Genomic DNA, 57671 nt, shown 5'->3' with positions numbered 1-57671 from the left:
CATACCACCGTGTTCGGCTACCTCAACGAACTGAAAATGAACTATGCCCGCCAGTTGCTGCTCAACAGCCGCTGCACCGTACTGGAGGCCGCTTACAGTGTGGGCTACAGTGAGCCGTACAGCTTTACCCGCGCGTTCAGGAAACACTTCGGGTATTTACCCAGCGAGCTGAAACGTTGATGTGCCGCTTTTACCGGAAAACAGATACAACCCCGCAGCGCCTGCTCCCATAGCTGCTATGAAGGGATGTGCCCGCAACTTTTATTTTCTACTAAAATTTTAGCAGATGCTAGAATTGCCCGATTAATTTTTCTATTTTTTCAGATCGATCACAAACGGAAAACACATGAAAGGAATTATTCCACTGCTTTTGTTGCTGCTGGTTGCCCCTTGCCTGAAAAGCCAGCAGGTATCTATAGACACCATTTTTACACCCCCGGCCGAATACCGCAATGATTATGGCAAATTCCGCTCCCCGCTGAAGTTTTATGACGGCAGTATGGTAAAGAACGCGAAAGACTGGCAACGCCGCAGAACAGAGATCCGCAACAGGTGGCACCAGCTGATGGGCGCCTGGCCCGCGGTGAATACCACGCAAACGCTGCAGTACCTGGACTCTATGCGCCGGGATAACTTCATGCAATACAAAGTGCGTTTCAAATGGACACCGCTTGAGAGTACGGACGGCTATTTGCTGGTGCCGGACGGGCAGGGAAAGAAACCCGCCGTTATCACCGTGTTCTATGAGCCGGAAACCGCCATAGGGCAGGGAGGAAAGGCCTACCGCGATTTTGCGTACCAGCTGGCCCGGCGCGGTTTTGTAACGCTTTCCATTGGCACCACGCAGGCCTCTAAAGACAAGACCTTTTCCATTTATTACCCGGACCTGCAGCACGCCGCCGTACAACCGCTCTCCATGCTGGCCTACGCGGCGGCCACGGCATGGGAAGTGCTGGCCAAAGTGCCCGGGGTAGATGCCCAACGCATCGGCATTATGGGGCACTCCTTCGGCGGCAAATGGGCCATGTTCGGTTCCTGCCTGTATGACAAGTTTGCCTGTGCCGTATGGTCAGACCCGGGCATCGTATTTGAACAAACCAACGAAAGCATCAACTACTGGGAGCCCTGGTACCTGGGCTATACGCCCAAGCCCTGGCGCAAAAGGGGCCTGGTAACCCCGGAGAACCCCTCCGGCGGCCTGTACCCGAAACTGTTGGCGCAGGGGTATGACCTGCATGAGCTGCACGCGTTGATGGCGCCGCGGCCTTTCCTCGTTTCAGGCGGCCACGAAGACCCTCCCCAACGCTGGGTGCCGCTGAACCACGCTATTGCCGTGAACACCCTGCTGGGTTACAAAAACCGCGTGGCCATGACCAACAGGCCGGAGCATTCTCCCAACGCTATTTCTAATGAGCAAGCCTATCTGTTCCTCGAAAAATTCCTCAAAAAATAACAAGATGTCCAAGTTCAACAGTATTCTCCTCTTCCTCGTCTTATGCTGCAGTACCGCTTTTTCACAGCCGGTTGAGCAACTGGTAAAAGTGATGGTGGCGCCTGAACATACAGACTGGACCTACCGCCCCGGCGAAAAAGTGAAATTCACCGTAACGGTATTTGAAAATGGCAACCCGCTGAAAGACGTAAAGATCAGTTACGAAGTGGGGCCGGAAAAAATGAAGCCCCTGAAAAAGGAAACCACCGTGCTGAAGAACGGTACCATGGTGATAGACGGCGGTACCATGAACACGCCGGGTTTTCTCCGCTGCGCCATAGTGGCGGAAGTAAAGGGCAAAAATTATCGCCGCATCGCTACAGCCGGCTTTGCGCCTTCTTCCATTCAGCCTACTGTTGCCCTGCCGGCAGACTTTTCAGATTTCTGGAACAAAGGCAAGGCGGAGTTGGCCAAAATACCGGTTGACGCCCGTACAACGCTGCTGCCGGAACGGTGTACGGAAAAAGTGAACGTATACCATGTGAACATGCAGGGGTACGGCAACTCCCGTCTTTATGGCATTTTATGCGTACCGAAAAAAGAAGGGAAGTACCCGGCCATACTGCGGGTACCCGGTGCGGGCGTACGCCCTTACGGCGGAGACATCTACCGCGCGGAGCAGGGTTTTATTACGCTGGAAATAGGCATCCATGGCGTGCCGGTGAACCTGGACCCGGGCGTGTACACCAGCCTGGGCAGCGGCGCCCTGTACGGCTACCCGTCTTTCAATATGGAAGACAAAGACCGTTACTACTACAAACGCGTGTACCTGAACTGTGTGCGCGCCAACGACTTCCTGACTGGCCTGCCCGAATATGATGGCGCCAACCTGGGCGTGATGGGCGGCAGCCAGGGCGGCGCGCTGTCTATTGTTACCGCTTCGCTGGATGCGCGCGTGAAATACCTGGCCGCCATGTACCCCGCGCTGTGCGATGTTACCGGCTATACAAAAGGCCGCGCCGGCGGCTGGCCCCACCTGTTCCGGAACGAGCCTGTGAGCAAGGATGCCCTGGCCACGGCCGGGTATTATGATGTGGTGAATTTTGCCAAAGGCCTGAAAGTACCGGGCTATTATACCTGGGGGTATAACGATGAAACCTGCCCGCCTACATCCATGTATGCCGCTTATAACAGCATCTCCGCGCCTAAAGACCTGTACCTGCTGCTGGAAACCGGGCATGCCGTATGGCCGGAACAACAGGAGCTGCTGGGTGGCTGGCTGATGAAGCAACTTAAAAAATAACGAATTTCCTTCAATTAAATACAGGAGTTTCTACGCAATTTTACAGGAATCTTTCTCCCTACCTTTGGGGAGAAAGATTTTTTTTGACCCCAAAAACTGGCAGGTAAAAGGCCTCCTGCACTATGCGGAAAGGCTCCTGTACCGTTTGGCATACATTCACTTCCTCTGGAAACGCTTTGCCGTACACCGCGTACGGATATTTATTTTTTCTGACCCCAAAAATTGAAAAAATGGCAACCCCCATTTCATTGCCGGTAACTTTGCAAAGCAAGCCGGCTGAAGATCTATCACTGATGGCCTTTGCCTTTGACCGGAAAGGCCAGCTGGTGGAAAAAGCACCCGTAGTAAAAGGTAAGGCAGACTTCAAATCGCTTGACCAGCCTGCCAGGGAGTACCGCTTCGTGATTGCCCCCCGGCACGAAAAAACGGAAAGCGCGGATTCCCTGCAGATATTGCTGGACCTGAAGGCGTACGAGCCCGTACTGGAATTTGACGCCAAAGGCAACATCAGCATTCTGCCCGTGCCAGACAGTTACATTCGCTTCTGGCCCATCCGAAAATGCCGTGTGAAAGGCAAGCTGATAAAGGCGTTTACGGTGCATGGCGTTACGGAAGATAAACCGGTATGCCGCGCCAGGGTGCATATCTGCGAAGTAGACAAAATAGCCTGGCTGCTCCCGAAGATCCCCGATTTTATTATTGAGCGCATCCCGGATTATGTGCTGGAGCCAGATCTGCCCATTCCGTTGCCCGAACCATGGCCAGACCCCATAGGGCCCATTGCCTTGCCGGAACGCTTCAACACGCCGCTGAAACCGGTGGCGGGCAACCGGCTCTTCAGCCCCCTGGCGGCGCCGGGCGCTACCGTGCGCAAACAGAAAATAGGCAGCACGGAGATCAAAATAGAAGAAAGCAAACTGGCCGCCAGTATTTCACCGGAGATCAAAGCTGCGCTTTCTACCCGCAACATTGGCACCATCCGCAAAACCCTGCTGGAAAACATCCAGGTGTTCCATCCTATTTTCTGCAAGATACCTTTCCTCTGGCCCTACTTTTACCGGCACGATGAGATCAAAGTGGTGTACACGGACGATTTCGGCCGCTTCGACACGGAAATATCCTACTTCATTTTCGGAGACAAACCAGACCTGTATTTCTGGGTGGAATACCTGATAGACGGGGTGTGGACTACCGTGTACCGTCCCGGGATAGCCTGCCACACCTGGTGGGATTATGTTTGCGGTTCCGAAGTAACGCTCCGCATCACAGACCCGCGCGTGCCCTGGCGCTGCGGCAACATCCTCTACGGCAGCACCGTTTGGGTCAAAACCATTGGTGAAAGCACCAATGTGTCAAGGATCAGGCAAAGTCCCACTACGGCCACTACCGCCCATGGCCACGTGTATCACGAACAGGGGCTTACGGACGTATCGCTAGACCATAGCCCCAACCGCTTTGGCGGCTACCGCAGGCCATTTGGCGGTGTCATCTCCATCAGGGTGCAATTCAGCTTTGACCTGCCCAGCAATAACATCAAGTACTACCGCTGGAGCGCCCGCAAAATAAAGAACGCGGACATGACGCCGGCTTCCAGCCCCTGGATGCCGCTGGCTAACCCGGTGGCCAAAGGGTACGCCTACAGCTACCTGGTAGGTGCCGTTATCAAGCCGGATGGTTACGCCACGTATCCCCTTGGCCCCCTGGTGGTGGGCGGTTCACCAAACCTCTTTATCATTCCGCCGGTAGAACCCTCTGCCATTGCGCCGTCAGGCCAGTTGTTCCCCTGGTGGTCTACCGGGCAAGACACGTTCTGTGTCAACTTTGACAGCGACGCCCTGCAGGGAGACGGGCTGTATGAACTGAAAATGGAGCTGTTCAGATCAAACGGCACACTGGCCGCCGTAGCGCCGTCTGTATACCAAATGCCGCACCCAGACACCTTTACGCCTATCATTGACGCCCCGTCCGTTAACCTGGAGCTGAACGGTTCCGGCCAGGCGGTGGCTTTCAAAATGCTGATGCGGTTTGACAATAATGCGGCGGAAGGGGAGATCTACAAAATAAAAACAGACCCGGAAAACGATGGCACGTATGTAGACGCATCGCCGGACTGTTGCGGTTTTGTACCCTACAACAGCGCTGCAGACACCAATAACCAGGTACGCATCAGCTTCAGGGCGTACCAGCCGCATAACTTTGCAGACTTTGTGTTGAGCGTGATCAAAGGCACCTGCGGAGATACGCTGGCCAGCGATTCCGCCATGGTGATAGGCAGTACGGCAAAATACACGCGCAATTTTCAGAGCGTGTTCTCGCATGACTATTCGCCGAAAGACCTGCTGGGCGAATGCTCGCTGAAGATAGTAGACGGCGCGCAGGTAGAAGGGAAGGCCGCCTTTGCGGAACTGCTGCATGTGCAGCCGCTGGCGGTGAACGGTACCTCACAGGTATTTGGTAACATTAATACGGCTGCAGCATTTGCACTGGAGCCAGCGTGATGGGATATGATGCAAAAAAAGGCTGGTCCATTGACCAGCCTTTTTTATGGGCTTATTGATAAAAGCGAATATCCGGCCTCAGCTTGCAAGGTTCTGCAAGGCCAGCCAGGTCATTAGCCCGGCGCCGGTTTCCAGCGAGCTTTCGTCTACATTAAAAGTAGCGGTGTGCAACCCGGACGTAATGCCCCGCGCCTTGTTACCCACACCCAGCCTGTAAAAGCAGGCATCCGTGATCTGGGAGTAGGCGGCAAAGTCTTCCGCGGCCATCCAGATGTCCAGGTCCGTTACATTCTCCTTGCCTACAAACTCTTCCGTATGTGTACGGGTTTGTGCAGTGAGGCGTTCGTTGTTGTAGAGCACGGGATAGCCTACCTTGATGAATATCTCACACTGCCCGCCCATGCTTTCCACAATGGAAACGGCCATTTTTTTGATGCGGCGGTGCGCTTCAAAACGCCATTCTTCGTCCATTGTTCTGAAAGTGCCGTCTATGGTGACTTTATCCGGGATCACATTGTGCGCCCCGTCTGCTATCACGCGGCCAAACGTTAACACGGAGGGGGTGGTGGGATTGGCGTGGCGGCTTACCACCTGCTGCAGCCCGGTAATAAGGTGGCTGGTGATGAGCACGGGGTCTACCGTGGTGTGAGGCATGGCGCCATGGCCGCCCTTTCCCGTTACCGTGATATAGATCTCGTCTGCGCTGGCCATGTAGCGGCCTGCGCGGAAACCGATCTTCCCGGTTTCCAGCTCCGGCATTACATGTTGCCCCAGGATATTGTAGGGGCGAGGGTTTTCAAGTACGCCTTCTTTGATCATCATGCTGGCCCCGCCCGGCACGGTTTCTTCTCCCGGCTGAAAGATGAGCTTCAGCTTTCCCGCAAAGGAATCGCGCAGCCGCAGCAGGATGGCGGCCGTGGTGAGCAGGGAGGTGGTATGCACATCGTGCCCGCAGGCATGCATCACGCCGGGGAACTTTGAGGCGTAGGGCACCTCGTTCTTTTCGTGGATGGGCAATGCGTCAATGTCTGCCCGCAACGCCAGCACACGGTCCGAGGGGGCCTGCGTGCCTTCTATCATGGCTACCAGGCCGGTGTTGGCCATCCGCTGGTAGGGAATGCCCATGGCATCCAGCTTGCCGGCAATGAACGCCGCGGTGTTGAACTCCATGAATGACAGCTCCGGGTTGGCATGCAGGTGTCTCCTAGTTTCAATGGCTTGCGGCAGCAGTTCATGCGCCAGCGCCCGGACCTTTTCTTTCAGCATATACAGATCATATTTTGTCTTTCTCCAGGAACGAACGCACAAAATCATCGTCCGTCAATTCAGGATAGGCGGCGGTGACCCGGTCAATTTCCTCCAGCTGGCCCGGAGACAGTTGCTCCTTGTCTTCGATGCACCAAATGCCCTCCAGCAGCCCCTGCCTGCGCAGCACTTCGTGAATGCCCGCAATGGAGCCCCGGAAAGCGTTGGCCGGGTCAAACAGTGCGGCGTTCATATCTGTTACCGCTATCCCTTTCCGCAGCAACGCATCCTGTCCGCCGGTTTTGATCTCGGCAAACAGCTCCGTTACCTTTTTTGTCCATACGGACCAGTGACCCAGCAGGCCGCCGGCAAATTTTTTCTCTACCATTTTGCCGTTCACCGGAAAGCGGTAGGTGGTGAGCAGGTCGGCCACAATATTATCGTCGTTGCCGGTGTACAGCGCTATCTCGTCACGGCGGGGAGAGCTGCACACGGCCCGCACCACGTCAAGCGTCTGGTAGCGGTTGAACGGGGCCGTTTTAACGGCCATTACGTTCGGGATGTTCACCATCTGCTCCCAGAAGCGGTAGCTCAATATACGGCCGCCAACGCTGGGCTGGAGGTAAAACCCGAAAACCGGGATCACTTCCGCCACGGCGGCAATGTGTTTCACCAGCTGGTCTTCAGAATAATCTTTCAGGCCGCCGAGGCTCACCAGCCCCAGGTCGTACCCGTAAGATACGGCAAGCCGGGCTTCCGCCAAAGCCTGTTCTGTAGGCCCGCAAATGCCGGCCACTTTGATAAAGGGCCGTTGCAGGCCTGCTTTGGTAATTTCTTCCGCGGCCAGGCGCAGCACGGTTTCATACAAGTTCACTTCCGGCTTGCGGATCTCGAACTGCGTGGTATGCACGCCCACGGCCACGCCGCCCGCACCGGCGGCTATGTAATAACGGGTAAGGCGCCGTTGCCGGGCCTCATCCAGCCGCCGCTCCGCTGTTAGCGCCAGCGGATGCGCCGGTATCACGGTACCGGCATATAATAGTTCTTTAACAGAAGGGTTCATTGCTTGTATTTGACTGGATTAAAACTTGCCCGCCCTTTCCTGGAAATGGGTGGGTTTCTGGATAGTGGCGCCGCCAGATTGCAGCCAGGCCGCCGTTAACTCGATCATCTGCTGCAGGCCTACCCTCGGGTAGCCGAACAGGCGGAAGCTCTCCGCGGCATTGCTCAGCAGGGCCATCGGCTGCTCCTCATGCAGGAACTGCGGCGTTTTGCCCAGCAGTTTGCCGAACTGCTCGGCTATCCAGCGAACGGCGGCGGTTTCGGGACCGGTTACGTTCAGCAGTTTGCCAGGCACGTTGCAGTGCAGGAAGCTGCGCAGGGCTATTTCATTCGCATCGCCCTGCCATATCACGTTCACATGCCCCATGCGGATGTCTATGGGTTTTTCCGCCAGCACAGACTTGGCTATTTCCAGCAATACGCCGTAACGCAGATCGTTAGCATAGTTGAGGCGGTAAATGAGGATGGGGGTGTTGTGTTTCGAAGAAAAATACTGGAACACGCGCTCGCGCCCCAGGCAAGACTGGCCGTATTCCCCGATGGGGCCGGGAGCCACGCTTTCATCCGCACCGCCGGAAAATACCGGCGTAAAGGGATATACGTTACCGGTGGAATACACCACGATGTTGGCGTTTTTATATTTTTCCGCCACGCGGCCGGGCAGGTAGGCGTTCATGGCCCAGGTAAAAGATTCCTTGCCCGTGGTGCCGAATTTGGTACCGGCCAGGTACAGCACGTTCTTTACATCGGGCAGCGTTTGCAGCGCCGCATCGTCCAGCAGGTCTACCTTGATGGTTTCCACGCCATAAGATTCCAGCTCTTCCCTGAGGCCCGGTTCAGACAGCCGGGAAGCGCCAATAACGCGGCGGGGTACGCCAGATCTGTCTACCGCCTGTTTTGCCAGTTTGGCCAGGCTCGGCCCTATTTTGCCGCCAACGCCCAGCAGCAGTATATCACCTTCCAGCGTTGCCATGTCAGCCACCAATGCGTCTGAAGGTTGCAGCAGCGCATCTACGGTTTCTTGCAAATTGTTCATATAAGTAATTGACTTTTTTTAAGAGAAGAATAACGCCTGTACATTGCTGGCCGCCAGCAGGAACATGATCACCAGCCCCACCGCGCCCACAATGTTGACAAAGCGGGAGTTCTTGTAGGAGCCCATGATCTTTTCATCGTTGGCTACCAGGTAGAGGGCCACGCCAATAAAAGGTACTATAAAAATGGTCACCGCCTGGGCAAGAATGATCAGCTCCAGCGGCAGTTTGCCGAATACGATGGCCACTACGGCGCCAATAACCATGATGACGCCGATGAACAGGCGCACCATACCTGATTTCAGCTGGCCGCCATACCCCAGCGCATCGCCCAGCAGGGTGCCGCCCAGCGCGGCATTGCCTATCACGGAAGAGAAAGACGCCCCGAAAAGCCCGGAGAGGAAGAGCGCGGAGGCGAAATGGCCGAAAATGGGCTCCAGCGCCCGCGCCATGTCCGTAGCGTTGTTAACCGGCAGGTTCTTGACATGCAGTACCGCCGCCGCGCAGATCAGCACAATAGCGCTCAACAGGCCCAGTATCAGCATGCCGGGGTAGGTCTCTTTGGGAGACTGTTTGATGTCAGGCTGCGCCCTTTTCCGTTCCTGCACCAGGTAAGACTGGTACAGCGCTCCTACAATGGAGAAGCAGGAAGCCATAAAAGCGATCACCAGCTTCAGCGACCCTTCCGGCACAACCGGGGCCAGGCCGCTGATAATGCCGCCAATGGAAGGCCTGGAAAAGAGGAGGGTGGTCACAAAGGCCAGCAGCATGAGCGCTATCAGCAGGATCATGATGTTCTGCAGGGTTTTGTAGAACGTTTTGTAGAACAGCAGGGCAATGGCCACCAGGTTGAACACCACTATCCAGATCACGGAATTGGTCTGCGTGGCTTCGCCAATGGCAATGCCCGTACCAATGGAGTTGCCCGCCTGGAAGGATGCACACACCAGGAATACCCCGATGCCGATGGCAATACGGGCGCCGTTGCCCCATTTGCGGCCAATGGTGGTGAGCAGGGACTCGCTGGTGGCAATACCGATGCGGGCAGACATGGTGGTGAATGTGATCATAAAAAAGATAGCTACTACGATCAGCCATATCAGTGCATACCCATATTTAGCCCCCATCATGGACGTGATGGTAATTTTACTGGGGCCAAATACCAGGGCGGCAGTGATAAGCCCCGGGCCGATGGCCTGCAGCCATGCGCGGTATTTGCCGTTGGCCGTTTTTTCCACGGTGGGAAGTGGAGCAGCGGTAGACGTGTTTTCCATGCGTTTGATCAGATTATAATTTTGGTTCCGGATAACGAAAAAGCGGGATATTCGTGTACGTACCCGAAAGTACACAAGATTTGCAAGAATCCAAACATTATTTGTTCTTTGTCCGAATATACCCCTGCCGCCTGCCCCTTCCTTTTTATTCAGGATAATTTTCTACAAAAGATTTGTATTTCCGGAAACATTTACTAATTTCCGGGTGCGTACCCGAAATGCGGGAACGTACATGATAAGCAGCAGATGTGCGAAACAGCAGGGGAGTTACAGGAGAAGGCCGCGTAACCGGCAGAAATGAACGGATATGCACGCAGAGGACGCATGCCGGAACAGTACCGGGCCACTATTATTATTTATTACCGCTGGACCATACCGGCGTTTTTTTGAGCGGTAAGCCGGGTACGTACCCGAAATATATCAGCCATTTGACCTATATTCAGATTCAGCAAGCATCATTAAACGGAACATATTTAAACAGACTATTTCACATGACGCATTTCTATGACCGCCGCAGGTTCCTTCAGACACTGTCTACAGCAGGGGCTGGCGTAGCTCTCAGCACTGTACTTCCCTTTGGCGCAAAGGCCTTTGCCGGTGCAGATGTTATTAAGGTAGGCATCATCGGCGCAGACTCTTCTCACGCCGTAGCCTTCACCAAAAGTTTCCACAACCCCAACCCCGCTCCCGGACTGGAAGGGTTTAAGGTGGTGGCCGTGCTGCCGGAAGCCAGCCCGGACATACCTAATAATGTAAAGCGCCTGCCCGGTTTTGTAGACCAGCTGAAACAGCTGGGCGTTGAGGTGGTAGACTCCATGGACGCACTGCTGTCTAGAGTAGACGCGGTACTGGTAGAGTCTAACGACGGCCGCCCGCACTACCGCCAGGCACTGCCCGCCCTCAAGGCCGGTAAAAGGGTGTTCATAGACAAACCGCTGGCTGCATCCCTGGCAGAAGGCATGGCCATTTTTGAGGCCGCCCGCCAGCATAACACGGCTGTTTTCTCCTGCTCTTCCCTGAGATACATGGAAACCGCGCAGCAGGTGGCAAAAGGCTCCGTTGGCAAAGTGTTTGGCGCAGATACCTACAGCCCCTGCGCGCTGGAAAAAACACATCCTGACATTTTCTGGTACGGCATTCACGGGGTGGAAACCCTCTACACGGTAATGGGCCCCGGCTGCAAATCTGTAAGCAGGTCTCACACAGACAATACAGACGTGGTAGTAGGCACCTGGGAAGACGGCCGCATTGGCAGCTTCCGCGGCAACCGTACCGGCAAGAGCGAATACGGCGGCACGGTTTACGGTGAAAAGGGCAACGCCGTACTGGGCCCCTTCAAAGGCTATGAACCGCTGGTTATCCAGATAGCGGAGTTTTTCAGAACAGGCAAGTCGCCGGTGGCGGAATCGGAAACACTGGAAATACTGGCCTTTATGGAAGCGGCCGATGAAAGCAAGCGCCTGGGCGGTAAACCGGTTGAACTGAAAGCAATGTTTGACAGGGCTAAAAAACATAAGAAGAAAAAGTAACCACACACATTTATTTACATTTTATCACCAAAAATTCTGATCATGAAATCGGAACGATATTCCTATGCCCATTGGGGTATGAGATGCGTGTTGCTATGCCTGTTCCTGCTCCCGGGCATGTTATTTGCCCAGAACGTCCCCCTTGTGAAGGGCCTGGTAACAGACCAGGATGGCGGCGCCCCGCTGCCGGGCGTAAGCGTGAAAGTGAACGGCACCAGCCGTGGCGTTATGACAGACGCGGATGGCCGCTTCAGCATCGGCGCCAAACCGGGCGAAGTGCTCGCCTTTACCTTCATCGGCTATGAAAAAAGATCAGTGACCGTAGGCAACCAGGCCTCGCTGCAGGTATTTATGAAGGCCACCGCCACCGGTATGAATGAAGTGGTGGTGATCGGCTACGGTACAGTGGCGAAGAAAGACCTCACCGGTTCTGTCAGCAAGGTAAATATAGAAGACATGGCCAAAGCGCCGGTCATGTCTTTTGACGAGGCCCTGGCCGGCAGGGTGGCCGGTGTGCAGGTGTCTTCCAGCGAAGGGCAGCCCGGCTCGCAAATGAACATTGTGATACGCGGCGCCAACTCCCTGACGCAAAACAACGCGCCGCTGTACGTGATTGACGGCTTCCCCATTGAAGACCCGGAAAACGCCTCCATCAACCCGGACGATATTGCTTCCATAGACGTGCTCAAAGACGCGTCCGCCACCGCCATCTACGGCGCCCGCGGCGCTAACGGGGTGATCGTGATCACCACCAAAAAAGGCAAGGCGGGCAAACCCGTGGTGACCTATAGCGGTACCTACGGCATGTCCAAGGTGCTGAAAACAATGGACATGATGGACCCGTACGAGTTTGTACAGTACCAGTACGCCCGCAATCCCACGGCCGCTACAGAGGCCTACCTGAAAGACGGCAGAACGCTGGACTATTATAAAACGGCAAAGGGGTACGACTGGCAGGACCAGATCTTCCGCACCGCGCCCATGACCACGCATAACATATCCCTCCGCGGCGGCAACTCGCAAACGCTGTACTCCATTTCAGGATCTGTTGCCAACCAGGAAGGCATTATTATCAACTCCGCTTTCAGGCGCTACCAGGGCCGCGTTACCATAGACCAGACGGTGAGCGAAAAAGTGAAAGCAGGGGTGAGCGTTAACTACAGCAATACCAATCAAACGGGCGCTTCTCCTTCCGCCAACGCCTCACAGTCTACCAACTACCTGCTGTTCAGTGTATGGGGCTACCGCCCCATCACCGGCTCCAGCATAGACCTGTCTGAAGGCCTGGATGACCCGGATTTGAACGACGTGGCAGACTACCGCATCAACCCCGTGATCAGCTCAAAGAACGAGCTGCGCCTGCAGGGTATCAAGAACATTATGGCCAACGCTTACATAGACTATAAGATCACCAAAGACCTGCTGCTGAAAGTAACAGGCGGCATCAACAACCAGGTAGGCCGCAGCGACGCTTTCTTCAACAGCCTCACCCGCAACGGCACGCCGGTGATCCCCACCAACGTACGGGGCATCAACGGCTCGGTGCGGTACACAGAGGCCAACAGCTGGGTGAACGAGAACACGCTTTCTTACCGTAAAACTTTCAACAAAGTACACAAGCTGGATGCCGTGGCCGGTGTTACCATGCAGGGCGGCAACCGCGGCAGCTACGGTTTTGCGGTACAACAGGTGCCTAATGAAGAGCTGGAGCTGGACGGGCTGGACGAAGGCATTCCCTACCAGGCTTATGCCTCTAACGGCAACTATACACTCAGCTCTTTCCTGGGCCGTGTCAACTACAGTTATAAATCCAAATACCTGCTAACGGCCAGCTTCCGGGCAGACGGCTCATCCAAGTTTGCCCCGCAGAACCGCTGGAGTTATTTCCCCTCCGGGGCCGTAGCATGGCGCCTGAGCAGCGAAGAGTTCATGAAACCGCTCAGGTTTGTATCTGACGCCAAACTGCGCGCCAGCTATGGTGTTACGGGCAACAACCGCGTGGGCAACTTTGACTACCTGCCCTCGCTGACACTGCCCATCGGCGCGTCTTACTCTTTCAACAACGCCACGCCCAATAAAGGCGTAATACCCGGCACGCTGGGTAATGCCAACCTCAAATGGGAAAACACCGAGCAGGTAGACCTGGGCCTGGACCTCAACCTGTTCCGCAACCGCATTGAGTTTACCGCAGACGTATACCGCAAAACCACGTACGACCTGTTGCTGGAAGCCAACGTGCCTTACACTACCGGCTACCAGACCGTGTTCAAAAACATTGGCAAGGTGCGTAATGAAGGCTTGGAGCTGACACTGGGCACAGAGAACGTTCGTACCAAACATTTCTCCTGGAGCAGCAGCTTCAACATCAGCTTTAACAGAACAAGGGTGCTGGCCCTGGCGGAAGGGGAGGAAGCGCTGCTGACCCCCATGACCTGGGACTCCGGCTACAAAGGCGCGCTGTACATAGCCAGGATGGGGCAGTCTACCTCCCTGTTCTACGGCTACATCTGGGACGGCCTGTATACGTATGACGACTTTGATCAGCCTTCTCCCAATACCTATGTGCTGAAAAAAGACCGGCCTACCAATACAGACACCCGGGACCAGATACAGCCCGGCCATAACAAGTTCCGTGACATCAACGGAGACGGGGTGGTGAATAACGAAGACATGACGGTGATAGGCCGCGGCCTGCCCATCCACACCGGCGGTTTCTCCAACAACTTCTCCTACAAAGGTTTCAGCCTTAACGTGTTTTTCCAGTGGTCTTACGGCAACGACATCATGAACGCCAACCGTCTCATGTTTGAAGAGAATGTAGGCAACCGCAACAACCTGAACCAGTACAAATCATACGTGAACCGCTGGAGCCACGATAATCCCAACAGCAACATACCGGTAAGCCGCGGACAGACCATGTACGGTATTTATTCTTCCCGTGTGGTGGAAGATGGTTCCTATCTGCGCCTGAAAACCGTGTCTCTGGCATATTCCCTGCCGGCCAAATACCTCCGTCCGCTGAAAATAAGCAACCTGGCGGTATCTGTGCAGGCGCAGAACCTCATCACCTGGAGCAACTACTCCGGCATGGACCCGGAAGTGTCTGTACGCCACAGCGCGCTTTCGTCCGGGTTTGATTATTCCGCTTACCCGCGTGCCAGAACGGTCACTTTTGGGCTGAAAGCAAGTTTTTAACATCAAAATAGCTTTGTTATGAATCGAATATATTTTGTAGCACTGGTGATGATAGGCATGACGGGCTGTAAAAAGTTCCTGGACACAAAACCCACGGACTTTCTGACCCCCTCACAATACTTCACCACGGAAGAACAGTTGAGCAATGGCCTCACCGGCGTGTATGACGTGCTGGGCAGCAACGAGCTGTATTCCAACGCCTTTACCAGCCGTCTGGGCACGGAGGCAGACCAGGGCTTTTATGCCCGCAGCACCTTCAACGGCCCGCAGGTATACACGCATACTTCGTCAGACAACCTGGTAACCGGTACCTGGCAGAAGCTGTACGAAGGGATCAGCCGCGCCAACCTGGTGCTGGCCAGTATAGACAAACCTGCAATGAGTGACTCCGCGCGTATGCAGATAAAGGGCGAAGCGCTCTTTCTCCGTGCTTTCTACTACTTCATGCTGGTGAGCAACTGGGGAGACGTGCCGCTGGTACTGGAACCGGTTACCTCCGCCGCCGGTAACGAAGTGGCCCGCACGCCCGCCAAAGAGGTATATGAGCAGATCGTGTCAGACATGAAAGCATCTGAAGGCCTGGTAAAGACCATTACGGAAATGGGCTTCGGCGGCAGGATCACCAAGTCTGCTGTACGCGGCATGCTGGCCAGGGTATACCTCTACTGGGCCGGCAAACCCCTGAGCGATGCCAGCAAATACGCGGATGTGAAAGAGTGGGCGCTGAAAGTGATGGAATCCGGTGAGCATGCGCTGGCGGAAGACTACAGCCAGATATTCATCAACTATGCGCAAGACAAGTATGACATTAAGGAAAGCATCTGGGAAGTGGAGTTCTGGGGCAACCGCATCGGCAACGCCTATACGGAAACCGGCTGGATCGGTTATACCGTGGGCATTGCCACTACAGATACTGAAATAGGCTTCAGCTACGGCTTTATCAATGTCACCGCCAACCTGTACCGCAAGTATGAAGAGGGGGATGTGCGCCGCGACTGGGCTATTGCGCCTTTCCGGTATTCCGGCAAAAACAAGGTGTTGCATACCGCAGCCCAATTGTACAACCGCAATGCAGGTAAATGGCGCAGGGAGTATGAGACCACGCTTCCCAAAGCGCCCAGCACCACGCCGCAGAACTTTCCCATTTTACGCTATGCAGACGTGCTGCTGATGTACGCTGAAGCGGAAAATGCACTGAACGGCCCCACGCCGGAAGCGCTGGGCGCCATCAACGAGGTGCGCAAAAGGGCCAAGGCGGAAGAGTATACCAGCTTTGCCTCCAAAGAAGCGTTCCTGGAGGAACTGCAAGACGAACGCTCGCGCGAGCTTTGTTTTGAATCGCTGCGCAAGCCAGACCTGATACGCTGGGGTATTTTCCTGCCCACTATGAAGGCCATCGGCAACGAGATACAAAGCGAGGGCGGCTCCTATGCCTATGCCACTATTGCCTTCCTGAATGCGTCGGAAAAGCACCTGTTGTTCCCCATACCGGCCAGGGAGATGATGCTGAACAGGAAGCTGGTGCAAAACCCGGGTTGGTAATAAATGCAGATCACAATCAAAAATTATTAGGATGAAACGGATCATATTATTCCTCGTAGTTCCATTCATGGCCGCCTGCAGCAAGGACATGAAAACAGACACGCCCCTGCTGGAAGTAACGGTACAGAAGGCCGAACTGAAAGCCGGTGATACCGCGCGCTTCAACATCAGCACCAATGCCAACATCCTGTCTTTCTATTCCGGGGAGGTGTTGAGCGACTATGCTTTTCATAAAGAACGGAAAGTAATACTGGACAGTGTTATGCTTTCCTTCTCTACATCACTTAACTACGGCACGCAAAAAGACCAGTTTACTGTATTCGCCTCCAACGACTTCAACGGGCAATATACGGTAGAGGGGCTGAACGCCGCTACCTGGCAGAATATCACCAGCTGGTTCAAGCTGGCGCCGGGTAACAGCAACACCGCCATTGCCGCTGGTGTAAAAAAGATCAATTCACTTGCCGTGCCAGGCAAACCGCTTTATATTGGTTACCGGTTCATTGTAAAACCGCAAACTGCCAACGGCGGTTCCAAGTTATGGACAATGACCGGGTTCAACGTATCCGGTTATTCAGACCTCGGTGTACAAACGCTAGCAGACCACAAATCAGCCGGCTGGCAGATCATAGCCCAGGGCCCGCATGACCCCGGCAGGGGCGCGGTGATACAGGCGGCGCAACTGGCGTTCTTCGGGAACAACCTGGACTATAAGGAAGAATATATGGAAGACTGGGTGATCTCCAAACCCATCAACCTGGAAGAGGTAGACCTGGGGCCGGACTGGGGCGCCGGTATCAAAACGCTGGCAGACCCGCCGCTGAAAGAATATGCCTACGTGTTTTCAGAGCCGGGTACTTACACGGTCACCTTTGTAGGCCTGAACGTGAACAGCGATAGCGAAAGCAGGGTAGTACGCCAGCTGTCTATAAAAGTTACACCGTAAAATAAGCACTATGAGATTTTGTATCAGCATATTATGTTTTCTGCTCCTGGCAAATGGCCCGGCCGCGTTCTCGCAGGAGGTGATCGCAAAAGACGCCGCCTGGTGCTGGTTCTCCGACCCACGCGCCATTTACCACAAAGGAGAGAAAGAGGCCGTTTATTTCGGGTACATCAACAGCAGGGGAGATGTGATGGTGAAATCGCTCAACCTGGCCACCAACCAGGAACAGGAGTATAACCTGCACAAAGAGCTGCAGGTAGACGACCATAACGTGCCCTCCTTCCTTTTCTTGCCGGATGGCAAGCTGCTGACCTTTTATTCGCACCACAACGGCGACCTGTTCATGCGGAAAAGCAAGAATGCGGAAGACATCACGGCATGGGAAGATGAGCGCATACTGCTCAATAAAACCGCCACGGATGTTTATTGCTACAGCAATCCCATTATGCTGAGCGGAGAAAATAACCGCATTTACCTTTTCGGCAGGGATTTTTACAGGGGCAAAGGCTTTGAGAAAAGCTACGCGGGTACACAGATCTATTATATCTACAGCGATAACTACGGAGAAACCTGGAGCGAAAGGAAAATATTGCTGGACAATTCCATGAGGAACAACCCGCCTTACATCAAGTACACCTCAGACGGCAAGTCCCGCATAGACTTCCTGTTCACCAACGGGCACCCGAAGATCGGGAACGATGTGGCCGTTTTCCATATGTACTACAAAAACGGGGCTTTCTGGCAAACCAACGGCCGCAAGATAGGCGGCACGGAAGACCTGCCGGTTACCATCAGCAAGGTAGACAAGGTGTATGATCCGTCTATCACAGATGTAAGGGCCTGGATATGGGACATTGCGATGGACAAGAAAGGCCGCCCCGTGGTGGCCTACGCACGCTATCCCTCCCCGGAACAGCACCAGTATTATTATGCCAGGTGGAATGGTAAAAAATGGGAAGACCGTAAAATAGCAGACGCAGGGCCTTACATCACCATCATAAAACCCGGTAAAAAGTTGCTGGAAGCGCATTATTCGGGGGGTATTGTGCTGGACCATGAGAACATCAACAACATTTACCTGGCCCGAAAAATAAATGGCGTGTATGAAATTGAAAAGCGTGTGCTGAACGGGAAAAAGGAAGAGATCGTTCCCATTACCAGCCATTCCACCGCGGATAACGTGCGGCCGTACGTAGTGGCTAAAAAAACAACCGGATCGCCCATCCTGTTATGGATGAATGGGCATTATTATCATTATACCGATTATCAAACAGACCTGAAAATCAAAAGGCAATAGCATGGAAAAAAACAACACCGCCTATACCCGCAGAAAAATGCTGGGCGCACTGGGCCTTACACTGGCCGCCGGCCTGCCTGTAGGTGCGGCGCCCGTTGCCAAACGCGGCAGCGACGGCCCGGTTTACCCTACTACAGCAGCCATGCAGCAGGATAAAAAACTGGCCGCTGGCAGCATTGTACAAACCGCCGGCTACTACGAAGCCGGAGACGGCGGCGCGGCCGTTTACCAGGTGGTGGAAAAAGGGGGGCTGGCCTTGCAGAACGGCCTCTCCGCCGTATTGCTGGCCGGTACCAGCGTGAACTATAAGATGTTTGGCGCCGTGGGAGACGGGAAGAACGATGACGGGGTGCAGATCAAGGCCGCCCATGAATTTGCCAACGAGCACAACATACCGGTGGTGAACCCCGGCGGCGAGTTCTGGCTCAAACAGACCAACGCCATCCCGGTGTATACCAATGTGTATTTAGGTAATACGGTGTTCCATATAGACGAGCAATACAATACCAAAGCCAATGCCCGCTTCGAGATCAAAAGCCGGCTGAAGCCGGTGAAGGTGGAGGTAGACAAGGAGCTGTTGCTGAAAGTACTGAAGCCCGGTGTAAAAACGATACCGGAACTGGCGCCCTATGCCAATTGCCTGGTGTTTGCGGCGGATGATAAAGACAGGATAGGGCTGCGGTCTGGTGAAAGATTCAGCGGACAGTCATGGGCGCGCGAAGATTTTTTTTATGTGGAAGAACATGGCCGCATCATAGGAGACCTGGCCTGGGAGTTCAAAAACTTCACCAGCCTGATGGCGTACCCCTGCGAGCAGGCGTACCTGGTGGTGGAAGGCGGCTCCTTTTTGTTGTCAGGCAACAGTCCGGGTACTTTTAAAGGCACCAAGTACGATGGTTACTGGCGCGGCGGTTTCACCGTGAGCCGCAGCCGCACCATTATCCGGGAGCAGTGGGTAGGGCTGGAAAAAGGAGCGGCAGACGTGGCCCTCAACCCCCGTGGCGGCTTCTATTCCTTTTCCCGCGTGTTCGACGTAACGCTGCAGGACGTACGGCTTTTGCCCTGGGAGCAAGACAGGGAAGGGAAGGAGCGCGATGTGCCTGCCGGTACCTACGGCATTACCTGCAACCGCACCCTGAAAGCGCGCTTTTGCCGCGTAACGGCGGAAGGCGGGCCGGTACACTGGGGCGTATTCGGCACCAATCTCAACAAACAGTTTATCATAGACAGTTGCAGCCTGAACAGGGTAGACGTGCATTTCCACTGCTGGCACCTGCATATCAAAGACTCCCAGATCGGGTACCGCGGCGTGACCGTTACCGGCGGGGGAGACCTGTTCATAGAAAACACCACCATCTGGTCAAGGAACTTCATTTCCTTCAGGCGTGATTTCGGCGCCAAATGGGACGGCGCTATTTACATCCGCAACTGCCGCTATATGCCCGCCGTGGCAGGAGATACGGCGGTGCTGGAATTTGTGCCGGCGGATTTTACCTACAATTATCCCATCGGTTATGGCCGCACCATCCGTGTGGAGGGGCTGACGGTGGATTATCACGCCGTGCCCGCGTCTACAGGTGTTTGCTGGCTGATGCGTACGGCCGCTTTCTCCAAAATGAAAAGCGGTGAGCGCCTGTTCTTCCCGCATGCCGTGTCTTTCCGGGACGTGGTGGTGGAAGGGCGCAGCAAAGGCGTGCGCCTGGTGGAAGTGGCGGCCCCGCAGGGTTACCGCCAGCCGCTGAAAGGCGGCCCCGGAGAACCGAACGCCTCACTGGTATTCGAAAACATACAACTGGAGCAGGAGGGGGCCCGCCATCTGCTGCTGAACGCGGCGCCTGCCCGGCAGCCGGAAGACGAATACGCGCTCAGTCCGGAAATACGCGTGGTGAACTGCCATCATTTTTCAGCGGAGCTGGCCGGTACGGCCGGGTTACGGGTGGAACGCAGCCAGGTAGGAGCGCTGAAGGCCGATCTGCAAGGCGAGTTAAGCCTGGCGGACTGCCGCCTCAAACCCGTTGGCAAAGCCGGGGAAACCGCCTTTTACAAACTGTCAGCTTCGGCGGGAGCGGCCTTTACCAACTGCACGGTGCATGCGCCGGTGGTGGATGGCGTGCCGAAACCCTCCCTGGTGGATAACTATGGCTTTATCAGGCTGAACAAGGCCCTGCGCTTCAACCACCTCAATACGCGGCTGGGGCAGGAGGTGCTGAAAGACGTGAAACTGCTGCCCCGCTTTGTGCGGATGCTGGCCAGCCATCACGAGCTGGAAGGGGAGAACGTGTAAGCGCGGCAGGCATTTCCGGCCATGCCGTGTAACCACAGGCATGCCGCCCCGGCCACGCCTGGGCGGCCCCAAGGCTTCCGTAAACGTTGCCGGAACAAAAAACTGGCAAAAACTTTTTAATTTCTAACTTTAAATAGTACTTTCGGGTACGTACCCGAAAACATCAATTTTCAACCAAACCACGAAGTAATCATGGAAAAGTCCCGCAGAGCGTTTTTGAAAAACACGATCAAAGGATCGGCGGCATTGGCGGTAGGCAGCATGCTGCCCGGTGTTAGCGCCAAAAGTTATGCCCGCATCATTGGCGCCAACGAACGTATTAAGATCGGTATGATGGGCGTAAATGCCCGTGGGCTTGCATTAGCCAACAACTATGCCCGTCAGACCAATTGTGAGATCATTTCCGTATCAGATGTGGACACCCGCGCAGCGGAAAAATGTATAGCCAGCGTAACCAAGATCCAGCAGTCGCAGCCCAAGGCGGTGCCCGATTTCAGGAAAGCCCTGGAAAACAAGGAGATGGACGGCCTGGTGGTGGCCGCGCCTGACCACTGGCACGCTCCCGCGGCCATACTGGCGGCCAAAGCCGGCAAACATGTATACCTGGAAAAACCCGCCAGCCACAACCCTGCGGAAGGCGAGCTGCTGGTAGCCGCACAGAAAAAATATAGATCCGTTATACAGATGGGCAACCAGCGCCGCTCCTGGCCGAATGTGATTGCCGCCATCAACGAAATAAAGAACGGCACCATTGGCCGGGTATACTTCGGCAAAGGCTGGTATACCAACAACCGCGAGTCTATTGGTACCGGCAAGGCCGCCGCGGTGCCTTCCTGGCTCAACTACGACCTCTGGCAAGGCCCCGCTCCGCGCAGGCCCTACAAAGACAATCTCATTCACTATAACTGGCACTGGTTCTGGAACTGGGGTACCGGCGAAGCCCTTAACAATGGCACGCACATGGTAGACCTGCTCCGCTGGGGCCTGGACGTGGACTATCCCACTTTTGTGACCTCTTCCGGCGGCCGCTACCGTTACCAGGACGATTGGGAAACACCTGACACGCAGGTGATCACCATGGAGTTCGGCAACAAGTGCAGCATTGCCTGGGAAGGCCGCAGCTGCAACGGAAAGCCTATTGAAGGCAACACCGCCGGCGTAATTTTCTACGGGGAGAACGGTTCTATTGTGATTGACGGTAACGCTTATACCATCTTTGACCTGAAGAACAAAGTGGTAAAAGACGTGAAAAACACCAAAACCATCGATGCGCGCAACCTCACCAATCCTGCCGCGGACCTGGACGCGCTGCATATCCAGAATTTCTTTGACGGTATCAAGAACGGCGCCACGCTGAACGCAGACATCCTCAGCGGCCACAAGAGCACGCTGCTTTGCCAGCTGGGCAATATTGCGCTCCGTTCCGGCTCCGCGCTGAACATTGACCCGGCTACCGGCCACATCAAAAACAACGCGGCCGCGCAGAAGTTCTGGAAAAGAGATTACCAGCCGGGCTGGGAACCGAAAATATAATCAAGATGGGAAATAAACCTTCGGTGGTGGAAGTGGGCTCTATGAGCAAACGGGACACCCGCATATCTATCTTTATCATTGGGCTGCTGTTTTTTATTTTCGGGTTCGTTACCTGGGTAAATGCCATCCTGATCCCTTATTTCAAAATAGCCTGCGAGCTGAGCAACCTGCAATCCTACTTTGTGGCGTTCGCTTTCTATATTTCCTATTTCATCATGTCCGTTCCTTCATCCTACCTGCTGAAAGCGGTAGGGTTCAAGAAGGGTATGATGGTGGGCTTCTGGGCCATGGCGCTGGGCGCTTTAATATTCATTCCCGCCGCATTGACCCGTACGTACGAAGTGTTCCTGCTGGGGCTTTTCACCATTGGCCTGGGGCTGGCAGTGCTGCAAACGGCCGCCAATCCCTACATTACCATACTGGGGCCAAAGGAAAGCGCCGCGCAGCGTATCAGCATCATGGGCATCTGCAACAAAGGCGCGGGCATTATTGCGCCGCTCATTTTTGCCGCGGTCATTCTCAAACCCACAGACACCGGCCTGTTTGAACAGCTGGCGCACATGGGCGCACAGGAGCGGGCCGCCGCGCTGGACGAGCTGATCCGCCGTGTAATTACGCCTTATGCGGTAGTAGGCACGGTATTGTTCCTGCTGGGGCTGATGGTGCGTTATTCTCCGCTGCCTGAGATCAATACGGAAAGTGAAAGCAGCGAAGTGGCCGCAGCCAATGCCGGCAAAAAGAGCATCTTTGAGTTCCCGCACCTGATACTGGGCGCACTGGCCATTTTCCTGCACGTAGGCACACAGGTGGTAGCGATTGATACCATCATTCCCTACGCCACGCACGATATGGGTATTTCCCTGCTGGAAGCCAAAACATTCCCTTCATACACCCTGGCCGCCACTATTTTCGGGTATTGCATGGGCATTTTGCTGATCCCGAAAGTGATCAGCCAGGTGAACGCATTGCGTTTCTGTACCGTGCTGGGCGCTTTGCTGGTAGCGTGCATCACCCTGGTGAAAGGGCAGGTGACCCTGCTGGGCCACACTACAGATGTATCTATCTGGTTCGTGGTATTGCTGGGCCTCGCCAACTCCCTGGTGTGGGCGGGCATCTGGCCGCTGGCGCTGGAAGGGCTGGGGCGCTTCACCAAACTGGGCGCTTCTATCATGATCATGGGCCTCTGCGGCAACGCCATTCTGCCGCTGGTGTATGGTTATTTTGCAGACGCGTATAACCTGCGGGTAGCGTACTGGGTGTTATTTCCCTGTTACCTCTACCTTATATTTTATGCTTTTTACGGGCACCTCATCCGGAGGTGGTCCCGTTCTTTTTCATCATCCCCCATTCAATTAAAACAGGAAGTGCAGCCATATGAGGTTTCAGAAGAAAAAAATTAGCAACGGCCAGATCATCACCCCGTACCGCATCATTCCCGGAGGAACGGTGCTGGTCGAGGGGAACCGGATACTAGCCGTGAGTGAGTATGACATTCCCGTAAGCGATGCACTGGAAATTGATGCCGGCGGCCGTTACGTGGCGCCGGGGTTTATAGATATTCACATTCACGGTGGCGGCGGCAGCGATTTTATGGACGGCGATGTGGAAGCCTTCCTCACCGTGGCCGAAAAACATGTGCAGTACGGCACTACCTCCATGGTACCCACCACGCTGAGCAGCGATACGGCCAGCCTGAGAGACGCCGTGCAGTTGTATGACAAGGCGCATGCCCTTAACAAACGCGGCTCGGAGTTCCTGGGCATTCACCTGGAAGGCCCGTACTTTGCCATGAACCAGCGTGGCGCGCAGGACCCGCGGTACATCCGCAACCCTGACCCCGCGGAGTACAAGGCGGTACTGGAATCTACCAGCTCCGTGGTGCGCTGGAGCGCCGCGCCGGAGTTGCCGGGCTCTCTGGAGTTTGGCCGCTATCTGCGCAGCAAAGGCATCCTGGCCGCCATTGCGCATACAGACGCTATCTATGAAGAAGTGCTGGAAGCGCTGGAGTGCGGCTATACCCACGCCACGCACTTGTACTCGGCCATGTCTGGCGTTACGCGCAAAAATGCGTTCCGTTATGCCGGCGCCATAGAAAGCGCTTTTCTCCTGGATGAAATGACCGTGGAGATCATTGCGGACGGCGTTCACTTGCCCCCGCCGTTGCTGAAGCTGGTATACAAGATAAAAGGGGCGGATAAAACGGCCCTCATTACAGATGCCATGCGCGCTGCCGGCATGCCGCCGGGAGAAAGCATCCTGGGCGCGCTGAACAACGGCCTGAAAGTGATAGTGGAAGATAATGTGGCCAAACTGCCTGACCGCAGCTCTTTTGCGGGCAGCGTGGCCACGGCGGACCAACTGGTGCGCAACATGGTGCAACTGGCAGACGTGCCGCTCATAGACGCGGTGAAAATGATCACCAGCACGCCGGCGGCCATCATGAACGTGGCAGACCGCAAGGGTGCGCTGGTAGCGGGCAAGGATGCAGACATCGTGATCTTCGATGCAGATATTAATATGGACATGGTGATGGTAGGCGGCAACCTGCTCTACCAGGCCCAACATCAAAAACAATTACATGAAGCAGGTAGATAAATTACGGATACATACATACGAAACCCGCCAGGTAATGGGCGCCGCGGCCGCAGCCATGGCCGGGGACCGCATCAGGCAACTGTTGCAGCAGCAGGAGCAGCTGAACATCGTGTTTGCGGCCGCTCCCTCGCAGCAAGAGTTCCTGGAAGCGCTGGCGGCAGACAAAGGCATTGAATGGGAACGCATCAACGCGTTCCACATGGATGAGTACATAGGCCTGGATGCCGCGGCCCCGCAAGGTTTCGGCAACTTCCTCAAAGACCGCCTTTTTGCGAAAGTGCCTTTCCGCAGCGTGCATTACCTCAACGGCAATGCGGCAGACCCGCAGGCGGAGTGCGAACGTTACGCCGCATTATTGCGCCAGGGGGTGGATATGGTGATGATGGGCATCGGCGAGAATACGCATATTGCCTTTAACGACCCGCATGTGGCGGATTTTAATGATCCCCAGCTGGTAAAGGTGGTAGACCTGGATTATGCCTGCCGTCAACAGCAGGTGAACGATGGCTGCTTTGAGACCTTTGCGCAGGTGCCTACGCATGCGCTTACGCTCACCGTGCCCGCACTGCTGAAAGGCCGGTACCTGTTCTGCGTGGTGCCCGGCCCCAACAAGGCCGCTGCTGTGAAACACACCCTGTTTGACAGCATCAGCGAAAAATACCCTTCCACCGCCTTGCGCAACCACCCGGAAGCCGTGTTGTTTACTGACAAAGACAGCGCCGCTCTATCTTTCGACCGCCTTGCCCAATTATCATGAAACAATTATCCTTACTGGCATTTGCAGCAATGATGGCATGTTCACCAGCTCAACCGCCGCAGCAACAACGGCTTATAGCGCTTGACCCGGGCCACTTTCACGCGTCCCTGGTGATGCAGCACATGTATCCCGGCATAGACAGCGTGGCGCAGGTGCTGGCGCCTGAAGGCCCGGAAGTGGAGCAGTACCTGGCCGTGGTAGACCGCTATAACCAGCGCCCGGAGCAGCCTACGCACTGGCAGATGGAAGTGCATAAAGGCCCTGACTACCTGCAGCGCCTGGCCGGGCAACCTGCCGGCAGCATTGTTGTGATAGCAGGCAACAACCGCCTCAAATCTTCCTACATCCGCAGCAGCGTACGCGCCGGCATGCATGTGTTGAGCGATAAGCCCATGGCTATTGACCCTGCGGGTTTCGACTCGCTTAAAGCGGCCTTTGCCGAAGCGGCGGAAAAGAAAGTGCAGTTGTATGATATGATGACGGAACGGTACGAGATAATGTCCATTCTTCAGCAGGAGATCACCCATATGCCGGCCGTATTCGGGGAACTGGAAAAAGGCTCGCCCGGTAACCCCGCCGTTGTCAGGGAAAGCGTGCATCATTTCAAAAAGAACGTGGCTGGCAAGCTGCTGGTAAGGCCGGTATGGTATATGGACGTAAACCAGCAGGGAGAGGGTATTGTAGACGTTACCACGCATATGGTAGACCTCATTCAGTGGACCTGTTTTCCGGAGCAGGTGCTGGACTATACGAAAGACATTGTAATAGATTCCGCCCGCCGCTGGCCTACGGCTATGACCATGCAGCAATTTGCGGACATCACCGGCCAGCCAGCCGCTCAAAGTGACAGCGTACTGCAGGTATATGCCAACGGCGCTTTCAGCTACCGCCTGCGCGGCGTGAACGCCCGCGTATCTGTTACCTGGGCGTACGAAGGGGGAGGGGACACGCATTTTGCCCTCACCCGCGGCACCAGGGCAGACGTGCTGCTGCAAAACGGCGAGCTGTACGTTCATACCAAACAGCCAGACAGTACGGCCCTGCAACCATTGCTGCAGAAGTACCCCGGCCTGGCGCTGGAGCGTATTGACAAAGGCTGGCGCATAGTGGTGCCGGATGATTACAAAAAAGGGCACGAAGCCTCCTTTGCCAAAGTGATGGAAGCCTTTTTACGGTATGTGAAAGAAGGAAAACAACCGGCATGGGAAGTGCCCAATACACTGGCCAAATACTATACCACTACGGAAGCGTTGAAGCTGGCCAGGAACGAACAATAATTTGAAATGGGTCTCAAATAAGGAAGGGGCTTGCACTGTTGTGTAAGCCCCTTTTCCGTTAGTTGCGGTAAAATGCGTAGTTCTCTTTGGTAATAATGTCTATGGGCATGAAAGATACCTTCTCCACCGGCGCGCCGTGAACGGTATGCTGGTAGAGGGCCATAATGCCTTTGTAGCCCTGTTCCTGCGGTTTCTGGCAGATCAGGAAGTCTATTACGCCTTTTTTGAGGTAGGCGATGTTTTCCTTCAGGAAGTCGTACCCCACCAGCAGTATATCTTCACGGCCCGCGCTTTCCAGGTAATGCGCCACGTTAGACACGCGGGAATTGGTAACGAAGATGGCCTTTACCGTGCTGTTTTCCGCCAGCGCTTCCGCCACTTTCTTTTCCACGGCACGGTCATTGGTCTGGCGGATATCTATCTTGAGTATCTTTTTATCATTGTTGGAAAAATACGCCCTGAAACCTTCCTCTTTCCGCAGCAGGTGGTGATGGTTCTCTATTTCGTGAGATACGTTCACGATCAGTATCTTGTCTTTCGGCTGAATGCAGTACTTCATCAGGTGCGCGCTCAGGTAGCCGCTGCGGAACAGGTCCGGCCCGATGTAGCCCAGGCTTTCCTGGTTGGGGATGTCTGAGTTGATGAACACGTAAGGGATGTTCTTCTCTTTCAGGGAGCTGGTGAAGGTGATGGATTCCTCAATAAAGGAGGGTGCCAGCAAAATGCCGTCTACCTTGCTTTTGAGAATGGCCTTTGACTGTTTTACAAAAGAGGCCTTGCTGTTCATGTCAAAAAAATAGCGGTCTATCCTGATGCCGAACTGCCGGATCTCTTCTTCCGCCTGTTGAATACCTGCCAGCGGCGCTTCCCAGAAGTCTGTTTCTGCCGAAACAGCGGGTATCAGTATGGCAAAATTCAGGATCTTGCGGGAGGCCAGGCGCCTGGCCAGTATATTGGGCTGGTAGTTCAGCTCCTGTATAATGCGCTCTATCTTGAGTTTTGTTTTGGGAGAAACGCCTGACCGGTTGTGTATCACCCTGTCTACCGTGGCAATGGACACTTTGGCCCGCCTTGCAATTTCTTTCACACCGGCGTTGGGTTCCTGTTGATTCGCTTTCATAGCTGATTTTGGGTAAAGTTAATATATCCTTTCACGTTGTAGCGGCAAATGTACTGCACCAGTTGCCCTATCCAGGGTAGCTCCCCGGGGAGCAGGCCATTCTCCATTTCCTGCCCAAATATATTGCATAAAATCCTTCTGAAGTAGCACGCCGCCCGCGGATAGTCCCCGATGGAGCCAAAACCGCTGTCTTTTCCGAATATGGCCTGCATCGGGGATTATTGATTCGTGTACGTACCCGAAAATACACAAAAGTTTTATAAAGGTGGGAATAATTTGGCGCGATCAGTTGTTCAGATGCCGTACAAGAATGCTATTGCGGCCGGCATGTTCCTGCCGCAATAAGGCTGTTTGGCCTCGCGGCGGCGTTCAAAAAAGGGGGCTGTCTCAAAAGTAATTTTTACCTGATCTTATTCAGGTACCTGATGGAGAGATTTTTCGTTTACGCGATTCTCAAGCCCATCAAATTACTTTTGAGACAGCCCCTTTTCGTCTTCTTTCATCATTTTAGTTACAGCTTCCCGATAATGCCGCTCAGCGCTTTTGCCACCAGCTCATTGCCGGTTTTGTTGAGATGCACGCGGTCTGAGGTCAGGATGCCTTTTTCAGCGTTCTCCTTGTTATGCTCCAGGTCGTAATCCTGGAACAGCTTGCGCAGGTCGCAAAGCGGCAGGCCCGTGTCCTGGCTTATTTTGCGGATGCTGGCGCTGAATTTGTCCAGGTCTGCGTCCTGCTCGTTATCGCCGTTCTTTTTCTCGCCTATCACAGCAGGGGTGCAAAGCACTACTTTGGCGCCGTTGGCCTGTATCTTTTTAATGAGTGCCCGGTAAAAGCCTTCAAACTTGGGCAGGTCTGTGCCCGTACCGTGTGTGGCCTTGTGCCATACATCGTTTACGCCGATGTAGATCACTACAACGTCTGGCTTCTTTTCCAGCACGTCTTTTTCCATGCGGAGGTAAAGGTCGTACACCTTGTTGCCGCCAATGCCCGCGCCGATCAGGTCATAATCAGGCAGCATGGCCTTCATTTGCGTAATATAGCCATCGGGCCTTACACCAGCGGCGGTAATGGAATCTCCGAAGAAGATCACTTTTTTCTTTTGCGGGAGCGCGGCGGAAAGCAGCAGGAATGCACTGCAGATAAGCAGTAAACGTGGCATGTGTTTCATGTTTGTAAGCGTATAATTTCCTTAAAAATAGTGATAATGACAATATCCTGTATTCAATATTCAGATCCGGCGCCGCCGCCGCTGCTGGTGCCGCCGCCAAATTCAAACCGGTTGTCTGGCCGGGGCGCCTCCTTGAATGTTTGCGCAATTACCAGGGATTCCGCTATCTGCAGGCCTTTGAGGGTTTCCGCCTCATCCGTGGCCTCACTGCTGAACCCATGTTTCGGCACGGCCAGGTAACGGAGAAGACCATACGCCAACAGCATCATCACCACACCGCCCAGCACCATGGCCGTTTCCAGCGGCAGCACGGTGTGGTAATAACGGACCGTGAATACAACGGCGGCTACCAGCACCAGCCCGGTGCGTAAAAGGATCTTGTCTTTTTTCCGGATACCGGCGTAGAGGTATGCCAGCGGTATCAGTATGGTGAGCGCCCAGAACAGCCAGCCGGCCGGCATTTGGCCTGCCGCTTCGCCAAACAGCGCCCCGCGTGTTTCCCTCACCACATAATAGTTGCCGGCCGCGTACAGCATGGCCAGCGCGGCTACCTGCAGCAACTGCAGCGTGGGCGCATAATAGCGGGATGCCGTATACCTGCGCGCGCCCAGGTAAACGCCGAGAGACAGGAGCATCACGGCAAAGGGCAGCACATCCGGCGCTGCGTATACGAGCGTGTAATATACAACGCCAGTGAGGCCTGCAAAAGCGGCCAGCCCCATCAGCATGTTCAGGAACCGCAAGGCAAAGAACGTACCCAGCAGGAACACCAGCCCGTAAAACGGCGCCGCGCCCACAGCAAGGCCGCTTGTCAGCATGCACCCAGCCAGCGCCAGCCCGGCCGCGCTCCAGGCCAGCCCGTCGTCTACGCCGGAGCGGTAATGCTGCTTTTCGCGGATGAAGATCTCCAGCGCGGCGTAGGTAACCAGGCAAAAGAAGATGCAATACCCGCCCAGCGCTTCCTCGCTTTTAAGCCCGGCGGCAAAGAGCAATGCAAACAGGCCGAAGGAAAAAAGTACTACCAGCACCGTTAGCAGGAACAGGCCGATGCGGATGAACGGGTTGGGCGTGTACAACCGGCTGGGGTACTGTTGCATCATATGCTGGTACTCTTCTTTGGTGATGCATTCTTTTTTGAACGCGGTGCGTACTTCTTCCTGCAGCAGCGCATGGTCGAGGTCCTGTTTATGATAGATGATCATGTTGCTTCAGCTTTTTGTTGAGATTGACCAGCAGCCGCGCCACGGCTATACCGGAGGCAATGAAATAGATCAGCGTCAGGTAGAGCACGCCTTCTCCGCCCCGCATCACGTCAAGCCAGCGCACTACCACGTAACAGGCGCCGATGTAGGCGTACAGTACCGTGATAAGCAGAAAGTAAAATGACCGTGCCTGCATGGCCAGGTAATACATGCCCGCGCAGCACGCGGCCAGCAGCAGCAGCCAGGGCCAGTACGGCTCCAGCACGAACAGGGCCGCCAGGCAGGCAATGAACAGAATGTGCGCGCCGAAGTTGTGATAGGTGAAGGTGAAATGTTTTTTAAAATTGCGCGCCGTGCTGAGCACGCCGGCTACCATCAGCGCCACGCCTGCCAGCATGCCGGTATAGATCAGGGTATGGCTGCTGAAATCGTTTCCTGTGAGCACGTCAAAGGGCGTGATGGCAATGCCCGCCCATGCCGCAAAATTGGTGATGGCCAGGCTGAGCACGCCCAGGTGGTCAAAGTAATACGCGCAGAAGAACAGCACCAGCATGGGAATGAAAGTGGCGGAGCCGTAACACGTGCCGAATACATTGTACTGTGCCTGCAGGTAGGTGATGAAGGTCAGGAACAGCAGGCAGCCCAGCAATACGCTATAATCAGCAAAGGCGTTGTTGGGAGTGGCCTGCAGCCGCGAGAAAGGCGGCTTGTGCCGCAGGGAATAATAAAAGCAGCCGGCGCAAAGGGCGGCTATCAGCGCCAGTACGGCCTGGTGGCCAATGGTGTCTATATTTTCATAGATCAGGATACCGAGGCCGCCGCTCAGCAGCAACACGCCCAGGTACAGGATGGTCTTCAACTCCCAGTGAACGGAAAACAGCCGGTTGCCGGCAATGGCTTTCACCTTGCGGAGAGAAGCAGGGGAAAGCTGGCCTTTGGCCGCCAGCTCTTCAAACAGTTGTTCGTTCATGCCTGTTAATATTCGAGGGTACCGAATTTCCCTTCCTTATAATCGTTGATGGCCTGCTCTACTTCTTTCGGGGTGTTCATCACAAAATTGTCTTTGGCGGCTACCGGCTCGTTCAGCGGCTCGGCAGACAAAAAGAGGAGGCCCGCGTTCTCTGACGCGGTGATCTCTATTTCATCGTGCTCCTGCTCAAACACCACCAGCTGGTGCATGCGCACTTCTTCCCGGCCGTTTACGGCCACCGCGCCTTTATAAATGTACAGCAGCGCCTGGTAGCCGGGTTCCGCGCTGATGCGCACGGTTTTGCCCGCCTGCACGGTGCCTGTAATAGCGGTAATGGGGGTAAAGCTCTTCATGGGACTGGTTTTCCCTTCATACGTGCCGCTGGCCAGGCGCATCTGCACCCCTTCCTGCTGCAATACTTCCGGCAGCTGTTCTTTTTGCGCGTTCTGGTAGTAGGGATCGTCCCATTTATGCGCCTTGGGCACGTTCACCCATATCTGTATCATTTCCTGTATGCCGCCGCTGTCCAGCATCTTTTGGGTAGGCCCTTCGCTGTGCAGCAGGCCCTTGCCCGCAAACATCCACTGTATGCCGCCCGCCGCAATGTTGCCGGAGTGGCCCGCGCTGTCCATATGGTAGCCTTCTCCCTGTATCATGAAAGATACCGGGGAAAAACCCCGGTGAGGATGCGGGTGTATGCGCAGTTTGGAGCCCGCCGGTACCTGTTTGGGCGGCAGGTGGTGTATTACAATAAAAGGATTGGCAAAGCGGAAATCTTTGTGAGGAAGGGGCTGTATGACCGTCTCATCTTCCGTGATCTTTTTCTCGCGCCCCGTCAGTATATGAGCAATGGATTTTTTCATATAATTAATGGTTTGTAAAACAAATGGTTAACGAATTTAAAACATTGGCCCGCCTAAAAAAAATAATATCTTTAAGACCGCTTTGTACTTTAATATAGATGAAACTGGATATCTTTTCGCTGGTGGTGCTGCTGGGCGCCCTGCAGGCCCTGTTCTTCGGTATTTTCCTATTGTTCGCGCCATCCAATAACAGGCAGCAGAACAGGATGCTGGCTTTTTTCATTCTCATTCTCAGCTATAACGGTTTTGAGACCCTTAACTGGAGCTCCGGGCTGTACCGGTACCTCTTTGTTTTCGACATGTTCCCCTTTGTGCTGATCTTCGGATTGGGCCCCAGTTTTTACCTGTACTTCCGGTCGTTCAGGGCGGGGCCGCCCGCTCGCAGGGCCTGGCGGCATTTCCTGCCCGTACTGGCCGGCGCGGCCTTCCGCATCGGATTGTTTGTGTTACGGGTATGCCAGGTCAATAAAAAACCGGTGCCGGTAGACCCCGAATGGCTGGACGGCTGGTATGGCGCCCTTGCGGAGCCGCTCAGCGTATTGCTTTTCACCGTTTACCTGTTCCTCGCCTTCCGGGAATACCGTGGCCTGATGCCGGCCAATATCCGGAACGGCGCCTGGGTGGAGGAAGAGGCGGATATCATCATGCGCTGGCTGAAAACCCTGTTGGTGGTGATGGCGCTGTTCAGCGCCCTTTGGGCGGGTACCCTGCTGTATGCGTATGTTTTTGGTGTTGGCGGCGGCCCGCAGTATTATATGATAGAGGTTTGTTTGGTGATGTTCATTTACTGGGTGGGCTTTGCCGGTTACCACCGTACCCGGGTCATTTATATTGCCCAGCAAAAGAAGACCCAGACCTTTTATGACCAGTTGCCGCCCGCGGAGGTGGAAGCCTGCGTGACCGCCCTGGAGAAAGCCATGGCGGAACAGCGCCTGTACCTTGACCCGGAGCTGACCACTAATGCCCTGGCCGCGCACATCGGCGTACCGGCCAAAATGCTCTCCGCTGTGCTGAACCAGCGTTTGCAGAAAGGGTTTAACGAATACGTGAACACCTGGCGGGTGGAAGCCGTGAAAGAACGGATCAAAGACCCCGCCAGCAACCACCTCACACTCACCGGGATGGCCTTTGAATGCGGCTTTAATTCCCAGCCCACCTTTCAGCGCGCCTTTAAGGCCATCACCGGCCAAACACCGCGGGAATATCAGGCTGTTCATCTGCAAAACCGGCCGTGACAAGGCTCAAATCCGGATTTGAATAGGTGGCGGAGGCGCTTTTTCATTGATTTGCAGCATAAAAACGCGAACCCATGTCAAGACGCTTATGCCTGCTGCTGATCTGCTGCCTTCCGCTTGCCGCCGCCGCCCAGCAACCTGATTACACTGGTTCCTACCAGTTGAACGCTGACCTTCTCCGGCTTTTTGTTGTTTCATATAAGGGAGACTCCCTGCAATTTACTGATCAGGGGCGGGGCGCCGCCAACATGTTGCTGCAGCCAGACGGCCGCTACCAGGTGGAAGGAGTAAAACCGAAAGCCCTGGTCGAATTTGTGGCGGACCCTTCCGGCCATGTCAACAAAATGATCATTGAGCAGAACGGCCGGTTTGAATGTTTCAGGATCAGCCATTCCACAGACGTACCCAAAGCCAAACGCGCCCCCAACCGCCAGAACGGTTTTACCCGGGCAGACACGTTGAGGGGCATGCTGCTGCCCGCCCGCAGTTGTTATGACGTAAAGTATTATCACCTGGACGTGGCCATTGACCCGGACGCGCAGACGGTAAGCGGCAGCACGCTGATGCGCTACACCGCCGTGCGGCCCTTCCGCGAGCTGCAGGTAGACCTGTATGAGAACATGCCGGTAGACAGTATCGTGTACCGCGGCCGCCACCTGCCGTACCGCCGCGAGTTTGACGCGGTGCTGGTGCAGTTCCCGGCAATGGTGCCCGCGGGCGCTATGGAAGAGCTGCGGGTATATTATCATGGCAAACCGCAGCAACCTGACCCGAATGTTTCCATGAACGGGGGCTTTCTCTGGCGGCGGGACAATAACGGCCGCCTCTTTGCCCAGGTAGTTTGCCAGGGCTCCGGCGCCAGCCTGTGGTGGCCCGATAAAGACCATTTGTCAGACGAACCGGACAGCATGCTCATCAGCGTTACCATGCCCGAAGGGCTGCAGAATATTTCCAACGGCCGCCTGCGCAGCCGCATCACCCTGCCGGATAAACGGGTAAGAACGGAATGGGCGGTGACCTATCCCATCAATAACTACAATGTTACCGTCAACATCGGGGACTACCGGGAAATAACCGACCGCTACGTACGCAACGGGGATACGCTCACCATGAACATATATCACCTGCCCTACAGCGAGGAAAGGGCCCGCTTCCTGCTGGCCAAAGCGAAAGACATGCTGCGGCAGTTTGAACGCCTTTTTGGCCCGTATCCCTTTCCGGCAGACGGGTTCCGCCTCATAGAAACGCCGTACCCCATGGAGCACCAGGGCATAGTGGCCCTGGGGAGTTTTGGCGGGGATACCTCCGCGCTCAAGGAGCTGCTGTGGCACGAGGTGGCGCATGAATGGTGGGGCAACAATGTAAGCTGCCGGGACATGGCTGATTTCTGGCTGCACGAAAGTTTTGCCACTTACGCTACCATGCTCATGATAGCGTACGAAAAAGGGGAGAAGGCGGCGCTGCAGCGGCTGGCAAAAGAAGGAGGCGTTAACAGGGAGCCCATCACCGGCGTGCGCAACGTTAACCACATCCACTATGAAGTGTGGGATGCTTACGCCAAAGGCTGCCGCATGCTGCATATGCTCCGCATCATGGTCAATAACGATTCCCTGTTTTTTGCCACCCTGCGCGGCATACAGGAAAAGTTTGCCCTGCAGACCGTAACGGCAGACCAGGTAACGGACTATATAATGGAAAGCACAGGCCTTCCGCTGCAACCCTTTTTTGAACAATACCTGCACCGGGCCGCTTTGCCGGAGCTGCAGCTGCAATTTGAGAAACAGCGCGGAGGGCTGCGGGTGAACTACCGCTGGCATGGCGCCGTGAAGGGCTTCAGTATGCCGGTAAGGGTAACAACCGGCAGAAACAGCTATGATGTTATACGGCCAAGGGAAGAATGGCAGCACATCACCCTGGAAGGCATGACGGAAAAGGACTTCAAGGTAGACAGGGAGAACTTTTATATAGAGAGCAAAACGGTTACCGGCGCCGTTTACAAGGCGTCTTCCTGATTTTAGTGCCCCCATGCAATAAAAACGGCATTTCAGGGCATAATGCTTGTAGTACACAGGTGAAAAAACAGTCATACCATGGGAGTTTTTCATATTTCAATAGCAGGCAGCAACGTGAAGGTGGAGCAGGAGTCAGAGAACAGCTTCATAGTGGAACTGCCCGGTGGTACGCTCTTTCTCATCCGCAAGCAGGACAATGAAGGGGCCAGCCACTGGTTTGAGGAAGGCGCAGACAATGAAACGGGCTTTACAAAAGAGCTGGGTATTGCCATTGAGAACGAACTTTGACAATTACCCAGAGTATGTAAGAACTTCCACACCCGCGTGCTGCTATTTTTATTATTTTGTGCGTCATTTAACCCGATGACATGCAGCGCCTGATCATTTTATTTTTATGCTGCCGGGCACTGGCCGCTGGCGCCCAGCACTGTAACATACCCGGCAATACCGTTATTTATAACTACCGCCAGCAGCAGTGGACGTTCACAGATTCCGCAGACGCCCTTGTTACCTCATTGCCCGCCTCCACGTTCAAGGTGGTCAACCTCCTGATTGCCCTGGAAACAGGCGTTATCAAAGACGAAATGGAGGTGGTGAAATGGCCCGGCCATACAGATACAACGCTGTACGGTTACCGGCCTTCCATTTATAAGGACATGACGGTGAAAGAAGCGTTTGAAGTATCCGCCGGCTGGGTATTCATGGAGCTGTCCAAAAAGATTGGGAAGGAGCGCTACCGGCATTACCTCACGGCCTGCCGCTACGGCAATGGCGATCTCAGCCGCAATGACCCTGACTTCTGGAACTATGGCCCTTTTGAGGTCTCGCCGCGCAACCAGGTGGAGTTCCTGGTAAAGGTGTACGAAGAAAAGCTGCCCTTTTCCAAACGCAGCTTCGAGATACTGAAGCGCGTCATGATCACTGAAAGCAAGGACGATCATGTTATCCGCTCCAAAACCGGCTGGACGCGCGTATACGGTAACGACTACGGCTGGTGGGTAGGTTACCTGGAAAAGAAAGACAATGTTTATTTTTTTGCCACCCGGCTGGTAAAAGACCGCAAGGTAATTAACCCGGATTTTTCAAAATGCAGGAGACTGATCACTATACAAAAGCTGAAGGAGCTGAAAGCGATGTAAACTCGCTCCGGCCTTTATTGACCACCTACGCCTATAACATCACCGGCTCCCTGGAAGATGCGCGTGACATGGTGCAGGATGCCTACCTGCGTTTCATGCAGGCGGCGGCGCCGGTAGACAACCCGCGGGCCTACCTGGTGCGCACCGTTATCAACCTCTCCATCAACCGCCAGCAGCAGCGCAAAAGAACGGAATACCCCGGCCAATGGCTGCCGGAGCCGGTGGTTACCCACCAGCCGGATACCGCGCTGCTCCGCAACGACGTGCTTCACTTCTCGCTACTGGTACTGCTGGAAAAACTGAACGCCCGGGAGCGCGCCGTGTTCATTCTCCGGGAGGCCTTTCATTACGGGCACGCTGAAATAGCCGCCGCGCTGGATATTTCAGCCGCCGGCTCCCGGCAGTTGCTGAGCCGCGCCCGCAACAAGCTGCAGGCGCCGCCGGTTGCCGCGCCCCCGCGGCCCCACAAAGATTTCCTGGACAAATACCTGCGGGTGATCAGGCAGGGAGATACCGCGCGCCTGGAAAAGCTGCTGAACGAAGACATCACCGCTATTTCAGACGGCGGCGGCAAAGTGGCCGCCGCGCAAAAACCGGTATATGGCATCCGGGACGTATCTGCCATGCTGCTGGGCATGTTCGGCAAATTCTACCTGGGCGCTGAAGTACAGGCCGGGAGCGTGAACCACCAGCCCGCACTGTTCTATTACCTGCAGGGAAAGCTGATGAACTGCCAGGTGTTCCTGCTGAAAAACGGTGGCGTCAGCGGCGTGTATTTTGTGCGCAACCCGGACAAGCTGCGGGCGCTGGAGAAAAAAGCATGATCCTGTCACACATAACCCCATTGGTTTGTCTTTATACAAAACATATAACAGATGAACACAAGGATCACCACAGCAGATTTGCCCGCCGGCCTGATAGACGCCATGCGCCACGTACAAAAGTATATAGATGATGCGGGCATGGACCGGCGCCTCCTGGAACTGATGCGCACGCGCGTATCGCAGATCAACGGATGCGCCTATTGCCTGGACATGCACCATAAGGAGGCGCTGCATGAAGGGGAAACGGTACAGCGCCTCATATCCGTACCCGCCTGGCGCGAAGCGCCTTACTACAGTCCCAAAGAACGGGCCGTGCTGGCTTTTGCGGAAAGGCTCACCTTTGTATCAGAAGAAAAACACGCGGAAGACCTGCATGAAGAACTGCTGGAGCACTTTTCCAAACCCGAAATTGCCCTGCTGAGCCTGGCCGTATCCCAGATCAATTCCTGGAACAGGCTGATGTGCTCCTTTGGCACACCGGCCGGCAATTACAAGGTAGGGCAGCACAAGTAACCCGGCAATTACAGGGTAGGGCGGCACAAGTAACGCGCAAACCCGCAAGGCAGCGTTTTGTAATGAACAGCGGGCTTCCGGCAAAGAGGCGCTTGCCGTGCGTTTGCGCGGGGGCCACAACTGTCCGTTTCCGGACACCGGCGTTCGCATGTGAACAGGCGGGCGCCGGTGTATGCTCCTGCCAGCAGCCACCATGGCTGGTTGAAGGATATGGCAGCTTTATTGCGGCTTGTTCCCCGCGCTTAAACCACCGTGCCATGTTCAAACACAACCTGCTCATCATTTTCAGGAATTTCAGGCGTTCCAGGAACTCGTTCTTCATCAACCTGGTGGGCCTTTCCACGGGCCTTGCCTGCGTGGTGCTCATTTACCTCTGGGTGAACAGTGAGCTGCAGGTAGACCGGTTCCACCAGGACGGGGACCGGCTGTACCAGGTAATGGAGCATATGCAGCACGCCCATAGCATTGAAACAGCGAGGGCCACTCCTGAACCGCTGGCCAAAGCCCTGAAAGCGGAAATACCGGAGGTGGAGCTGGCGGCGTCTGCCACAGACCCGGCATGGTACGAAAAGTTTACCATCACTACCGGTGACCGCTCCCTGAAAGCAATAGGGCAATTTGTGTCTGAAGATTATTTTTCCATCTTTTCCTACCCGGTGCTGCAGGGAAAATGGTCTGGCCGGAATGACGTGATGATCTCCGCCTCTCTGGCCCGCCGCCTCTTCCATACCACAGAAAACGCCATAGGCCGGCCCTTTGCCTGGCAGCTCGGGGAGTTCAAAGGCGTGGCGGGCGTGGCGGGCGTGTTTGAAGATGTGCCGGCCAGTTCTTCCATGCAGTTCGACTTTGCGCTGTCTGCCGGTATTATCAGGGAGCTGCTGCCGCAAAGCATGCATTGGGGCAATTACAACGCGCTCACGTACGTAAAACTCCGCAAGGGCGCCAACGCCGCGCAGGTCAGCAAAAAGATCGCGGGCTTCGTCAAAACAAAGCACCCCGGTTCCAACATCACCCTGTTCCTCAAACCTTATGCCGAGAGGTATCTCTATGGTACTTACGAGAACGGCCAGCTCACCGGCGGCCGCATTGCCTATGTCAGGCTTTTTTCTATTGTGGCCGTATTCATTCTGCTCATTGCCTGCATCAATTTTATGAACCTCTCCACGGCCAAGGCATCCCGGCGGCTGAAGGAAGTGGGCATCAAAAAAGCGCTGGGCGTTACCCGCCGCGCGCTCATTGCGCAGCATATGGGAGAAGCGCTGCTGATGGCGTTCATTTCGCTGCTGGTGGCCCTATTGCTGGTAGTGGCGCTGATGCCGCCGTTTAACCGTATCACCGGCAAGGAGCTGCACCTGGCGCTGAACGGCCCCATTGTTGCGGCGCTGCTGGCCATCACGATCGTAACCGGCCTGGTGGCGGGCAGCTACCCCGCGCTGTACCTTTCCCGGTTCAACCCGCTGGCCATTCTGAAAGGCCGGCTGCATACCAGCTTCGGGGAATTATGGACGCGCCGGGGCCTGGTAGTGTTCCAGTTCACGCTGTCTGTTATGCTCATGGTGGCCGTTATGGTAGTGTACAAACAGATCGACTACGTGCAAACGCAGCAACTGGGGTACGACCGCGGCAACACCCTTTATTTTCAGCGGGACGGGCGCCTGGCGGATAACCTGGAAAGTTTTATGGCGGAGGTGAGGAACATACCCGGCGTAACCGCCGTGTCTGGCATGGACGATATTGTGGTGGGCACCCATAGCTTTACGGAAGGCCTTCACTGGCCAGGCCGCAAGCCTGACGAGATCATCAAGTTCGAGAATGTGACCGTAGGCCTCGGCGCCATGGAGTTGCTGGGTTTGCAGATGGCGGAAGGGCGCATGTTCTCGAAAGACTTTCCTACAGACAGCAACGCCCTCATCCTGAACGAGGCCGGCGTAAAGGTAATGGGCCTCCGCCACCCCGTTGGCAAAACGGTGAACCTCTGGGGGCAGGACAGGCAGGTGATCGGCGTGGTAAAAGATTATCATTTCGAATCTTTTCACAAGGCGGTGGCGCCCCTGTTCCTCAAAATATCCAACCGGGGCGTTACCAACATACTGGTAAAAATAGCGCCCGGTAAAGAAAGGGAAACAGTGGCCCGCCTGGAGCAGTTTTACACCCGCTACAACCCCGGTTATACCTTTGAGTACAAGTTTCTTGATGCCGCGTACAATGCGTTGTACGATGCGGAAAAAAGAGTGTCTATACTGTCCGGCTACTTTGCCGGGCTGGCCATCCTTATTTCCTGCCTGGGGCTGGTAGGGCTGGCCGCCTTTACAGCGGAGCGGCGATGGAAGGAGATAGGCATCCGCAAGGTGCTGGGCGCCTCCGCTGCCAATATTGTGGCGCTGCTTTCCGGAGACTTTGTTAAACTGGTGCTGGCCGCCATCGTAATAGCCTGCCCCATTGCCTGGTACGCCATGCATGCCTGGCTCAACGGGTTTGCCTACCGCATACAGCTGCAGTGGTGGATGTTTGCCGTGGCCGCGCTGGCCGCTATCTGCATTGCCCTGCTGTCTGTAAGCCTGCAGGCCGTGAAGGCGGCGGTGATGGACCCGGCTAAAAGCCTGCGTTCGGAATGATACTGTCCTCATCAATTTTTAATCCGTTTTTAATCTGCCTTAAAGCCCCTTTTAATACCCGCTCCGGAGCTTTGTGCCAATGAAAAAGCTCTTCATGTTCGGGATCGCATTTTTTTTCTTCTCTGTCAAAGGCCGTGCGCAGGAGGCGCGCCGGCTTACCCTGCAGCAGGCGGAAGCCCTCTTCCTGCAGCAAAACTACCTGCTGCTGGCGCAGCGCTACCAGGTGAGCGCGGATGAGGCCATGGTACAGCAGGCCAGGCTTTGGGACAACCCCTCTTTTTCTTCCACTTTCGGTTTTGGTACACTTGAAAAGGTGCAGCCTTTTAATATGGGCAGCGGCGGGCAATTTGAAGGCGATATAGATCAACTGATACGGCTGGCAGGCAAAAGGAACAAACAGGTGCAACTGGCGCAATGGAATGCTGCAACGTCTGCCGCTGCTTTTAAAGAACTGATGCGCACCCTCCGGCTCCAGTTGCGCGGCAGCTATTACCAGCTGTATTTTCTGAAGGAAACGGAGAAGGTGCTCAAGGAGCAGCTGACCAACCTCCAGATCATCCTGGACGCCTACCATGCGGCAGATGCCAAGGGCAGTGTGGCGCATGCGGACGTGATACGCCTGCAAGCCCTGCAGATAGGCATTGCCAATGATTATACAGACCTGCGCCAGCAGGAGCTGGCCGCTTCGCAAAACCTGCAGCTCATTGTAGGCAGCCCCGGCCCCGTGGAGCCGCTGGTGGAAGGAGACGTGCTGCAGCAATATAAACTCAACGGCTATACGGAACAGGCGCTGGCAGATACCGCCGTGGCCAACCGGCCGGACCTGCAGATGGCGGGCCACCAGCTTAAGATGGCGGAGGTGAACTACCGCCTGCAAAAGGCCATGGCCGTGCCAGACCTTCACCTGGGCGCTACTTATGACCGTAATGGCAGCTACGCCCCGCACTTCATTGGCCTCACCATGGGCATAGACCTGCCGCTCTGGAACCGCAACCAGGGCAACATCAAGGCCGCGGGCAGCGCTGTAAAAGCGCAGGGCGCCACGCTGGAGCAACAGCGCCTCGCCATTGCCGTAGAGGTCAATACCGCCCTGCGCAAGATCAACTTCCTGGAAAAAAGCACCGGCTGGCCGGAGATGAAGCGTTTTAACGGGGAATATGACAAGCTGATAGAAGAAGTGGCCAAAAACTTCCGCAAAGGCAATATTTCCCTGCTCCAGTTCATAGACTACTTCAACAGCTACAGCGATCATGTGAAGCATACCAACAAGTTCCTGAATGACAGGGTGCTGGCCTACGAAGAACTGAATTACGCCACCGGCACGCAACTTTTCAATACCGTACAATGAAATACATCCACCTTCTCCCGGTTTCCCTTTTAATGGCCCTGGCCGCTTTCAGCGGCTGCAAGCAGACCCACGCGGAAGATGCCGAGGCCGCCACCTTTGTGCTGAGCGATACCATGATGGCATCTATCCGTATAGACACTACTGTTATAAAGCCGGTTGAAAGCGAGCTGCGCCTTTCCGGCAAGGTAACGCCGGATATGGGCAAGGTGCTCAAGCTCTACCCGCTGGTGAGCGGCTATGTAAAGAATATCAACGTGCAGCTGGGAGACTACGTGAAAAAAGGGCAGGTGCTGGCCGTGATACAGAGCGGCGAAATTGCGGACTATGATAAACAGCTGACCCAGGCAAAGTCAGACCTGGCCGTGGCCGAAAAAGGCCTCAAGGTAGCGCAGGACCTCTTCCAGAGCCAGCTGGCCACGGAAAAAGATGTGGTGAACGCGGAAGGGGAGCTGAACAACGCAAAGGCGGAAATGGCCCGCATCCGCGAAATGCTCCAGATCTACCGCAAAGGCAATGGCGCCACCTCCGTGGTAACGGCCCCCATCAGCGGCTACGTCATCGAAAAGAACATCAACAACGGCATGGAAATGCGCTCGGACAACAGCGCGCATATGTTTACCATTTCAGAGCTGGATGATGTATGGATCATGGCCAACGTATTTGAAACGGATATTTCGCGCGTAAAGGAAGGTTACCCGGCGGCGGTGACCACCATCAGCTACCCGGAAAAGGTGTTCCACGGCCAGATAGACAAGGTGTACAACGTGCTGGACCCGGATACCAAAACCATGCAGGTGCGCATCCGCCTCAGCAACGAGGGCATGCTGCTCAAACCGGAAATGTTTGCCACCGTGCTGCTCCGCTACCGGGAAGGGAATGAAATGATGGCCATCCCCGCATCTGCCGTCATTTTCGACAAGGGTAAAAACTTTGTGATGGTGTTCAGGGACCGCTATAATATTGAAACGAAGGAAGTAAAGGTCAGCAAATCGCTGAACGACGTATCCTACATTACCAGGGGCATACAGCCGGGAGACAAGGTCATTTCCAGGAACCAGTTACTGATCTATGACGCATTGAACGACTAAACGGCATGAACAGATTCATCAGAAATATTGTAGGCTTTTCGCTCAGGAACAGGTTCTTTGTGTTCTTCATGCTGGCCGTGCTCACTGTGGGCGGCGTGATGGCTTTCCTGCATACGCCCATAGAGGCTTTCCCGGACGTTACCAATACGCAGATCGTGATCGTGACGGAATGGAACGGGCGCAGCGCGGAAGAAGTGGAGCGGTTTGTGACCACCCCCATAGAAATATCCATGAACGGGGTGCAGAAGAAAACCAGCGTGCGCTCCATCACCATGTTCGGCCTTTCTGTGATCAAGATCATTTTTGAGGACGATGTGGAAGACTTTTTTGCGCGGCAGCAGGTCAATAACATGTTGCGGAACGTATCCCTCCCCGAAAGCGTGGAGCCTGAAGTACAGCCCCCGTATGGTCCCACCGGGGAGGTGTTCCGCTACTGGCTCAAAAGCGCGCACCGGGATTCAAGGAGCCTGCTCACCTACCAGAACTGGGTAATAGACCGCCAGCTGCGCAGCGTGCCCGGCGTGGCAGACGTGGTGGCCTTTGGCGGGCAGGAAAAGATATACGAGATCACGGCAGACCCCATCAAGCTGGCTAAATACAACATTACCCCGCTGGAGCTGTACGAAGCCGCCTCCAAAAGCAATATCAATGTAGGAGGAGACGTGATAGAAAAGAACGGCCAGGCCTACGTAGTGCGCGGCATCGGCCTGCTTGACAATATCAGGGACATTGAGAACATCATCATAGAAAATATAGACGGCACCCCCATCCTGGTGAAGAACGTGGCCAGCGTGCAGGAAACCTCCGCGCCCCGGGTGGGGCAGGTGGGCCTTAATGAAATGGACGATGTGGTGGAAGGCATTGTGGTGATGCGGAAAGGAGAGAACCCCGGCGAAGTGCTGGCCCGCATCAAAGACAAGGTAGCGGAACTGAACACCAAAATACTGCCGTCAGACATTAAAATGGAAACCTTCTATGACCGTGATGTGCTGATAGCGTATTGCACCAGCACCGTAATGCACAACCTGCTGGAAGGCATCGTGTTCGTAACGGTCATTGTGTTCATTTTTATGGCAGACTGGCGCACTACGCTCATTGTAGGCATCATCATCCCGCTATCCCTGCTCTTTGCCTTCATCTGCCTCAAGCTGAAAGGCATGAGCGCCAACCTGCTGTCTATGGGCGCCATAGACTTCGGTATTATCATAGACGGGGCGGTGGTAATGGTGGAAGGCATTTTCGTGATGCTGGACCAGAAGGCCAAACATTACGGCATGGAGCGGTTCAACCGCCTGGCCAAAATGGGATGGATCAAAAAAACAGGCGGGGAGCTGGGCAAGGCGGTATTTTTCTCCAAGCTCATCATCATCATTTCCCTGCTGCCCATTTTTTCTTTCCAGAAAGTGGAAGGCAAAATGTTCTCGCCCCTGGCCTGGACGCTGGGCTTTGCCCTGCTGGGCGCGCTGCTGTTCACCCTCACGCTGGTGCCGGTGCTCAGCTCCATATTGCTGAACAGGAACGTCCGCGAGCGGCATAACCCGGTAGTGATATTCTTTCACCGCGCGGTGATGAAAGGGTTTAACTGGACGTACGCGCATAAAAGAACAAGCCTCTTCATAGCCATCATATTCATGGGATTAAGTTTTGCCTCTTCCCGGTTCTTAGGCTCGGAATTTTTGCCCCAGCTGAACGAAGGGGCATTATGGGTGGAGGCGAAACTCCCCATGAGTATGTCGCTGAACGAAACAGTGCAGTTCGTGAGCAAGTTCCGCAAGGAGCTGGGCAGCTTCCCGGAAGTGAACGGCGTGCTGTCGCAGACCGGCCGCTCTAACGATGGTACGGACCCCTCCGGGTTCTATTACGTACAATGCCAGGTCAACCTGAAGCCCAAAAAGGAATGGACGCGCAAGATCACGATGGACGGGCTGGTGGAGGAAATGGACAAACGCCTGAAACAATACCAGGGCGTAGTATATAATTATTCCCAGCCCATCATAGACAACGTGGCGGAAGCCGTGGCCGGCATCAATGCCAGCAACGCGGTGAAGATCTACGGGGATAACCTGGAAGACCTGGACGGCCTGGCCAACCAGGTGATAGCCCAGATAGCGGGCGTGCGCGGCATCAAAGACGTAGGCATTCTCCGCAACGTGGGCCAGCCGGAAATGAGCGTACACCTGGACGAGCAGAAGATGGCCCTTTACGGCGTAAAAACGGCAGACGCGCAGGCGGTGATAGAAATGGCCATTGGCGGCAAAACCGCTACCCAGTTGTACGAAGGGGAGCGCAAATTTGACGTGCGCATCCGCTACGATCAGAATTTCCGCAAAGACGAGGGCGACCTGCGCAACCTGGTGGTGCCCACCATGAACGGCAACAAGATACCGCTGAAAGAAATAGCGGAGATCAAAACGCTCACCGGCCCCGCCTTTATTTACCGGGACAATACCAAGCGCTTCATTGGCGTGAAGTTTTCCGTGCGTGACCGCGACCTGGGCAGCACTATTGCCGAAGCGCAGGCCAGGGTGAACCGGAACATCAAGCTGCCTAAAGGTTATTCCATCGGCTGGACGGGCGAGTTCGAGAACCAGGTGCGCGCCACCAAACGCCTCGGGCAGGTGGTGCCGGTCAGCCTTATTGCCATCTTTATCATCCTGTTCATCATGATGGGCAGCGTGAAAGATGCGGGCCTCATTCTCCTCAACGTGCCCTTTGCCCTCATCGGCGGCATTCTGGCGCTGCACGTTACGGGTATCAACTTCGGGATTTCGGCCGGGGTAGGCTTTATTGCCCTCTTCGGCATCTGCATACAGAACGGGGTGATCCTCATTTCCGTATTCCACAAGAACCTGCAGCATAAAATGCCGCTCAACGATGCCATCCGCAACGGGGTGGAAGAGCGCATCCGCCCGGTGGTCATGACCGCGCTGATGGCCGCTATAGGCCTTATACCGGCCGCGGTGAGCACCGGCATAGGCTCCGAAACGCAAAAGCCGCTGGCCGTGGTGGTGATAGGCGGGCTGGTAACCGCCACCGTACTAACACTGCTGGTGTTCCCCCTCATATTTTTCAGTGCTTATAAACGTAAGCATATTGTTCACAAACAAAATCAAACAACATGAAAAAGATCATGATCCTGATGGCCGCCGCAATGATCACTGCAGGTGGCATCTTCTCCGCCAGCGCACAGGAAAAGGCAACGCCCGCCCCTGTAAAAACGGAACAGGCAAAAACAGGCGCAAAACACGAAAAAAAGGCGCACAAGAGCACAAAGCATGTGAAGCATGCAAAAGCAGTAAAAAAGGCGCAGAAATAGTATTTAGCACAGGTTTTAGTTCGCATAAATAGGTTGATAGAACGATCATGGGGCCGCTGGTCCCATGCGCAATCCTCTCCGCCCTGCCATCAAGAGACTTCGCAGGGCGGATTTTTTATATAACAGTAACGCCGGCCCTTTATGTGTTGGCCATTGCCTGACTGCCATACTGATACTATTTTCATCCTGGCAGCACGAAAACCTATCATATATGCAGTGTAAACCTTATGCAAAACTACCTTAACGCCATATCTTCCCCACATCATCTCCACCTTATCTCCGGATCAAGTCCACGTACCCTTCGCTGATCCTTCAGTTTACACAGGGTTTCCAGCCGGTTGTGGCCCGTAGATGCCCTTGTGCAGGCGTTCTTCCGGCAGGGTAATATAGTGGTATAACTTCCCTCAGGCCTGCCTTGATCTTGCGCTGCGCATCGTGTAAACGTGGTTGTCCGGCCAAAAGAACAGGGATGGCCATAAGACCATCCCTGTTACTTAAAGTAATAACATTCAATGATTTATTCTTCCCCGGCCTCTTCACCGTCCCCATGCCCGAGGATCTCCCGGATGGGCTTCACGGCCTGGTAAATGCCGCGGTTGTAGCGGTTGCCAACTATCACGAGGGTAGTGGAGTCTTTGATAAAGCGGTAAAAAACGGTGTTGTTGCCATGCCACCAGCCGTTGTGGTACACAATGTTGTTCGTACTGTCCGGGTACACGAACAGGCGCCAGCCGAGGCCGTAGTTACGGATGCCGGGCTTTTCGTTGCTGTATGGCTTGAAGGCTTCCTGCAGGGTTTCCGGCTTGAAGAGCTTGCCGGAATAGATGGCCTGGTCCCACTTGAGCATATCCTGCACATTGCTGTAAATGCCTTTATCGCCCACCACGCCGTCAAAGCTGTTATCTGGCTCCACTTTCCAGGAGGAGAGATGGCTGACCGTCTGGTGCGGGCGGGGGGCCTGCGTGGGGTCTGCCACAAAGGTGTGGGTCATTTCCAGCGGGGTGAAAAAGGTCTGCTGCAGGTAGTCAGCGTATGTCTGGCCGCTGGCTTTCTCAATAATGGAGGCCAGCAGCAGGTAGTTGGTGTTGCAATAGTTAAAATGCCTGTCTGGCTGGTACTGCGCGGCGGGTTTATGTACCGTCATCAGCGCTATAACTTCTTCGTTGGTGAGGAAGTGAGATTTGTCCTTGATGAGGCTGTCACAGAAATACAGGTAATTGGGCAGGCCGCTGCGGTGGTTGAGCAGCATGCGCACGGTGATGCCCAGGTAGGGAAAATCAGGGTAGAATTTCTGTACCGGGTCTTCCAGGCCGAGCTTGCCCTTTTCTACGAGAGAAAGCGCGGCCATGCCGGTAAATGTTTTGGAAATGGAAGCCAGCTGGAAAGAGGAGCTGTCTGTAACCGGCACTTTGCCGGCGTGGCTTTCAAGGCCTTCGTAGTGCTCATACAGCACCACGCCCTTACGGGCCACCAGTATGCCTCCGCTGAAGTGCCTGGGGGAGAGGCGGTGTTTTACGAGCGCGTCCAGCTCGCTCCTGATACGCCTGGTCCGGGCGCTGTTCAGGATGGTGGCTTCGTCCACGTCGCTTAATCCAAGGGTGTAAATAGAGGCGGGTTTGCTTTTTGCTTTTTTTTCGCTGTTTTTGTGGGCTGAACTGCTGTTACACCCAATATATATCATGCTACCGGTGGATATGGCCAGGATCGCAATTGCCTTGAAACGGTTCATTTAGTGCTGCTGAATAATAGGTCAGTAATGCAATAAAATCAAGCAATATTCATGCCTGATAACGTAAAAAGCGGGCAAAATATTTAAAAAAACGAAACAACAGGCCACTTTTTTTAAGCAATCTCTAATTTGCCGGGCTTCGTATTTGATTTCTCCTGAAACTCCGCTAGGTTTGTGACACTTTTTATGACAATGCAGGCATAAATTGTCATGTTTGTGTCATGCAGCATTATACCAGAGACCCATGAGCCAGAAAAAATTAACGAGTTATCCGAAAGAGAAGATCAACATCCTTTTATTGGAGAACATTAGTGACGCCGCCCTGGAAGAATTTAAGGAGGCGGGTTATGTCAACAGCCGGAAGGTGAAGGGCGCCTTGAGTGAAGAAGAGCTGATCAAGGAGATCAAGGACGTTCATTTGCTGGGCATACGGTCAAAAACGCAGGTCACGTCGAAAGTATTGGCGGCCGCCAAAAAACTGCAGGCCATCGGCTGTTTTTGCATCGGTACCAACCAGGTAGACCTGAAGAATGCCACCGAGCAGGGCGTGGCCGTTTTTAATGCGCCCTATTCAAATACCCGCTCGGTAGCGGAACTGGTAATAGGCTTGTCTGTGATGCTCATCCGCCGTATCCCTGACAAGAACACCGCCGCCCACAAAGGTAACTGGATGAAGGAATCTACCGGCAGTTACGAGCTGCGGGGCAAAACCCTGGGCATTGTAGGCTATGGCAACATCGGCAGCCAGGTAAGCGTGCTGGCCGAGGCCATGGGCATGAACGTTATTTATTATGATGTGGAAACCAAGCTGCCTATGGGCAACGCCACGCAGGTGCGCACCCTGAAAGACCTGTTTTCCCAGTCAGACATTATATCCCTCCACGTGCCTTCCAACAAGAGCACGGTGAACATGATCAACAAACAGACGCTGAAGCACGCCAAAGAAGGCGCTATTTTCCTGAACTATGCCCGTGGAGAGGTGGTAGTGCTGGAAGACCTGAAGGAGGCGCTGGAGAAAGGCCAGCTCTCCGGGGCGGCGGTAGACGTGTTCCCGGTGGAGCCGGAAAAGAACGGCGCGGCCTTCACTACGCCGCTGCAGGGCCTCCCCAACGTGATACTGACCCCGCACATCGGCGGCAGCACGGAAGAGGCACAGCACAACATTGGCCTGGACGTGAGCAGCAAAATGCTCAACTACCTGGAAAAAGGCGCCAGCTTCGGCTCACACACCGTTCCGGCCCTCAGCGTGCCGGCCATTGAGAACACCCACCGCATCCTGCACATCCATAAGAACGTGCCGGGGGTGCTTTCCGAGATCAACCAGGCCCTCTCCGGCAAAAACATCAACATCCTGGGCCAGTACCTGAAAACGAACGACCAGATCGGGTACGTGGTGCTGGACGTAGACTCCAAACTGTCTCAGGAGGCCTTTGCGTTGCTCAAGGAAGTGAACCATACCATCAAAACGCGCATGCTCTACTAGGGAAACACAAAGCCCGTTATCAGAGAGCGGCCCCGCTATTAAAATACGGATGCTGTAAAAGCGTTCAAACGCATACAACAAGGAAAATTCCCGGCCGCCGCGCCGGGAATTTTTTTATGTGCTGTTTTAGTTTGAGATTTGGCCCTTATTTCCCTTTATGAACAAGTTACTGAAACTGGAAGAAGCGGCCATGTTCCTGCTGGCGCTGCTGATGTTTGCACAGCAAACCGAGTACCCCTGGTGGCTGTTTGCGGCCTGCCTGCTGCTGCCGGACCTGAGCATGATCGGCTATGCGGCTGGCCCCGCAACGGGGGCATACGTGTACAATTTTTTCCATCACAAGGGCGTGGCGCTCCTGACGTATTTTGCCGGCGTCTACTTCGTGAACGAGGCGCTGACGTTTACCGGTATCATCCTGTTTGCCCATGCCTCCATGGACCGGGTATTCGGCTACGGCCTCAAGTTCATGACCGGCTTCAGCGATACCCATCTGGGCAAGATAGGGAAGAAGCAGTAGCGGCTACTGCAAAGGCCCTGTTCTCTCCGCCGGCCAGTTGTCAAAAGAGCTGCTGGTGTACACCTGCCGGTTCAGCGCCCCGGCCGCGCCTGTATTCGCAATAATGACCACGCGGAGCCTGTGGTGCCAGGATTGGGTGGTAGGCGTATTGTTCTGGTCTTTTCTAAGCCTGATATACCCGATGGCCACTTCCGCGGTTACACGAATGTTCCTTTCCGTAGTATAGGGTACCAGCCCCCAGCCACCGCCAAAGTCTGAAGTAAGCACATATACCAGTACGGTACTTGCGTTGAGCACATTGGCGGTAAGCACATTGGGCGCCTGTACGTTGAGGTAGGAGTAAGTACCGGCCGCCGTCCAGGTCTCGCTTGTAATATCTTTCTCGAATACCTTCACATTTGCATTGCCGTTCTGGCCATTTGGGCCGGTGGGGCCTTGCGCGCCCTGTGGCCCCTGCGGGCCGGGCGTTCCAGGCGCTCCCTGCGCGCCCGGCTCTCCCTGAGGCCCTGCAGGGCCTTCTTTGCTGCAAGACAATAACAATAACGGAAGGGCTAACAACAGAATTGAAAACTGTTTCATAAAAAATGCTGTTTTGAGGTGTTATGAATATGGAAGATGAAATAATGTGCGCTTTGTGCCAGATGAGCAATGGGGTTTTTTAACGAATGTAAAGGTACCTGGCCGGGAAAAGAAGGGCAAGCGTAGTTTTACGCTAAAAAAGGTGACGGCCAAAAACATTTGCTTTTGGCCGTCACCGGTGAAAGAATGATCGTATCCAGGGCTACCTCACTACTGTTACATCTCCTTTGATGATAAAGCTGGGCCCGTTATTAGTTTTCTTGTAGGAAAGCCACCATACAAATGTGCCTACATCTACCGGCACGCCTTTGTACGTACCGTCCCATCCTTCGTACATATCCCTGCTCAGGAACACCAGCTCGCCCCAGCGGTTGAAGATGCGCAGCTCATAGTCGTACATCGGGCCTCTCACTATGGGGCGGAACAGGTCGTTCTTGCCGTCGCCATTGGGTGAGAAGGCATTGGGTACTTCCGGTTTGCTGTCACATTCCTTCACATCGATGGTGATCTGGTCTGTGGTGCTGCCGCAATCGTTATAGGCGGTTACCGTGTAGGTGCCGGGCTCCCTTACTTCGATGTAAGCGGTAGTGGCCCCGGTGCTCCACCGGTAAGAGGTGGCGTTCTGTGCGTTAGACTTCAGGATGTAACGGATGCCTTTACAGATGGTGGTATCGTTACCCAGGTTTACCGTGGGCGCGCCGGCTACCCGTACGTTGATACTGTCTGCCAGGTAGCGGTCGCAGTACCTATCCAATATGCCCAGTACGTAGGTGCCGCTTTCAGTGAAGGATTTCACCGGGTTCACGTCACCATCGTTCCAGCGGTAGGAGGCCGCATCCGGATGGCGGGCGTCTATCAGTATGCTGCCGCCCGGGCAGATGATCCGGTCAGGGCCCAGCTCGAACTGGATGTTCGGCCGTTCGGTTACCCGTACCTGTTCCCTCACCACGCAATTATCCCTGTACACGGCTACGGAGTAGTTGCCGGCCCTGCTGACCATGATGGAGTTACCGGTTTCGCCGGTGGCCCATTGTACGCGGCCCGCATTGGTGTTCACCGTGAGCATCACGGACTGGCCGGGACAGATGGACGTATCCCTGCTGAGCGTGATATCCGGCGGCGGGTTCACGGTCACGTTAATGGTATCTATGGTGATACAGCCGTTCTTCATCACGCGCACCCAGAAGGTTTCCTGCGTGCTTACGTTGATAGACGGGGTAGTGGCGCCAGTGCTCCAGAGGTAGGTAGCGCCTGCCACCGTTGCGTCCAGCTTCACGCTCTGGCCGCGGCAGATGGTGGTGTCCGGCAGGTTCACGAGCGGCATGGGTATCACGCCTATCTTGATCTCGTCTGTTGCCGTACACAGACCGTTGCTGACGGTCACGCTATAGGTACCGGCCTGCGTTACGCGGATGCGCTGCGTGGTTTCTCCGGTAGACCATTGGATGTTGTACCCGAAGTTGGCCGCGCCCGCATCCAGCACCATGCCGTTACCGCCGCAAAGGCTGGTATCGCTGCCGAGGTTGACCACCGGCATCTGCTCATAGGTGATGTTATAGGTTACCGGGTCTGACGCGCAGCCGGTAATACCGTCCCGCACAATGAACGTGGCCGAAGTGGCGCCGTTCAGGTTGAAGCGGTTGCTGGACGAGGTGATGGGCGCCTGTACCGCGTTGGCCGGCGTTACGCTTACCAGGGTGTACGTGGGCCTGTTCACCGTGCCGCTTGTTCTGAGGGTGATGAACGGATTGCTGGAGCAGTTCACGATGGTTTGCGGCAGCAGTTCCGGCCTCGGGCAGGGCAGTACAATGATGCGCTGCGTTACTTCGTTGGACATATTGCCGCAGGCGTCTGCTACCCTCCATCTGCGGATGATGGTATAGCCGTTGCAGATATCTTTCTCGTACGGATCTACCGTGTACCGCACCCGTTTCGGGAAGCTGGGGTCACAGTTGTCTGTGGCTGTAAGCTCTATCATGCCTGTGGGCACCGGCGCACCGCAGTTCACGGTAATATCTGCCGGGCCGCCGGCAATTACGGGGCCGGTGGTGTCCGTTACGGTGATCACCTGGCGTATCACGGCGGTATTGCCGCATTCGTCTTTCGCCGTCCAGGTATTGATGAGGCGATAGTTGTTGGCGCATGCGCCCGGTATGTTCTCCCGTTGCTGCGCGTGTGTCACCCTCACGTTGTTGGGCCTGCTGCAGTTGTCTGTAGCGGTCATCACCATGGGTGCGGGGATGGCGTCACATTCTACCGTGATGTCTGCCGGGGCAGGGGTGGTGAATACCGGGGCTACATTGTCTTCTACGGTGATCACCTGCGTAGCCACGGCTACGTTGCCGCATTCGTCCGTTGCCTTCCAGGTGCGGGTCAGCCTGTAGTTGTTGGGGCATGACGCGGAGAGGTACGTTTTCACGAAGCTGTATTTCACCGTTACGTTGTTCATAGAACAATTGTCTGTAGCGGTCATTACCGGTGCGGCGGGTATAGCGTCGCAATTTACGGTGAGGTTGGCCGGCGGCAGCAGGTCAAACACCGGCGGTGTTTTGTCTTGTACCGTCAGTACCTGTTGAACCGTGGTGCTGTTACCGCATTCATCTGTAGCCGTCCAGGTGCGGATGAGGCGGTAGTTGTTCACGCAGGCGCCCGGTATGTTCTCTCTCGTTTCGTTCTTCACAATGCGAACGTTATTGGCCGCGGAGCAATTGTCTGTTGCCATCAGGTCAGGCTGTGCCGGTATGGCGCTGCATTCTACCGTGGCGTTGGCCGGGGCGGAGGTAGTGAACACCGGTTTGGTGTTGTCTACCACGGTGAGCACCTGCTCAATGGTCCTGCTGTTGCCGCATTCGTCCGTAGCCGTCCAGGTGCGGATGAGGCGGTAATTGTTCACACAGGCGCCCGGTATGTTTTCGCGGCGTTCTGCCTTGTTGACCACTACGTTGTTGCCGCTGCAGTTATCCGTAGCCGCCAGGTCTGGCTGTGCCGGTATGGCACTGCATTCTACCGTGGCGTTGGCCGGAGCGGCGGTCACAAAGGTTGGCGCGGTGCGGTCTGTTACGGTAAGCACCTGCTGTACGGTGGTGCTGTTGCCGCATTCATCAGTAGCCGTCCAGGTACGGATGAGGCGGTAGTTGTTCACACAGGCGCCCGGAATGTCTTCCCTGCGCTCGTTTTTCACAACGTTTACCAGGTTGGACGGGGTACAGTTGTCCGTTACGCTCAGGTTTGGCTGCGCCGGAATGCTGCTGCACTCCACGGTAGCGTCTGCCGGTACGCTGCTGGTGAACGTGGGCCTTGTATTGTCTACCACCGTCAGTACCTGCCGTACGGTTGTGCTGTTGTTGCACTCATCTGTTGCCGTCCAGGTGCGGATGAGGCGGTAGTTATTGGCGCATGCGCCCGGTATGGTCTCTTTCACTTCGTTCCTCACCACGGTAACGCGGGCGGTAGCGGAACAGTTGTCTGTTGCCGTCAGCAGCGGCTGCGCGGGGATGGCGTTACACTCCACCGTTGCGTCTGCCGGTACCGGCATGGTGAAAGTGGGCGCCGTGTTATCCTGCACGGTGAGCACCTGTGTGAGCGTGGTGCTGTTGTTGCACTCATCTGTAGCCGTCCAGGTACGGATGAGGCGGTAGTTGTTCACGCAGGCGCCCGGTATGTTCTCCCTTGTTTCGTTCTTCACGATCCGGATAACATTGGAAGCCGTACAGTTGTCTGTAGCCGTAATATCCGGCTGCGTGGGGATGGCGTTGCACTCTACCGTGGCGTTTGCCGGAACAGGCAGGCTGAATACCGGTGCAGTTTTGTCCTGTACGGTAATGGTCTGCGTAAGGGTGGCGCTGTTGCCACATTCGTCCGTAGCCGTCCAGGTGCGGATGAGGCGGTAATTGTTCACGCAGGCGCCCGGTATGTTCTCTCTCGTTTCATTCTTCACCACGCTGACCATGTTGGCGGCAGAACAGTTGTCTGTTGCTTGCAGGTCAGGCTGGCCGGGGATGGCGTTACATTCTACGGTAACGTTGGCCGGGGCGGCGGTGGTGAATACCGGGGCGGTTTTGTCTACCACGGTGATCACCTGCATAACGGTGGTGCTGTTGTTGCACTCATCCGTTGCCGTCCAGGTACGCAGCAGTTTGTAGTTGTTGGCGCAGGCGTCAGGGATGTCTATCCGCTGCTGGTTATAATTGATCCTGATGCCGGCCGCCGGGCTGCAATTGTCGCGGGCGGCCATTTCGGGCGCGTCAGGGATGGCGTTACATTCTACCGTGGCATCCGCGGGGATGGTAGTCGTAAACACGGGCTTGGTTCTGTCTCTTACCGTGATGGTCTGTGTCAGTACGGTTTCGTTGCCGCATTCATCTCTGGCCGCCCAGGTGCGGATGAGCTGGTAATTGTTGGCACAGCTGCCGTCTATGCGCTGCTGGTTTTTGGTAACAACAACGTTGTTGTCCGCAGAGCAATTGTCTGTTGCCTCCAGGTCTTCATGATCAGGCACCTTGTCACATTCCACTTCCAGGGTGGCCGGTACCGTGGTGGTGAAGGTGGGCGCTTCAATATCCTGTACGGTGATGGTCTGCGTTACGATGGTTTTGTTATTGCATTCGTCAGTAGCCGTCCAGGTACGTATCAGCTGGTAGTTGTTGGCACAGGCGTCCGGGGCGCTCACGCGCTCTTCCTCATAATCCACCTTCACCTTGGCAGCCGGGCTGCAATTATCTGTGGCCTCCATTTCCGGGGCGTCGGGCACCGCATCACATGCTACCGTTATGTTGGCCGGTGTGGCAGTGGTGAAAGCAGGAGGAGTGTTATCTACCACGGTAATGGTCTGGGTAATGGTGCGTGAATTTTTACATTCGTCCATAGCCGTCCAGGTGCGCACCAACAGATAGCTGTTAGCGCAGGCGCCGGGGATGGCGTGCCTGGTCTCACCTTTCAGTACGGTCACCTTGTCGTCCGGGCTGCAGTTGTCTGTAGCTTCCATGTCTTCCTGGTCAGGTACAGCGCTGCACTCAACCGTTCTGTTGGCCGGGGCGGACAGGGTGAATGTGGGCGCCTGGGTATCTCTCACGGTAATTACCTGTGTTACGGAAGCGGTGTTGCCGCATTCGTCCTTGGCCGTCCAGGTACGGGTGAGGATATAATTATTGGCGCAATCGCCGTTGGTGCGTACCTGTGTTTTTTCCGTAACGATATTGGCCGTGCTGCTGCAATTGTCTGTTACCGGGATGTCGTCAAAGTCAGGAACAGCATCACATTCTACCGTTACATTAGCAGGAGTGGGGGCGCCGAATACCGGCGCGGTCTTGTCTTCCACAGTCAGTATTTGCGTATGCGTAACACTGTTGCCGCAAACATCCGTGGCCGTCCACGTTCTGATGATCCTGTAATTATTGGCGCAGGCATCGGTAATGGCTTCAATGGTCTGGGCCGGTACCACGATGGCAGTAGAGCAGTCATCGCTGGCGGTAAGCGTTTCCATGTCAGGGATGTTGCTGCATTCTACCGTCCGGTTGGCCGGCAAGGCCTCATTGAATACGGGCGCTTTGGTGTCTTTCACCTCAATGGTCTGGGATACGGTGGTGATCTTGTTACACTCGTCCGTAGCCGTCCATGTTCTGGTGATCACCTGGCCGCAAGCGGTAGTGGTAACATCATCGCTGTGCGTAACCGTGAAGCTGAAATTATCCGGGTGGCTGAAGGTAGGCTCATCAAAGAGCAGGGTGTAATCTTCACCATCCTCACATTCCACCACCTTGTTCTGGCCCTGGGTCTCTACCACCGGCGCGGCATCTGTTACCCTGATCGCTATCACATTGCTCACAGACTCGCAGGGGCCTGATGTTACTGTTCTCCTGAACCAGGTGGTAACAGCAATTACACCAGGGTTATAGTTGATGCCGGTTGCGCCGGAAACAGGTGTAAAGCCGGCAGTAGCACTAGTGGTGCTGCTTTCCCACAGGTAGATGTAGGTGCCGTTGCCGCCCGTTGGCGCAGTGCCGGTCAGTTCGGCGGCTGCCGTGTTGGGGCAGATCACCTGGTTGTCTGTGATCGTATTGTTGGTTATCGGGTTCCTGTTGGTGAGGGTCACCTGGTCTGTAGAAGCCGTACAGGGGCCGTTGGTCACCGTCCAGGTGAGTGTTACGGTCTGTCCGGCAGGCAGTGTTACGGATGCGTTGCGGTCTGACCAGCTGCTGATGGATGCGCCCGCGGGGAGCGTACCGCTCCACAGGCCTGTACCCACGGTGGGTGCTACGGCAGCGAGGGAGAACTGGTCATCGTCACAATGTTCCTGGTCAGCACCAGCGTCAGCGGTAGAGGGATCTTCGTACACGTTCACGGTTACGGTAGCACATACGGTGTTGCCGCAAGGGCCACTGCTCACTGCTTTAACATAGTAGGTAGTGGTAACAGTGGGCGTAACGGATATGGACGCCCCTCTGTCTACTTCGGTACCATTGCAGCTACCGGTATACCATACCCACTCGGCACCGGTACCGAGGGTGCCAGATACGGTGAGGGTAGCGGAGTTACCCACGCAGATGTTGATGCTGGGCACGGCAATGGTGGGCGCGGTAGAAGGCTCTTCAATGGTGACAGTGAAGGGCTGGGTGCTCTCGCAACCTACGGCATCACGAAGCGTCAGAGTGAAGGTGTAAGTACCTTCCTCTACACCAGCAGGCAGGTTTACAGACAGGGGACTGGCGGCAAGCGTTTGCCCGGTGATGTTGGTGAAGCCAGGCATCGGGTTAGCGCCGGCAGCCCTGATGTCATACAGTGATGCCACCCCAGCCGTAGCGTTGTAGCTGAGGCTGAAGGTAGTTTCTGTGTTACAGATAGCGGCCACGTTCTGCACGGTGAATACCGGTGTTACGCTCACGGTAACCGCAATGATGTTGCTGGTACTGGAGCACTCGCCGGAGGTCACTATCCTCCTGTAATAAGTAGTAGTGGTCAGTGCACCGGGAGCGTAATTAGCCCCGGTAGCGCTGGGGATATTCACAAAGGTAGCGGGATCATTAGAAGCGCTGCTCTGCCATTGGTAAGTATAGGTACCATTGCCACCAGCGGGTGTAGTGCTGGTAAGTTGGTCTGGTGTAGTGTTGGGACAGATAGCCTGGTTGGCACTGATGGTGTTGTTGCTCAG

At 55.1% G+C, this 57671-nt stretch carries 41 protein-coding genes (1 of these 41 running past the window's edge); 28 read left to right on the top strand and 13 right to left on the bottom strand.

Going from position 1 to position 57671, the window contains the following annotated elements:
* From D3A97_RS23710 to D3A97_RS23695, 4 genes are all read left to right on the top strand, one after another.
* Positions 1 to 180: the 3' portion of a helix-turn-helix transcriptional regulator gene (locus tag D3A97_RS23710; RefSeq protein ID WP_119081062.1), read on the top strand. Its footprint begins 759 nt before the window's first position; the window shows 180 of its 939 coding nt (coding positions 760-939); the start codon falls outside the window, past its left edge; it ends in the stop codon at positions 178 to 180.
* Between the two features lie 166 nt (positions 181 to 346).
* Positions 347 to 1453 (top strand): prolyl oligopeptidase family serine peptidase, encoded by a 1107-nt coding sequence (locus D3A97_RS23705; RefSeq protein ID WP_119081061.1) that lies wholly within the window; start codon positions 347 to 349, stop codon positions 1451 to 1453.
* A gap of 4 nt (positions 1454 to 1457) precedes the next feature.
* Positions 1458 to 2735 carry an acetylxylan esterase gene (locus D3A97_RS23700; RefSeq protein WP_119081060.1) on the top strand — a complete coding sequence of 426 codons (1278 nt, stop codon included), beginning with the start codon at positions 1458 to 1460 and terminating at the stop codon, positions 2733 to 2735.
* Between the two features lie 230 nt (positions 2736 to 2965).
* Positions 2966 to 5233, top strand: coding sequence for a hypothetical protein (locus D3A97_RS23695; RefSeq protein WP_157986730.1), 2268 nt, complete (start codon positions 2966 to 2968; stop codon positions 5231 to 5233).
* Between the two features lie 78 nt (positions 5234 to 5311).
* Here the strand turns inward: D3A97_RS23695 and D3A97_RS23690 are convergent, their stop codons facing one another.
* The 4 genes from D3A97_RS23690 to D3A97_RS23675 are packed head-to-tail and all read right to left on the bottom strand — an operon-like array spanning position 5312 to position 9848.
* The gene (locus D3A97_RS23690) at positions 5312 to 6499 is read right to left on the bottom strand and encodes a M20 metallopeptidase family protein (protein ID WP_119081058.1); all 1188 of its coding nucleotides are present in this window, start codon (positions 6497 to 6499) and stop codon (positions 5312 to 5314) included.
* 7 nt (positions 6500 to 6506) lie between these two features.
* On the bottom strand, positions 6507 to 7541 hold the full coding sequence (locus D3A97_RS23685; RefSeq protein WP_119081057.1) for a dihydrodipicolinate synthase family protein: 1035 nt from the start codon (positions 7539 to 7541) through the stop codon (positions 6507 to 6509).
* Between the two features lie 18 nt (positions 7542 to 7559).
* Positions 7560 to 8576: an NAD-dependent epimerase/dehydratase family protein gene (locus tag D3A97_RS23680; protein ID WP_119081056.1), complete on the bottom strand. Its 1017-nt coding sequence runs from the start codon at positions 8574 to 8576 to the stop codon at positions 7560 to 7562.
* 18 nt (positions 8577 to 8594) lie between these two features.
* Entirely contained in the window at positions 8595 to 9848 is a 1254-nt protein-coding gene (locus D3A97_RS23675) for an Nramp family divalent metal transporter (protein WP_119081055.1), read from the bottom strand.
* A gap of 491 nt (positions 9849 to 10339) precedes the next feature.
* Between D3A97_RS23675 and D3A97_RS23670 the strand changes: the two genes are divergently transcribed.
* The 11 genes from D3A97_RS23670 (at position 10340) to D3A97_RS23620 (ending at position 26803) form a co-directional block, all read left to right on the top strand.
* Positions 10340 to 11377 carry a Gfo/Idh/MocA family protein gene (locus tag D3A97_RS23670; RefSeq protein WP_119081054.1) on the top strand — a complete coding sequence of 346 codons (1038 nt, stop codon included), beginning with the start codon at positions 10340 to 10342 and terminating at the stop codon, positions 11375 to 11377.
* Positions 11378 to 11419: 42 nt separating this feature from the next.
* Positions 11420 to 14572 (top strand): SusC/RagA family TonB-linked outer membrane protein, encoded by a 3153-nt coding sequence (locus tag D3A97_RS23665; RefSeq protein WP_232826064.1) that lies wholly within the window; start codon positions 11420 to 11422, stop codon positions 14570 to 14572.
* An 18-nt stretch (positions 14573 to 14590) separates the two neighbouring features.
* Positions 14591 to 16114 (top strand): RagB/SusD family nutrient uptake outer membrane protein, encoded by a 1524-nt coding sequence (locus D3A97_RS23660; protein ID WP_119081052.1) that lies wholly within the window; start codon positions 14591 to 14593, stop codon positions 16112 to 16114.
* A 31-nt stretch (positions 16115 to 16145) separates the two neighbouring features.
* Positions 16146 to 17060: a DUF5017 domain-containing protein gene (locus D3A97_RS23655; protein ID WP_119081051.1), complete on the top strand. Its 915-nt coding sequence runs from the start codon at positions 16146 to 16148 to the stop codon at positions 17058 to 17060.
* 10 nt (positions 17061 to 17070) lie between these two features.
* Positions 17071 to 18357 carry a BNR-4 repeat-containing protein gene (locus tag D3A97_RS23650; RefSeq protein WP_119081050.1) on the top strand — a complete coding sequence of 429 codons (1287 nt, stop codon included), beginning with the start codon at positions 17071 to 17073 and terminating at the stop codon, positions 18355 to 18357.
* 1 nt (position 18358) lies between these two features.
* Positions 18359 to 20641, top strand: coding sequence for a hypothetical protein (locus D3A97_RS23645; RefSeq protein ID WP_119081049.1), 2283 nt, complete (start codon positions 18359 to 18361; stop codon positions 20639 to 20641).
* Positions 20642 to 20857: 216 nt separating this feature from the next.
* Positions 20858 to 22174: a Gfo/Idh/MocA family protein gene (locus D3A97_RS23640; RefSeq protein ID WP_232826063.1), complete on the top strand. Its 1317-nt coding sequence runs from the start codon at positions 20858 to 20860 to the stop codon at positions 22172 to 22174.
* A gap of 5 nt (positions 22175 to 22179) precedes the next feature.
* Positions 22180 to 23574, top strand: a complete 1395-nt coding sequence (locus tag D3A97_RS23635) for a sugar MFS transporter (protein ID WP_119081047.1) — start codon at positions 22180 to 22182, stop codon at positions 23572 to 23574.
* A complete protein-coding gene (gene nagA, locus D3A97_RS23630; RefSeq protein ID WP_119081046.1) occupies positions 23549 to 24769 on the top strand; it encodes an N-acetylglucosamine-6-phosphate deacetylase in 1221 nt (406 codons plus the stop codon). The genes D3A97_RS23635 and nagA overlap by 26 nt, the downstream gene beginning before the upstream one ends.
* Positions 24753 to 25526, top strand: coding sequence for a glucosamine-6-phosphate deaminase (locus D3A97_RS23625; protein WP_119081045.1), 774 nt, complete (start codon positions 24753 to 24755; stop codon positions 25524 to 25526). Before nagA ends, D3A97_RS23625 begins: the two co-directional genes overlap by 17 nt.
* Positions 25523 to 26803 (top strand): putative oxidoreductase C-terminal domain-containing protein, encoded by a 1281-nt coding sequence (locus tag D3A97_RS23620; protein ID WP_119081044.1) that lies wholly within the window; start codon positions 25523 to 25525, stop codon positions 26801 to 26803. The genes D3A97_RS23625 and D3A97_RS23620 overlap by 4 nt, the downstream gene beginning before the upstream one ends.
* A gap of 58 nt (positions 26804 to 26861) precedes the next feature.
* Here the strand turns inward: D3A97_RS23620 and D3A97_RS23615 are convergent, their stop codons facing one another.
* The 6 genes from D3A97_RS23615 to D3A97_RS23590 form a co-directional block, all read right to left on the bottom strand.
* Positions 26862 to 27923: a LacI family DNA-binding transcriptional regulator gene (locus tag D3A97_RS23615; RefSeq protein WP_119081043.1), complete on the bottom strand. Its 1062-nt coding sequence runs from the start codon at positions 27921 to 27923 to the stop codon at positions 26862 to 26864.
* Positions 27920 to 28135: a glucuronate isomerase gene (locus D3A97_RS23610; RefSeq protein ID WP_119081042.1), complete on the bottom strand. Its 216-nt coding sequence runs from the start codon at positions 28133 to 28135 to the stop codon at positions 27920 to 27922. The genes D3A97_RS23615 and D3A97_RS23610 overlap by 4 nt, the downstream gene beginning before the upstream one ends.
* Positions 28136 to 28434: 299 nt before the next feature.
* The gene (locus D3A97_RS23605; protein ID WP_198674156.1) at positions 28435 to 29082 is read right to left on the bottom strand and encodes an SGNH/GDSL hydrolase family protein; all 648 of its coding nucleotides are present in this window, start codon (positions 29080 to 29082) and stop codon (positions 28435 to 28437) included.
* Positions 29083 to 29144: 62 nt separating this feature from the next.
* Positions 29145 to 30293 carry a hypothetical protein gene (locus D3A97_RS23600; RefSeq protein WP_119081040.1) on the bottom strand — a complete coding sequence of 383 codons (1149 nt, stop codon included), beginning with the start codon at positions 30291 to 30293 and terminating at the stop codon, positions 29145 to 29147.
* Positions 30277 to 31263 carry a DUF2157 domain-containing protein gene (locus tag D3A97_RS23595; protein ID WP_119081039.1) on the bottom strand — a complete coding sequence of 329 codons (987 nt, stop codon included), beginning with the start codon at positions 31261 to 31263 and terminating at the stop codon, positions 30277 to 30279. The genes D3A97_RS23600 and D3A97_RS23595 overlap by 17 nt, the downstream gene beginning before the upstream one ends.
* A 5-nt stretch (positions 31264 to 31268) precedes the next feature.
* Complete coding sequence (locus D3A97_RS23590; RefSeq protein WP_119081038.1) at positions 31269 to 32126, bottom strand: pirin family protein; 858 nt, start codon at positions 32124 to 32126, stop codon at positions 31269 to 31271.
* Positions 32127 to 32224: 98 nt separating this feature from the next.
* Here D3A97_RS23590 and D3A97_RS23585 point away from each other — a divergent pair, with 98 nt between their 5' ends.
* From D3A97_RS23585 to D3A97_RS23535, 11 genes are all read left to right on the top strand, one after another.
* Complete coding sequence (locus tag D3A97_RS23585; protein ID WP_119081037.1) at positions 32225 to 33361, top strand: helix-turn-helix transcriptional regulator; 1137 nt, start codon at positions 32225 to 32227, stop codon at positions 33359 to 33361.
* Between the two features lie 74 nt (positions 33362 to 33435).
* Entirely contained in the window at positions 33436 to 35373 is a 1938-nt protein-coding gene (locus D3A97_RS23580; RefSeq protein ID WP_119081036.1) for a M1 family metallopeptidase, read from the top strand.
* A 78-nt stretch (positions 35374 to 35451) separates the two neighbouring features.
* Positions 35452 to 35661 (top strand): hypothetical protein, encoded by a 210-nt coding sequence (locus D3A97_RS23575; RefSeq protein WP_119081035.1) that lies wholly within the window; start codon positions 35452 to 35454, stop codon positions 35659 to 35661.
* 80 nt (positions 35662 to 35741) lie between these two features.
* Entirely contained in the window at positions 35742 to 36512 is a 771-nt protein-coding gene (locus D3A97_RS23570) for a penicillin-binding transpeptidase domain-containing protein (RefSeq protein WP_119081034.1), read from the top strand.
* Complete coding sequence (locus D3A97_RS23565) at positions 36461 to 37336, top strand: sigma-70 family RNA polymerase sigma factor (RefSeq protein ID WP_119081033.1); 876 nt, start codon at positions 36461 to 36463, stop codon at positions 37334 to 37336. The genes D3A97_RS23570 and D3A97_RS23565 overlap by 52 nt, the downstream gene beginning before the upstream one ends.
* 51 nt (positions 37337 to 37387) lie before the next feature.
* Entirely contained in the window at positions 37388 to 37849 is a 462-nt protein-coding gene (locus D3A97_RS23560) for a carboxymuconolactone decarboxylase family protein (RefSeq protein ID WP_119081032.1), read from the top strand.
* A gap of 257 nt (positions 37850 to 38106) precedes the next feature.
* Positions 38107 to 40464: an ABC transporter permease gene (locus tag D3A97_RS23555; RefSeq protein ID WP_119081031.1), complete on the top strand. Its 2358-nt coding sequence runs from the start codon at positions 38107 to 38109 to the stop codon at positions 40462 to 40464.
* Positions 40465 to 40558: 94 nt separating this feature from the next.
* On the top strand, positions 40559 to 41812 hold the full coding sequence (locus tag D3A97_RS23550) for a TolC family protein (protein ID WP_198674155.1): 1254 nt from the start codon (positions 40559 to 40561) through the stop codon (positions 41810 to 41812).
* Positions 41809 to 42900, top strand: coding sequence for an efflux RND transporter periplasmic adaptor subunit (locus D3A97_RS23545; RefSeq protein ID WP_119081029.1), 1092 nt, complete (start codon positions 41809 to 41811; stop codon positions 42898 to 42900). The genes D3A97_RS23550 and D3A97_RS23545 overlap by 4 nt, the downstream gene beginning before the upstream one ends.
* A 5-nt stretch (positions 42901 to 42905) precedes the next feature.
* Complete coding sequence (locus tag D3A97_RS23540; protein WP_119081028.1) at positions 42906 to 46022, top strand: efflux RND transporter permease subunit; 3117 nt, start codon at positions 42906 to 42908, stop codon at positions 46020 to 46022.
* Positions 46019 to 46216 carry a hypothetical protein gene (locus D3A97_RS23535; protein WP_119081027.1) on the top strand — a complete coding sequence of 66 codons (198 nt, stop codon included), beginning with the start codon at positions 46019 to 46021 and terminating at the stop codon, positions 46214 to 46216. The genes D3A97_RS23540 and D3A97_RS23535 overlap by 4 nt, the downstream gene beginning before the upstream one ends.
* Positions 46217 to 46733: 517 nt before the next feature.
* Here D3A97_RS23535 and D3A97_RS23530 read toward each other — a convergent pair.
* Positions 46734 to 47897: a serine hydrolase domain-containing protein gene (locus tag D3A97_RS23530; protein ID WP_119081119.1), complete on the bottom strand. Its 1164-nt coding sequence runs from the start codon at positions 47895 to 47897 to the stop codon at positions 46734 to 46736.
* A 292-nt stretch (positions 47898 to 48189) separates the two neighbouring features.
* On the opposite strand from D3A97_RS23530, the gene serA reads away from it, so the two are divergent.
* Complete coding sequence (serA, locus tag D3A97_RS23525; RefSeq protein ID WP_119081026.1) at positions 48190 to 49428, top strand: phosphoglycerate dehydrogenase; 1239 nt, start codon at positions 48190 to 48192, stop codon at positions 49426 to 49428.
* A gap of 157 nt (positions 49429 to 49585) precedes the next feature.
* Complete coding sequence (locus tag D3A97_RS23520) at positions 49586 to 49945, top strand: DUF4260 domain-containing protein (RefSeq protein WP_119081025.1); 360 nt, start codon at positions 49586 to 49588, stop codon at positions 49943 to 49945.
* Between the two features lie 3 nt (positions 49946 to 49948).
* Here the strand turns inward: D3A97_RS23520 and D3A97_RS24960 are convergent, their stop codons facing one another.
* Positions 49949 to 50524 carry a collagen-like triple helix repeat-containing protein gene (locus D3A97_RS24960; RefSeq protein ID WP_157986729.1) on the bottom strand — a complete coding sequence of 192 codons (576 nt, stop codon included), beginning with the start codon at positions 50522 to 50524 and terminating at the stop codon, positions 49949 to 49951.
* Positions 50525 to 50726: 202 nt separating this feature from the next.
* Positions 50727 to 57671: T9SS type B sorting domain-containing protein (locus D3A97_RS23510; protein WP_157986728.1), on the bottom strand; the 6945-nt coding region annotated here is incomplete at its 5' end.

Source organism: Chitinophaga alhagiae, from assembly GCF_003568665.1.
Taxonomy (GTDB): Bacteria; Bacteroidota; Bacteroidia; order Chitinophagales; family Chitinophagaceae; genus Chitinophaga; species Chitinophaga alhagiae.
Note: the sequence above shows the minus strand (reverse complement) of the source record. Positions and strands in the feature narration are given on the sequence as shown.

Coding starts and splice junctions, on each gene's coding strand:
- D3A97_RS23705 (WP_119081061.1), top strand. CDS start 347: ATGAAAGGAATTATTCCACTGCTTTTGTTGCTGCTGGTTGCCCCTTGC.
- D3A97_RS23700 (WP_119081060.1), top strand. CDS start 1,458: ATGTCCAAGTTCAACAGTATTCTCCTCTTCCTCGTCTTATGCTGCAGT.
- D3A97_RS23695 (WP_157986730.1), top strand. CDS start 2,966: ATGGCAACCCCCATTTCATTGCCGGTAACTTTGCAAAGCAAGCCGGCT.
- D3A97_RS23690 (WP_119081058.1), bottom strand. CDS start 6,499: ATGCTGAAAGAAAAGGTCCGGGCGCTGGCGCATGAACTGCTGCCGCAA.
- D3A97_RS23685 (WP_119081057.1), bottom strand. CDS start 7,541: ATGAACCCTTCTGTTAAAGAACTATTATATGCCGGTACCGTGATACCG.
- D3A97_RS23680 (WP_119081056.1), bottom strand. CDS start 8,576: ATGAACAATTTGCAAGAAACCGTAGATGCGCTGCTGCAACCTTCAGAC.
- D3A97_RS23675 (WP_119081055.1), bottom strand. CDS start 9,848: ATGGAAAACACGTCTACCGCTGCTCCACTTCCCACCGTGGAAAAAACG.
- D3A97_RS23670 (WP_119081054.1), top strand. CDS start 10,340: ATGACGCATTTCTATGACCGCCGCAGGTTCCTTCAGACACTGTCTACA.
- D3A97_RS23665 (WP_232826064.1), top strand. CDS start 11,420: ATGAAATCGGAACGATATTCCTATGCCCATTGGGGTATGAGATGCGTG.
- D3A97_RS23660 (WP_119081052.1), top strand. CDS start 14,591: ATGAATCGAATATATTTTGTAGCACTGGTGATGATAGGCATGACGGGC.
- D3A97_RS23655 (WP_119081051.1), top strand. CDS start 16,146: ATGAAACGGATCATATTATTCCTCGTAGTTCCATTCATGGCCGCCTGC.
- D3A97_RS23650 (WP_119081050.1), top strand. CDS start 17,071: ATGAGATTTTGTATCAGCATATTATGTTTTCTGCTCCTGGCAAATGGC.
- D3A97_RS23645 (WP_119081049.1), top strand. CDS start 18,359: ATGGAAAAAAACAACACCGCCTATACCCGCAGAAAAATGCTGGGCGCA.
- D3A97_RS23635 (WP_119081047.1), top strand. CDS start 22,180: ATGGGAAATAAACCTTCGGTGGTGGAAGTGGGCTCTATGAGCAAACGG.
- nagA (WP_119081046.1), top strand. CDS start 23,549: ATGAGGTTTCAGAAGAAAAAAATTAGCAACGGCCAGATCATCACCCCG.
- D3A97_RS23625 (WP_119081045.1), top strand. CDS start 24,753: ATGAAGCAGGTAGATAAATTACGGATACATACATACGAAACCCGCCAG.
- D3A97_RS23620 (WP_119081044.1), top strand. CDS start 25,523: ATGAAACAATTATCCTTACTGGCATTTGCAGCAATGATGGCATGTTCA.
- D3A97_RS23615 (WP_119081043.1), bottom strand. CDS start 27,923: ATGAAAGCGAATCAACAGGAACCCAACGCCGGTGTGAAAGAAATTGCA.
- D3A97_RS23610 (WP_119081042.1), bottom strand. CDS start 28,135: ATGCAGGCCATATTCGGAAAAGACAGCGGTTTTGGCTCCATCGGGGAC.
- D3A97_RS23605 (WP_198674156.1), bottom strand. CDS start 29,082: ATGCCACGTTTACTGCTTATCTGCAGTGCATTCCTGCTGCTTTCCGCC.
- D3A97_RS23600 (WP_119081040.1), bottom strand. CDS start 30,293: ATGATCATCTATCATAAACAGGACCTCGACCATGCGCTGCTGCAGGAA.
- D3A97_RS23595 (WP_119081039.1), bottom strand. CDS start 31,263: ATGAACGAACAACTGTTTGAAGAGCTGGCGGCCAAAGGCCAGCTTTCC.
- D3A97_RS23590 (WP_119081038.1), bottom strand. CDS start 32,126: ATGAAAAAATCCATTGCTCATATACTGACGGGGCGCGAGAAAAAGATC.
- D3A97_RS23585 (WP_119081037.1), top strand. CDS start 32,225: ATGAAACTGGATATCTTTTCGCTGGTGGTGCTGCTGGGCGCCCTGCAG.
- D3A97_RS23580 (WP_119081036.1), top strand. CDS start 33,436: ATGTCAAGACGCTTATGCCTGCTGCTGATCTGCTGCCTTCCGCTTGCC.
- D3A97_RS23575 (WP_119081035.1), top strand. CDS start 35,452: ATGGGAGTTTTTCATATTTCAATAGCAGGCAGCAACGTGAAGGTGGAG.
- D3A97_RS23570 (WP_119081034.1), top strand. CDS start 35,742: ATGCAGCGCCTGATCATTTTATTTTTATGCTGCCGGGCACTGGCCGCT.
- D3A97_RS23565 (WP_119081033.1), top strand. CDS start 36,461: ATGCAGGAGACTGATCACTATACAAAAGCTGAAGGAGCTGAAAGCGAT.
- D3A97_RS23560 (WP_119081032.1), top strand. CDS start 37,388: ATGAACACAAGGATCACCACAGCAGATTTGCCCGCCGGCCTGATAGAC.
- D3A97_RS23555 (WP_119081031.1), top strand. CDS start 38,107: ATGTTCAAACACAACCTGCTCATCATTTTCAGGAATTTCAGGCGTTCC.
- D3A97_RS23550 (WP_198674155.1), top strand. CDS start 40,559: ATGTTCGGGATCGCATTTTTTTTCTTCTCTGTCAAAGGCCGTGCGCAG.
- D3A97_RS23545 (WP_119081029.1), top strand. CDS start 41,809: ATGAAATACATCCACCTTCTCCCGGTTTCCCTTTTAATGGCCCTGGCC.
- D3A97_RS23540 (WP_119081028.1), top strand. CDS start 42,906: ATGAACAGATTCATCAGAAATATTGTAGGCTTTTCGCTCAGGAACAGG.
- D3A97_RS23535 (WP_119081027.1), top strand. CDS start 46,019: ATGAAAAAGATCATGATCCTGATGGCCGCCGCAATGATCACTGCAGGT.
- D3A97_RS23530 (WP_119081119.1), bottom strand. CDS start 47,897: ATGATATATATTGGGTGTAACAGCAGTTCAGCCCACAAAAACAGCGAA.
- serA (WP_119081026.1), top strand. CDS start 48,190: ATGAGCCAGAAAAAATTAACGAGTTATCCGAAAGAGAAGATCAACATC.
- D3A97_RS23520 (WP_119081025.1), top strand. CDS start 49,586: ATGAACAAGTTACTGAAACTGGAAGAAGCGGCCATGTTCCTGCTGGCG.
- D3A97_RS24960 (WP_157986729.1), bottom strand. CDS start 50,524: ATGAAACAGTTTTCAATTCTGTTGTTAGCCCTTCCGTTATTGTTATTG.